Annotated in this window: 52 protein-coding genes and 2 tRNA genes (2 of these 54 only partly in view); 21 read left to right on the plus strand and 33 right to left on the minus strand. The window is 63.1% G+C overall.

The genetic code is table 11. The features are described from left to right. The 4 genes from WM94_RS05880 to WM94_RS05895 all read right to left on the minus strand — a co-directional run. A protein-coding gene (locus WM94_RS05880) for a TetR/AcrR family transcriptional regulator (protein WP_061550682.1) crosses the window boundary here: on the minus strand, nt 1–591 show its 5' portion. Its footprint begins 42 nt before the window's first position; the window shows 591 of its 633 coding nt (coding positions 1–591); it begins with the start codon at nt 589–591; the stop codon falls past the left edge of the window. Further along, entirely contained in the window at nt 591–2,168 is a 1,578-nt protein-coding gene (gene gshA / locus WM94_RS05885; RefSeq protein ID WP_161795749.1) for a glutamate--cysteine ligase, read from the minus strand. The genes WM94_RS05880 and gshA overlap by 1 nt, the downstream gene beginning before the upstream one ends. Before the next feature lie 153 nt (nt 2,169–2,321). Then, nucleotides 2,322–2,705 (minus strand): PaaI family thioesterase, encoded by a 384-nt coding sequence (locus WM94_RS05890; RefSeq protein ID WP_003257433.1) that lies wholly within the window; start codon nt 2,703–2,705, stop codon nt 2,322–2,324. After that, nucleotides 2,705–5,029 (minus strand): Tex family protein, encoded by a 2,325-nt coding sequence (locus WM94_RS05895; RefSeq protein ID WP_061550683.1) that lies wholly within the window; start codon nt 5,027–5,029, stop codon nt 2,705–2,707. Before WM94_RS05895 ends, WM94_RS05890 begins: the two co-directional genes overlap by 1 nt. 217 nt (nt 5,030–5,246) lie before the next feature. Between WM94_RS05895 and ompR the strand changes: the two genes are divergently transcribed. Next, a complete protein-coding gene (ompR, locus tag WM94_RS05900; protein ID WP_012270052.1) occupies nt 5,247–5,987 on the plus strand; it encodes a two-component system response regulator OmpR in 741 nt (246 codons plus the stop codon). Nucleotides 5,988–6,000: 13 nt separating this feature from the next. Beyond that, a complete protein-coding gene (locus WM94_RS05905; protein ID WP_013970454.1) occupies nt 6,001–7,314 on the plus strand; it encodes an ATP-binding protein in 1,314 nt (437 codons plus the stop codon). A gap of 115 nt (nt 7,315–7,429) precedes the next feature. Here the strand turns inward: WM94_RS05905 and rimK are convergent, their stop codons facing one another. Both rimK and WM94_RS05915 read right to left on the minus strand, forming a co-directional pair. Beyond that, the gene (rimK, locus tag WM94_RS05910; RefSeq protein WP_013970455.1) at nt 7,430–8,335 is read right to left on the minus strand and encodes a 30S ribosomal protein S6--L-glutamate ligase; all 906 of its coding nucleotides are present in this window, start codon (nt 8,333–8,335) and stop codon (nt 7,430–7,432) included. Next, complete coding sequence (locus WM94_RS05915; protein WP_003257436.1) at nt 8,332–8,814, minus strand: ATP-dependent zinc protease; 483 nt, start codon at nt 8,812–8,814, stop codon at nt 8,332–8,334. The genes rimK and WM94_RS05915 overlap by 4 nt, the downstream gene beginning before the upstream one ends. Before the next feature lie 109 nt (nt 8,815–8,923). On the opposite strand from WM94_RS05915, the gene WM94_RS05920 reads away from it, so the two are divergent. Then, the gene (locus tag WM94_RS05920; RefSeq protein ID WP_013970457.1) at nt 8,924–9,325 is read left to right on the plus strand and encodes an RNA-binding S4 domain-containing protein; all 402 of its coding nucleotides are present in this window, start codon (nt 8,924–8,926) and stop codon (nt 9,323–9,325) included. Nucleotides 9,326–9,518: 193 nt separating this feature from the next. Here the strand turns inward: WM94_RS05920 and WM94_RS05925 are convergent, their stop codons facing one another. Continuing rightward, complete coding sequence (locus tag WM94_RS05925) at nt 9,519–10,313, minus strand: phosphatase PAP2 family protein (protein ID WP_061550684.1); 795 nt, start codon at nt 10,311–10,313, stop codon at nt 9,519–9,521. A gap of 122 nt (nt 10,314–10,435) precedes the next feature. Here WM94_RS05925 and hslO point away from each other — a divergent pair, with 122 nt between their 5' ends. The 3 genes from hslO (at nt 10,436) to WM94_RS05940 (ending at nt 13,729) form a co-directional block, all read left to right on the plus strand. Beyond that, nucleotides 10,436–11,335, plus strand: coding sequence for an Hsp33 family molecular chaperone HslO (gene hslO, locus WM94_RS05930; protein WP_015268604.1), 900 nt, complete (start codon nt 10,436–10,438; stop codon nt 11,333–11,335). Between the two features lie 179 nt (nt 11,336–11,514). Continuing rightward, entirely contained in the window at nt 11,515–13,056 is a 1,542-nt protein-coding gene (locus WM94_RS05935) for a phosphoenolpyruvate carboxykinase (RefSeq protein WP_061550685.1), read from the plus strand. 232 nt (nt 13,057–13,288) lie between these two features. Next, on the plus strand, nt 13,289–13,729 hold the full coding sequence (locus tag WM94_RS05940; protein WP_061550686.1) for a thioesterase family protein: 441 nt from the start codon (nt 13,289–13,291) through the stop codon (nt 13,727–13,729). Between the two features lie 55 nt (nt 13,730–13,784). Here WM94_RS05940 and WM94_RS05945 read toward each other — a convergent pair whose 3' ends face one another. The 3 genes from WM94_RS05945 to fdhD form a co-directional block, all read right to left on the minus strand. Next, nucleotides 13,785–14,267, minus strand: a complete 483-nt coding sequence (locus WM94_RS05945) for a glycine zipper domain-containing protein (RefSeq protein ID WP_025337335.1) — start codon at nt 14,265–14,267, stop codon at nt 13,785–13,787. A 318-nt stretch (nt 14,268–14,585) separates the two neighbouring features. Beyond that, nucleotides 14,586–16,931: an FdhF/YdeP family oxidoreductase gene (locus tag WM94_RS05950; protein WP_061550687.1), complete on the minus strand. Its 2,346-nt coding sequence runs from the start codon at nt 16,929–16,931 to the stop codon at nt 14,586–14,588. A 5-nt stretch (nt 16,932–16,936) separates the two neighbouring features. Further along, nucleotides 16,937–17,767 (minus strand): formate dehydrogenase accessory sulfurtransferase FdhD, encoded by an 831-nt coding sequence (fdhD, locus tag WM94_RS05955; RefSeq protein WP_015268609.1) that lies wholly within the window; start codon nt 17,765–17,767, stop codon nt 16,937–16,939. Nucleotides 17,768–17,952: 185 nt separating this feature from the next. Between fdhD and lysM the strand changes: the two genes are divergently transcribed. Next, complete coding sequence (gene lysM, locus WM94_RS05960; protein ID WP_061550688.1) at nt 17,953–18,393, plus strand: peptidoglycan-binding protein LysM; 441 nt, start codon at nt 17,953–17,955, stop codon at nt 18,391–18,393. Between the two features lie 111 nt (nt 18,394–18,504). On the opposite strand, the gene yrfG is transcribed toward lysM, so the two are convergent. Continuing rightward, a complete protein-coding gene (gene yrfG, locus WM94_RS05965) occupies nt 18,505–19,167 on the minus strand; it encodes a GMP/IMP nucleotidase (protein ID WP_003257447.1) in 663 nt (220 codons plus the stop codon). Nucleotides 19,168–19,231: 64 nt separating this feature from the next. Here yrfG and nudE point away from each other — a divergent pair, with 64 nt between their 5' ends. After that, complete coding sequence (gene nudE / locus WM94_RS05970; RefSeq protein ID WP_015268611.1) at nt 19,232–19,798, plus strand: ADP compounds hydrolase NudE; 567 nt, start codon at nt 19,232–19,234, stop codon at nt 19,796–19,798. After that, on the plus strand, nt 19,795–20,613 hold the full coding sequence (cysQ, locus tag WM94_RS05975; protein ID WP_061550689.1) for a 3'(2'),5'-bisphosphate nucleotidase CysQ: 819 nt from the start codon (nt 19,795–19,797) through the stop codon (nt 20,611–20,613). The genes nudE and cysQ overlap by 4 nt, the downstream gene beginning before the upstream one ends. Nucleotides 20,614–20,769: 156 nt before the next feature. Here the strand turns inward: cysQ and WM94_RS05980 are convergent, their stop codons facing one another. From WM94_RS05980 to rfbC, 4 genes are read right to left on the minus strand one after another with little or no spacing between them, the layout of a single operon-like run. After that, nucleotides 20,770–21,225, minus strand: a complete 456-nt coding sequence (locus WM94_RS05980) for a YiiD C-terminal domain-containing protein (protein ID WP_015268613.1) — start codon at nt 21,223–21,225, stop codon at nt 20,770–20,772. Beyond that, nucleotides 21,225–22,631: a sigma-54 dependent transcriptional regulator gene (locus WM94_RS05985; protein ID WP_061550690.1), complete on the minus strand. Its 1,407-nt coding sequence runs from the start codon at nt 22,629–22,631 to the stop codon at nt 21,225–21,227. Before WM94_RS05985 ends, WM94_RS05980 begins: the two co-directional genes overlap by 1 nt. Further along, entirely contained in the window at nt 22,628–24,442 is a 1,815-nt protein-coding gene (locus tag WM94_RS05990; protein WP_061550691.1) for an ATP-binding protein, read from the minus strand. The genes WM94_RS05985 and WM94_RS05990 overlap by 4 nt, the downstream gene beginning before the upstream one ends. A gap of 42 nt (nt 24,443–24,484) precedes the next feature. After that, nucleotides 24,485–25,030 (minus strand): dTDP-4-dehydrorhamnose 3,5-epimerase, encoded by a 546-nt coding sequence (gene rfbC / locus WM94_RS05995; protein ID WP_013970471.1) that lies wholly within the window; start codon nt 25,028–25,030, stop codon nt 24,485–24,487. Nucleotides 25,031–25,309: 279 nt separating this feature from the next. Here rfbC and aguA point away from each other — a divergent pair, with 279 nt between their 5' ends. Together aguA and WM94_RS30690 are read left to right on the plus strand one after the other, a co-directional pair. Beyond that, complete coding sequence (gene aguA, locus WM94_RS06000) at nt 25,310–26,416, plus strand: agmatine deiminase (protein WP_061550692.1); 1,107 nt, start codon at nt 25,310–25,312, stop codon at nt 26,414–26,416. Between the two features lie 184 nt (nt 26,417–26,600). After that, a complete protein-coding gene (locus tag WM94_RS30690; protein WP_080563721.1) occupies nt 26,601–26,798 on the plus strand; it encodes a hypothetical protein in 198 nt (65 codons plus the stop codon). 132 nt (nt 26,799–26,930) lie between these two features. On the opposite strand, the gene WM94_RS06005 is transcribed toward WM94_RS30690, so the two are convergent. Next, nucleotides 26,931–29,009, minus strand: coding sequence for a TonB-dependent siderophore receptor (locus tag WM94_RS06005; protein WP_061550693.1), 2,079 nt, complete (start codon nt 29,007–29,009; stop codon nt 26,931–26,933). A 505-nt stretch (nt 29,010–29,514) separates the two neighbouring features. Between WM94_RS06005 and WM94_RS06010 the strand changes: the two genes are divergently transcribed. After that, entirely contained in the window at nt 29,515–30,834 is a 1,320-nt protein-coding gene (locus tag WM94_RS06010) for an OprD family porin (protein ID WP_013970474.1), read from the plus strand. A 117-nt stretch (nt 30,835–30,951) separates the two neighbouring features. On the opposite strand, the gene WM94_RS06015 is transcribed toward WM94_RS06010, so the two are convergent. From WM94_RS06015 to WM94_RS06025, 3 genes are all read right to left on the minus strand, one after another. After that, entirely contained in the window at nt 30,952–32,619 is a 1,668-nt protein-coding gene (locus tag WM94_RS06015; RefSeq protein WP_061550694.1) for an FMN-binding glutamate synthase family protein, read from the minus strand. 115 nt (nt 32,620–32,734) lie between these two features. Continuing rightward, complete coding sequence (locus WM94_RS06020; RefSeq protein WP_061550721.1) at nt 32,735–34,123, minus strand: ATP-binding protein; 1,389 nt, start codon at nt 34,121–34,123, stop codon at nt 32,735–32,737. Between the two features lies 1 nt (nt 34,124). Beyond that, the gene (locus WM94_RS06025) at nt 34,125–34,844 is read right to left on the minus strand and encodes a response regulator (RefSeq protein WP_015268622.1); all 720 of its coding nucleotides are present in this window, start codon (nt 34,842–34,844) and stop codon (nt 34,125–34,127) included. Nucleotides 34,845–34,984: 140 nt separating this feature from the next. On the opposite strand from WM94_RS06025, the gene WM94_RS06030 reads away from it, so the two are divergent. Next, a complete protein-coding gene (locus WM94_RS06030; protein ID WP_061550695.1) occupies nt 34,985–37,270 on the plus strand; it encodes a TonB-dependent siderophore receptor in 2,286 nt (761 codons plus the stop codon). 442 nt (nt 37,271–37,712) lie between these two features. On the opposite strand, the gene WM94_RS28765 is transcribed toward WM94_RS06030, so the two are convergent. Continuing rightward, nucleotides 37,713–37,919: a DUF3079 domain-containing protein gene (locus WM94_RS28765; protein ID WP_082810501.1), complete on the minus strand. Its 207-nt coding sequence runs from the start codon at nt 37,917–37,919 to the stop codon at nt 37,713–37,715. 177 nt (nt 37,920–38,096) lie between these two features. Here WM94_RS28765 and WM94_RS06040 point away from each other — a divergent pair, with 177 nt between their 5' ends. Continuing rightward, nucleotides 38,097–38,450: a type II toxin-antitoxin system HigB family toxin gene (locus tag WM94_RS06040; RefSeq protein ID WP_082810503.1), complete on the plus strand. Its 354-nt coding sequence runs from the start codon at nt 38,097–38,099 to the stop codon at nt 38,448–38,450. Between the two features lie 46 nt (nt 38,451–38,496). Then, a complete protein-coding gene (locus tag WM94_RS06045) occupies nt 38,497–38,970 on the plus strand; it encodes a type II toxin-antitoxin system HigA family antitoxin (RefSeq protein ID WP_061550697.1) in 474 nt (157 codons plus the stop codon). Between the two features lie 82 nt (nt 38,971–39,052). Here the strand turns inward: WM94_RS06045 and WM94_RS06050 are convergent. Together WM94_RS06050 and WM94_RS06055 are read right to left on the minus strand one after the other, a co-directional pair. Next, nucleotides 39,053–39,128: transfer RNA gene (locus WM94_RS06050), tRNA-Thr, on the minus strand. 98 nt (nt 39,129–39,226) lie between these two features. Next, on the minus strand, nt 39,227–39,475 hold the full coding sequence (locus WM94_RS06055) for a hypothetical protein (protein WP_061550698.1): 249 nt from the start codon (nt 39,473–39,475) through the stop codon (nt 39,227–39,229). 573 nt (nt 39,476–40,048) lie between these two features. Here WM94_RS06055 and WM94_RS06060 point away from each other — a divergent pair. Then, nucleotides 40,049–40,339, plus strand: coding sequence for a DUF3077 domain-containing protein (locus WM94_RS06060; RefSeq protein WP_003257466.1), 291 nt, complete (start codon nt 40,049–40,051; stop codon nt 40,337–40,339). 388 nt (nt 40,340–40,727) lie between these two features. Here WM94_RS06060 and WM94_RS06065 read toward each other — a convergent pair whose 3' ends face one another. The 5 genes from WM94_RS06065 to WM94_RS06085 all read right to left on the minus strand — a co-directional run bounded on the left by WM94_RS06065 (nt 40,728) and on the right by WM94_RS06085 (nt 45,031). Further along, nucleotides 40,728–41,933: a methyltransferase gene (locus WM94_RS06065; RefSeq protein ID WP_061550699.1), complete on the minus strand. Its 1,206-nt coding sequence runs from the start codon at nt 41,931–41,933 to the stop codon at nt 40,728–40,730. Nucleotides 41,934–42,057: 124 nt separating this feature from the next. After that, nucleotides 42,058–42,747 (minus strand): ABC transporter permease, encoded by a 690-nt coding sequence (locus WM94_RS06070; RefSeq protein ID WP_061550700.1) that lies wholly within the window; start codon nt 42,745–42,747, stop codon nt 42,058–42,060. Continuing rightward, nucleotides 42,747–43,439: an ABC transporter permease gene (locus WM94_RS06075; RefSeq protein ID WP_013970485.1), complete on the minus strand. Its 693-nt coding sequence runs from the start codon at nt 43,437–43,439 to the stop codon at nt 42,747–42,749. The genes WM94_RS06070 and WM94_RS06075 overlap by 1 nt, the downstream gene beginning before the upstream one ends. 54 nt (nt 43,440–43,493) lie before the next feature. After that, on the minus strand, nt 43,494–44,246 hold the full coding sequence (locus WM94_RS06080) for an ABC transporter substrate-binding protein (RefSeq protein ID WP_013970486.1): 753 nt from the start codon (nt 44,244–44,246) through the stop codon (nt 43,494–43,496). Nucleotides 44,247–44,257: 11 nt separating this feature from the next. Then, the gene (locus tag WM94_RS06085; RefSeq protein WP_003257472.1) at nt 44,258–45,031 is read right to left on the minus strand and encodes an ABC transporter ATP-binding protein; all 774 of its coding nucleotides are present in this window, start codon (nt 45,029–45,031) and stop codon (nt 44,258–44,260) included. 665 nt (nt 45,032–45,696) lie between these two features. On the opposite strand from WM94_RS06085, the gene gabP reads away from it, so the two are divergent. Further along, nucleotides 45,697–47,082 (plus strand): GABA permease, encoded by a 1,386-nt coding sequence (gabP, locus tag WM94_RS06090; RefSeq protein ID WP_025337364.1) that lies wholly within the window; start codon nt 45,697–45,699, stop codon nt 47,080–47,082. Between the two features lie 174 nt (nt 47,083–47,256). On the opposite strand, the gene WM94_RS06095 is transcribed toward gabP, so the two are convergent. Beyond that, nucleotides 47,257–47,700, minus strand: a complete 444-nt coding sequence (locus WM94_RS06095; protein WP_013970488.1) for a hypothetical protein — start codon at nt 47,698–47,700, stop codon at nt 47,257–47,259. A gap of 59 nt (nt 47,701–47,759) precedes the next feature. Continuing rightward, a complete protein-coding gene (gene ppk2, locus WM94_RS06100) occupies nt 47,760–48,740 on the minus strand; it encodes a polyphosphate kinase 2 (RefSeq protein ID WP_061550701.1) in 981 nt (326 codons plus the stop codon). A 149-nt stretch (nt 48,741–48,889) separates the two neighbouring features. Between ppk2 and WM94_RS06105 the strand changes: the two genes are divergently transcribed. Together WM94_RS06105 and WM94_RS06110 are read left to right on the plus strand one after the other, a co-directional pair. Next, the gene (locus tag WM94_RS06105; protein ID WP_061550702.1) at nt 48,890–49,180 is read left to right on the plus strand and encodes a type II toxin-antitoxin system RelE/ParE family toxin; all 291 of its coding nucleotides are present in this window, start codon (nt 48,890–48,892) and stop codon (nt 49,178–49,180) included. A gap of 9 nt (nt 49,181–49,189) precedes the next feature. Then, nucleotides 49,190–49,492 carry an addiction module antidote protein gene (locus tag WM94_RS06110; RefSeq protein ID WP_015268632.1) on the plus strand — a complete coding sequence of 101 codons (303 nt, stop codon included), beginning with the start codon at nt 49,190–49,192 and terminating at the stop codon, nt 49,490–49,492. 138 nt (nt 49,493–49,630) lie between these two features. Here the strand turns inward: WM94_RS06110 and WM94_RS06115 are convergent. From WM94_RS06115 to WM94_RS06130, 4 genes are all read right to left on the minus strand, one after another. After that, nucleotides 49,631–49,706 (minus strand) — tRNA-Phe (locus WM94_RS06115). Nucleotides 49,707–49,796: 90 nt separating this feature from the next. Continuing rightward, entirely contained in the window at nt 49,797–50,069 is a 273-nt protein-coding gene (locus WM94_RS06120; protein ID WP_003257478.1) for an oxidative damage protection protein, read from the minus strand. Further along, a complete protein-coding gene (gene mutY / locus WM94_RS06125; protein ID WP_013970490.1) occupies nt 50,066–51,133 on the minus strand; it encodes an A/G-specific adenine glycosylase in 1,068 nt (355 codons plus the stop codon). The genes WM94_RS06120 and mutY overlap by 4 nt, the downstream gene beginning before the upstream one ends. Then, complete coding sequence (locus tag WM94_RS06130; protein ID WP_061550703.1) at nt 51,130–53,376, minus strand: AsmA family protein; 2,247 nt, start codon at nt 53,374–53,376, stop codon at nt 51,130–51,132. Before WM94_RS06130 ends, mutY begins: the two co-directional genes overlap by 4 nt. Nucleotides 53,377–53,758: 382 nt before the next feature. Here WM94_RS06130 and WM94_RS06135 point away from each other — a divergent pair, with 382 nt between their 5' ends. Further along, the gene (locus WM94_RS06135) at nt 53,759–55,420 is read left to right on the plus strand and encodes an OFA family MFS transporter (RefSeq protein ID WP_015268635.1); all 1,662 of its coding nucleotides are present in this window, start codon (nt 53,759–53,761) and stop codon (nt 55,418–55,420) included. 238 nt (nt 55,421–55,658) lie between these two features. Then, nucleotides 55,659–55,946, plus strand: partial view of an imidazoleglycerol-phosphate dehydratase HisB gene (gene hisB, locus WM94_RS06140; protein ID WP_003255736.1) — the start only. It continues 306 nt past the right edge of the window; 288 of the gene's 594 nt are visible here — the first part of the coding sequence; it begins with the start codon at nt 55,659–55,661; its stop codon lies beyond the right edge, outside the window.

The following is a 55,946-nucleotide window of genomic DNA, read 5'->3' on the forward strand; positions in this document are numbered from 1 at the left end:
CAGATACGCCTCGAACACTCGCTTGCCTTCCTCGGCCATGCGCGGGGTGATCGCCTCATGCAGCTGCACCGACCGCGCATACACCCGGTCACTCAATTCCATGGCCAGGGCAAACACGTCCACATCCACCGGCATCACCGGCAGATGAAAGTGTTGGTCGAACAACTTGTGCATCAAGTCGCCCAGTTCCATGTCGTGCTGCCGGTCGGCCTGCACCACTTCGCTCAGGCCATGCTGGGCCAGGATCAGTTGCCGCGCCGCCGCGTCCTCGTTGTAGATATTCAGCATCCGCTGCTCGATCAGCCGTGACAGTTCGTGCCAGGTGTTGAACGCACTGCTGTCGATTGGCGCGCTCAGCGCTTCCCGAAAGGCCCGGTGTACATCTGCCGTCAACGCCTCCAGCAGCGCCGGCACGCTGGCGAAGAAGTGGTACACCGACGACGGTGGTATCTGTGCGCGCTCGGCCACGCTGTAGATCGACAGGCTCGCCACCCCCAGCTCGGCCAGCAACTCGCGTGCAGCAGCCAGAATCGCCTCGATCCTGGCCTGGCTGCTGGCGCGCGGCTTGCGCGGGGTGGCAGTGCGGGTCATCAGTTGCTGATCGCCAGGATGCTGGCCTGGTAGGCGCCGACGAACAGGTCGAAGTCGCCGACTTCCTGCTGTTCCAGGCGCGACTGCTCGGCCAGCGAGTCGCGGGCGAGGGTTTCGAAGGCCTGCTGGCGTTCGACCGGCAGTGGCTGCTCGCGGAAGGTTTCGGCGTGGATACGGCTCTGGCGCAGGGCGAACTTGACGAAGCTTTCGTTATGCTCGGTCATGCGCGCCAGCACTTGGGCCGACGGGGTCAGCGAGGCGTCGTCGACCTTGGCCTGCTGGGCATCCAGGGCATTGCCGTGCTCTGCACCGCCTTGCGCCTGGTCGAGCAGATCGGCCAGTGGCCGGATACGCTCGATCAGCTCGCTGGCCCAGGCCTTCAGGCCGATCGGCTGGCCATTGCGGCGCAGTTCCAGGCCCGGGCGACGGCCTTCCTTGACCACGGTCAGGAAGTTGTTGGTGCACTGGCCACACTCGCCGTTGTCCAGTTGCGGGCTGTCTTCCAGCGCGCAGAACAGCAGGAACGCGTCGAGGAAACGCGCCTCGGTCAGGTCGATGCCCACCGGCAGGAACGGGTTGATGTCCAGGCAACGCACTTCCACGTACTGCACGCCGCGCGAGGTCAGGGCCTGGATCGGCCGCTCGCCGGTGTAGGTGACGCGCTTGGGGCGAATGTTCGAGTAGTACTCGTTTTCGATCTGCAGGATGTTGGTGTTCAGCTGTACCCACTCGCCATCCACGTGCGTGCCGACTTCGACGTAAGGCGGGTAGGGCGTGCCCACCGCCTTGCGCAGGCTGTCGGTGTAGCTGGCCAGGTTGTTGTAGCACGGCGTGAGGCCGGCCTGGGCGTTGCTCTGGTAGCCCAGGTCGCTCATGCGCAGGCTGGTGGCGTAGGGCAGATACAAGGTTTCGGCATCCAGCTCTTCGAGCTGGTGCGGGCGGCCACGCAGGAAGCCTTTGTCCAGGGCCGGCGAGGCGCCGAACAAGTACATCAGCAGCCAGCTGTAGCGGCGGAAATTACGGATCAGCGCGATATAGGCCGACGACTGGTAGTCGCGGTCGCTTTCTCTGCCGCCTTCTGCGGAGCGCAGCAACGGCCACAGCGCTTCGGGCAGCGAGAAGTTGTAATGGATACCGGCGATGCACTGCATGGTGCGGCCGTAGCGCAGGGCCAAGCCCTTGCGGTAGACGTGCTTGAGCTTGCCGATGTTCGAGCTGCCGTACTCGGCGATCGGGATGTCCTCCTCGGCCGGCAGCGTGCAGGGCATCGACGGGCTCCACAGGTATTCGTCGCCCAGCTTGCTGTAGACGAAACGGTGGGTCTCTTCGAGGCTTTCCAGCACCTTGGCCGGGTCGGGAAGGGCCGGAGTGATGAACTCCAGCAGCGACTCGGAATAATCGGTGGTGATCTGCTCGTTGGTCAGCGCCGATCCCAGGGCTTGCGGATGCGGGGTCTGGGCCAGGCGACCTTCGTCGGTCACGCGCAGACATTCGCGCTCAATACCGTGCAGGCACTGCTTGAGCAGGGGAAGATTGGCGCCGAGCAGGCTCAGGCGGCGGTTGAGGAGGTCGCTCAAGATGTATTCCTTCACGCGTCAGTCGCCCCAATATGGGGGTAGAGATAACGGTCTACAAGGGTAGGAAGAAAGGAACTGGCGTTGTCGCCTGGTTAACGCGGATCCAGCAGTGCCAGCGCACTGCTGAAAATACCGCAGATAATGCTTGGTGAGCTAGAGAACCGCGAAGGTTCCTTGCGCTTTCGCCACCAGCTTGTCGCCCTGAACTACGTCGGCGTCGACCACCAGGGTGCGCCGCCCGGCGTGCAGCACGCGGGCGGTGCACAGCACCTCGCCGTCACTGACGGCGCGCATGTAGTTGATCTTGCACTCGATGGTGACGCTTTGCTGGTCGAAGCCATGGCTGGCCGAGCAGGCCAGGCCCATGGCGATGTCCACCAGGCTGAAGATCGCCCCGCCGTGCAGCTTCTGGCCACGGTTGCGCAAGTGTGGCTCGAGCGCCAGGGCTACCTCGGCAACACCTGTCTCCAGGCGTTGCAGGCGGCAGCCGAGGAGCTGGCTGAAGGCGCTTTCGACGTATTCGCGTGGAACGTCCATCACTTCTTCTTCAGCTGCTTGGCGTTGGCGAACAGGGCTGCCATGGCGTTGTTGGCCGGTGCTGCGGTGGCGGTTTCGCGCTGGCGCGGCGCCTGCTGCTGGCGGTTGCCGCCATTGCCACGGTTACCGCCGCGGTTGCCATCGACCTTCTCGCCAGGGGTGTCGCTCATGCGCATGGACAGGCCGACACGCTTGCGCGGGATGTCCACTTCCATGACCTTGACCTTGACCACGTCGCCGGCCTTGACCGCTTCACGCGGGTCCTTGATGAACTTCTCCGACAGCGCCGAAATGTGCACCAGGCCGTCCTGGTGCACGCCGATGTCGACGAAGGCGCCGAAGTTGGTGACGTTGGTCACCACGCCTTCGAGGATCATGCCCGGTTCCAGGTCCTTGAGGTCTTCGACGCCGTCCTGGAAGGTGGCGGTCTTGAATTCGGGGCGTGGGTCGCGGCCAGGCTTGTCCAGTTCCTGCAGGATGTCGGTGACGGTCGGCAGGCCGAAGGTTTCATCGGTAAATTTCTTCGGGTCCAGGCGCTTGAGGAAGCTGCTGTCACCGATCAGCGAGCGGATGTCACGGCCGGTATCGGCGGCAATCCGTTGCACCAGCGGGTAGGCCTCGGGGTGCACCGCGGAGGCATCCAGCGGGTTGTCGCCGTTCATCACACGCAGGAAGCCGGCGGCTTGTTCAAAGGTTTTCTCACCCAGGCGGCTGACCTTTTTCAGTGCCGCGCGAGTGGCGAACGGGCCGTTGGCATCGCGGTGGGCGACGATGTTCTGCGCCAGGGTAGCGTTAAGGCCGGAGATGCGCGTCAGCAGGGCCACGGAGGCGGTGTTAACGTCCACGCCCACGGCGTTCACGCAGTCCTCGACCACGGCGTCCAGGCCGCGCGCCAGTTTCAGCTGAGACACGTCATGCTGGTACTGGCCGACACCGATGGATTTCGGGTCGATCTTCACCAGCTCGGCCAGCGGGTCCTGCAGGCGGCGGGCAATCGACACGGCGCCACGGATCGACACGTCCAGGTCCGGGAATTCGCGGGCGGCCAGTTCCGATGCGGAATACACCGAAGCGCCGGCCTCGGAAACCATGATCTTGGTGATCTTCAGCGCTGGGTACTTCTTGACCAGCTCCGCCACCAGCTTGTCGCTTTCGCGGCTGGCGGTGCCGTTGCCGATGGCGATCAGCTCCACCGAGTGCTTGGCGCACAGCGCAGCCATGATCGAAATGGTGCGGTCCCAGTCGTTCTTCGGCGCGTGCGGGTAGACCGTGGTGTGGTCCAGCAACTTGCCTGTGGCATCGACCACGGCGATCTTGCAGCCGGTACGCAGGCCCGGGTCGAAGCCCAGGGTGGCGCGCGGGCCGGCGGGGGCGGCCAGCAGCAGGTCGTGCAGGTTGTGGGCGAACACATTGATCGCCTCGCCTTCGGCGTTGTCGCGCAGCTCGCCGAACAGGTCGGTTTCCAGGTGGGTGTAGAGCTTGACCTTCCAGGTCCAGCGCACCACTTCACCCAGCCACTTGTCGGCCGGGCGGTTGCGGTTCTCGATGCCGACGTGGTTGCCGATCATCAATTCGCACGGGTGCAAGGTGCCGGGCAGTTCTTCGCCCACCTTCAGCGAGGCGCTCAGCACGCCTTCGTTACGCCCGCGGAAAATTGCCAGGGCGCGGTGCGACGGGGCGTTGCGCAGCAGTTCGTCATGGGCGAAGTAGTCACGGAACTTGGCGCCTTCCTCTTCCTTGCCAGGCACGACGCGGGCGCTGAGCACCGACTCCTGCTTGAGGAAGCTGCGCAGTTTGTCGAGCAGGGCGGCGTCCTCGGCGAAGCGCTCCATGAGGATGTACTTGGCGCCTTCCAGCGCGGCCTTGACGTCGGCCACGCCCTTGTCGGCGTTGACGAAGCGTGCGGCTTCGCTTTCCGGGGCAAGGTCTGGGTTGTTGAACAGGCCGTCGGCCAGCTCGCCGAGGCCGGCTTCCAGGGCGATCTGGCCCTTGGTGCGGCGCTTCTGCTTGTACGGCAGATACAGGTCTTCGAGGCGGGTCTTGGTATCGGCCAGCTTGATCTCGCGGGCCAGTGCCGGGGTCAGCTTGCCCTGCTCCTCGATGCTGGCCAGGATGCTGGCACGGCGCTCGTCGAGTTCGCGCAGGTAGCGCAGGCGCTCTTCCAGATGGCGCAGCTGGGTGTCGTCCAGGCTACCGGTCACTTCCTTGCGGTAGCGGGCGATGAAGGGCACGGTCGAGCCTTCGTCCAACAGGCCCACGGCCGCCTCGACCTGCTGGGGGCGTACGCCCAGTTCCTCGGCGATACGGCTGTTGATGCTGTCCATGTAAACCACCTGACATTTGTGAATACGGGGGTCGCCTGTGGGCCTGTCGCCCGGCGGCGCTGGATGAAAGCCGCGCATTATACCCATCGCAAACGGCTTGCGGTGATGGCGCCCGGCCAGCCGGAACTGGCGCCGGGGGAAAAATCTGCTAACAATGCTCACGCAACGTGCAGCAATGGCTACGCCATAATGCGCGGCGATATCAGAGGAGTTATTCATGACCGGCACGCCAAACACCGCTGAAGGTGACAAGATTCTCATCGTCGACGACGACCCGGGGCTGAGCAGCCTGCTGGAACGTTTCTTCACCAGCAAGGGCTACCGTGCCCGTGCGGTGCCCAACACCGAGCAGATGGACCGCCTGCTGCAGCGTGAGGTGTTCAACCTGGTGGTGCTCGACCTGATGCTGCCCGGCGAGGATGGCCTGTCGGCGTGCAAGCGCCTGCGCCAGCAGAACAACCAGATCCCGATCATCATGCTCACCGCCAAGGGTGACGAGCTCAGCCGTATCAAGGGCCTGGAGCTGGGTGCAGACGACTACCTGGGCAAGCCGTTCAACCCGGACGAGCTGATGGCCCGGGTCAAGGCCGTGCTGCGCCGCCAGGCACCGAGCGTGCCGGGTGCGCCGGGTAGCGAAGACGAGTCGGTCACCTTCGGCGATTACGAGCTGTCGCTGGCCACCCGCGAACTCAAGCGTGGCGATGAAGTGCACATGCTCACTACCGGCGAGTTCGCCGTGCTCAAGGCGCTGGTGATGCACGCGCGCGAGCCGCTGACCCGCGACAAGCTGATGAACCTGGCGCGTGGCCGTGAATGGGATGCGCTGGAACGCTCCATCGACGTGCAGATCTCGCGTCTGCGCCGCATGATCGAGCCGGACCCGTCCAAGCCGCGTTATATCCAGACCGTGTGGGGCGTGGGCTACGTGTTCGTGCCGGACGGAAACGCCGGTAAATGATGCCGCACCGTCGATGAAAACACCGCTCTGGTTTCCGCAAAGTTTCTTCGCCCGCACCCTGTGGCTGGTGTTGATCGTCGTCCTGTTCTCCAAGGCCTTGACCCTGGTCTACCTGCTGATGAACGAGGACGTGCTGGTCGACCGTCAGTACAGCCACGGTGTTGCGCTGACCCTGCGCGCCTATTGGGCGGCCGACGAAGAAAACCGCGACAAGATCGCCGAAGCGGCAGGCCTTATCCGGGTCACCGGCTCGGGCGTGCCCGAGGGTGAGCAGCACTGGCCCTACAGCGAAATCTACCAACGGCAGATGCAGGCCGAGTTGGGTGAAGACACCGAGGTACGGCTGCGCATTCATGCGCCGCCGGCGTTGTGGGTCAATGCGCCAAGCCTGGGGCCGGGCTGGTTGAAGGTACCGCTGTACCCGCACCCGCTGCGAGGGCAGAAGATCTGGAACGTGCTGGGTTGGTTCCTGGCCATCGGCCTGTTGTCCACAGCTTCGGCCTGGATCTTCGTGCGCCAGCTGAACCAGCCGCTCAAGCGCCTGGTGTTCGCCGCCCGGCAGCTGGGCCAGGGGCGCAGCGTGCGCCTGCCGATCAGCGATACGCCCAGCGAGATGACCGAGGTGTACAAGGCCTTCAACCAGATGGCCGAGGATGTCGAGCAGGCCGGGCGCGAGCGCGAGCTGATGCTGGCCGGGGTTTCCCACGACCTGCGTACACCGCTGACGCGCCTGCGCCTGTCGTTGTCGTTGCTGGACAGCGACAGCGAACTGAGTGATGACATGGTCCGCGATATCGAGGACATGGACGCGATCCTCGACCAGTTCCTGGCCTTTATCCGCGATGGGCGTGACGAGCCGGTTGAGGAGGTCGACCTGGCCGACCTGGTGCGCGAAGTGGTGGCGCCGTACAACCAGCCGGAAGAGCGGGTGCGGTTGTGCCTGGAGCCAATCCCACCGTTCCCGCTGCGCCGGGTTTCGCTCAAGCGCATGCTGGGCAACCTGATCGGCAATGCCCTGCACCACGCCGGCAAGGGGGTCGAGGTGGCCGCCTATGTGTCGGGCGACGAGAGTGCGCCGTATGTGGTGCTGAGCGTGCTGGACCGCGGGACGGGGATCGACGAGTCGGAGCTGGAGACCATCTTCAACCCGTTCATTCGTGGTGACCGGGCCCGGGGGGGCAAGGGCACCGGGCTGGGGCTGGCGATCGTCAAGCGGATCGCGGCGCAGCATGGCGGGAATGTGGAGTTGCGCAATCGCTCTGGTGGCGGGATCGAGGCGCGGGTACGGTTGCCTTTGGGGCTGTTGCTACCGCGTAATGCCGTGTGATTGCCGGGGCCGCTTTGCGGCCCTTTCGCGACACAAGGCCGCTCCTACAGGGGGGCGAGATCCCTTGTAGGAGCAGCCTTGTGCTGCGAATGGGCTGCGCAGCAGCCCCAAAATCTCAGCCCTTACCCTTGGTCCGAGTCTGATTAGGGCCGCCATTCTTCTCCAGATGCTCGATGATCATGGCGGCCACGTTCTTGCCGGTGGTCACTTCGATGCCTTCCAGCCCCGGCGATGAGTTCACCTCCATCACCAGCGGCCCGTGGTTGGAGCGCAGGATATCCACACCCGCCACACTCAAGCCCATCACCTTGGCCGCGCGAATGGCGGTCATGCGTTCTTCCGGGGTGATCTTGATCAGGCTGGCCACCCCACCGCGGTGCAGGTTGGAGCGGAATTCGCCCGGCTTGGCCTGGCGCTTCATCGACGCGATGACCTTGTCGCCGACCACGAAGCAGCGGATATCCGCGCCACCCGCTTCCTTGATGTATTCCTGCACCATGATGTTCTGCTTCAACCCCATGAACGCCTCGATCACCGATTCGGCGGCCTTGGTGGTTTCGCACAGCACCACGCCGATGCCCTGTGTACCTTCCAGTACCTTGATCACCAGCGGGGCGCCGTTGACCATCTGGATCAGGTCGGGGATGTCGTCCGGCGAGTGGGCGAAACCGGTAATCGGCAGGCCGATGCCGCGCCGCGACAGCAATTGCAGTGAACGCAGCTTGTCGCGAGAGCGGGCTATCGCTACCGACTCGTTGAGCGGATACACACCCATCATCTCGAACTGGCGCAGCACTGCGCAGCCATAGAAGGTCACCGATGCACCGATGCGCGGGATCACCGCGTCGAAGCCTTCCAGCGGCTTGCCGCGGTAGTGGATCTGCGGCTTGTGGCTGGCAATGTTCATGTAGGCCCGCAGGGTATCGATCACCACCATTTCGTGGCCCCGCTGGGTACCGGCTTCGACCAGGCGGCGGGTGGAATACAGACGCGGATTGCGCGACAGCACAGCGATCTTCATGCAGCACCTGTGGCAGTAGAAAGGGTGGCCGGGAAGGCCGGTTTGTCTTGTACGTATTTGAGGCCAGGGTTGACCACCAGCTGGCCATGGATCAGGGCCTTGGAACCCAGCAACAGGCGATAACGCATGTTCTTGCGGCAGGCCAGGGTGAACTCCACTTCCCACACACCATCGCCCAGGGCCAGTGACGTGCGGATGACATAGCGGGTCTGGGCCTGGCCGTTGGAGCTCTTGATGGTTTTCATGGTCACCAGCGGTGCCTCGCAGCGGCGGTGGCGCAACTGCACCACCGAGCCAAGATGTGCGGTAAAGCGGACCCAGGGCTGGCCGTCGCGCTCGAACGGTTCCACCTCGGTGGCGTGCAGGCTGGAGGTGCTGGCACCAGTGTCGATCTTGGCGCGCAGCCCGGCCACGCCGAGGTCGGGCAGGGCGACCCACTCGCGCAGGCCGATCACAGTCAAATGGTCAAATGTCTTCACGAAACGCACCCTGCGGATGAGGTGGTGAACTGTAAGCACGGCGGGGATTTTTTGCATCCGATCGTTACGGTAGTACAGTTCGATGAAACACAGCGTTCGAGGTAACGGGATGGCACAAAAAGCCGAAGACGACGACAAGGTCCGCCTGGACAAATGGCTGTGGGCGGCACGCTTCTACAAGACTCGCGCGCTGGCCAAGGCGGCGATCGAGAGCGGCAAGGTGCATTGCCGGGGTGAGCGCTGCAAGCCGGGCAAGGAGCCGCGGGTGGGTGACGAGTTCGTGCTGCGCACCGGGTTCGACGAGCGCACCGTGGTGGTGAAGGCTCTGTCGGTGGTGCGGCGTGGGGCGCCAGAGGCGCAGACGTTGTACGAAGAGACCGAGGACAGCGTGCGCCGGCGTGAACAGGCGGCGGAACTGCGCAAGGCCGGGGCGATGGGCGTGACCACCGATGGGCGGCCGACCAAGAAGCAGCGGCGGCAGATTCACCAGTTGCATGGGAGCTTCGAATAGCCGGGGCCGCTTTGCGGCTCATCGCCGGCAAGCCAGCTCCCACAGGTACTGCGCAAGCCCTGAAACTTGTGCAATCCCTGTGGGAGCTGGCTTGCCGGCGATGAGGCAACGGCAGCCAGCACAAGGCCTAAGGCCTGCGCCCCCTGTAGGAGCGGCCTTGTGCCGCGATGGGCTACGCAGTAGCCCCAAGGATCTAGCGGGTCACCGCCAAGCGCCCGACCAGCGGTACCTTGGCCATGATCGCGAACACCGGCGCCGTCCAGCGCAGCAGCACCGCACTCCCTTTGGCCGCCAGCGGCGTGAAACAACTCCAGCCCAACGCCAGCACCGCCATCAGCAGCCCGCCGATGTAGTCATCCTGCCCCCAGTGGGCACCGGCCACCAGGCGCGGCAACATGAACAAAACCGCCAACCCCCAGACCACCAGGTACTGCACCAGGCGGCGGCTGAACACGCTCATGAACAGCGCCCAGACCAGCAGCACCGAGGCATGATCCCCCGGGAAACTCTTGCTGGAACGGTCCTTGAGCTCCCAGGCCGCCTCCAGGTTCGGATAGTAGTCGCTGAGGTGCACCACCTCGTCGAACATCATCGAAGGGCTCTTGTGCTGCCAGCCGGCTGCATCCACCCACTTGGAAAACAGCGCGCGAATCACCACTAAGAGGATTAGCGTGACCAGGAAGCCGAAAAAGGCCTGGCGGACCTGGGTTGCCTTGAACACCCAGTCGCCACGGATAAGCACTGCCAGAAGGATCAGGCCGACGACGATGTCGAATGGCCGCAGGCTACCGACGGTCCAGATGTAGCGCCAGGTGGTGTTGTCGGCCAGCGGCGCATTCAGGCTGTGGAACAGCCACTCGTCGAAAGTCAGGCACAAGATCTGGCCAATGGGCCATAACCAGAAACACAGTAGAGCGATAGGAAGCAGCGTACAGGCTGCCAATGGCCCCCAGGACCACCTTGCTTGGAACAGTGGTCGATTGTCCATAAAATACCTCTATTGCAAACAGGAATCGGAGCGCCTTGTGAGCGCTCTGTCACGGGGTTCTCGCATGTTTTCCGACAACCCTTGTAACCATTTTGTCATCATTTTTCAGATAGCCAAAACCTATGAGCGACTTGCCTGATACCGATTTCACCCAACGTTTCATCTTCGACGAGCGCGATGTGCGCGGCGAGTGGGTGTCTCTCGATGACAGCTACGCCGCGGTGCTGGCGCGTCATGAGTACCCGCAGCCGGTGCAGGCACTGCTGGGCGAGCTGATGGCCGCCACCGCCTTGCTGGTGGGGGCGCTGAAGTTCGACGGCCTGCTGATTCTGCAGGCGCGTTCCGCAGGGCCGATCCCGCTGTTGATGGTCGAATGTTCCGGTGACCGGGACATCCGTGGCATGGCCCGTTACGAAGCGGACCAGATCCCGGCGGATGCGACCCTGTCGCAGCTGATGCCCGACGGCCACCTGACCCTGACCATCGATCCGGTCAAGGGCCAGCGCTACCAAGGCACCGTCGACCTCGACGGCGCCACCCTGTCGGAGTGCTTCACCAACTACTTCGTCCAGTCGCAACAGCTCAACACGCGCTTCTGGCTCAACGCCGAAGGCGGCAAGGCCCGTGGCCTGCTGCTGCAGCAACTGCCGCGCGATCGCCAGCCGGACGATGAAGAGCGTGAAGAAAGCTGGCAGCACGTTGTGGCATTGGCCACCACGCTCAAGGCTGATGAGTGGGCGCTGGACAACGAAACTCTGCTGCACCGCCTGTACCACGAAGATGCCGTGCGCCTGTTCGATATCCAGCCGCTGCGCTTCAACTGCAGCTGCTCTCGCGAACGTTCCGGCAATGCGCTGGTCAGTTTGGGCGAGCACGATGCCAAGGCGCTGGTTGAAGAATGCGGCGGGCAGGTGGAGATCGATTGCCAGTTCTGCAACGAGCGCTATTTCTTCGACGCCAGCGATGTGGCGCAACTGTTTGCCGGTGGCGGCACTGACGTAGCCTCAGAAACTCGTCACTGAAACGTTTAACCACAGGACAATCTCCTGTCGAATTGCGCAAAAGCGCAGTTCTGACAGGAGGGGCCTACTTTTTTTGGGCGTTTCTGGCATAATCCGGCCACTTTTTTCGCTGTAGTAGTTTTTTCAAGACAACTACAAAACGTTTGGAGCACTCGGCCTCGGGCCGGATGGGGTATCTCATGACGCAAGCCAACAACACCGTGTACACCGACCTGAGCGTCGATGAGCTGGTAAAAGAAGCGCTGCAACGCGGTGAAGGCGTACTAGCCGATACTGGCGCACTGGTCGTGGAGACCGGTCACCGTACTGGCCGTTCGCCGGCTGACCGTTTCATCGTCGAAGAGCCTTCCACCCAGGACGCCATTTCCTGGGGCCCGATCAACCGCAAGTTCCCGGCCGACAAGTTCGATGCCCTGTGGGACCGCGTCGAGGCGTTCAACAACGCCCAGGATCACTTCGTTTCCTACGTTCACGTAGGGGCGGCCGCCGAGCACTACCTGCCGGTGAAGATGACCACCCAGACTGCCTGGCAGAACCTGTTCGGTCGTTGCCTGTTCATCAACCCGGAACAGTACAACCCGGCTGGCCGTGGCGAGTGGCAAGTCCTCAACGTCGCCAACTTCGTGTGCGAGCCTGAGCGTGACGGCACCAACTCCGATGGTTGCGTGATCATCAACTTCGCCCAGAAGAAGGTGCTGATCGCTGGCATGCGCTACGCCGGTGAAATGAAGAAAGCCATGTTCTCGGTGCAGAACTTCCTGCTGCCGGCTGCCGACGTGCTGCCAATGCACTGCGCCGCCAACATCGGCGAAGCAGGCGATGTGACCCTGTTCTTCGGCCTGTCCGGCACCGGCAAGACCACCCTGTCGGCCGACGAAAGCCGTTACCTGATCGGTGACGACGAGCACGGCTGGGGCGAGGGCGTGGTCTTCAACATCGAAGGCGGCTGCTACGCCAAGTGCATCGACTTGTCCGAGAAGAACGAGCCGGTCATCTGGAAAGCCATCAAGCATGGCGCCGTGCTGGAAAACGTCGTCCTCGACGCCAACAAGCACGCCGACTACACCGATGTCAGCCTGACCCAGAACAGCCGTGCGGCCTACCCGCTGGAGCACGTTGCCAAGCGTTCCGCAGCGAACCTGGGTGGCGAGCCGAACGCAGTCATCTTCCTGACCTGCGACCTGACTGGTGTTCTGCCTCCGGTTTCTATCCTGAACAACGAGCAGGCGGCCTACCACTTCCTGTCCGGCTACACCGCGCTGGTCGGTTCCACCGAAATGGGTTCGGGCAGCGGTATCAAGTCGACTTTCTCCACCTGCTTCGGCGCCCCGTTCTTCCCGCGCCCGGCTGGCGAGTACGCCGAGCTGCTGATCAAGCGTATCAAGGGCTTCGACTCGAAGGTCTACCTGGTCAACACCGGCTGGACCGGCGGTGGCTACGGCGTTGGCAAGCGCTTCAGCATCCCGACCACCCGTGCCGTGATCGCTGCGATCCAGAGCGGCGCGCTGATCGGTGCCGAAACCGAGCACCTGGACATCATCAACCTGGACGTGCCTAAGGCCGTTCCGGGCGTTGATACCGAGCTGCTCAACCCGCGCACCAACTGGGCTGACAAGGCTGCCTACGACGAGGCCGCCAAAGGCCTGGCCAAGCTGTTCATCGAAAACTTCAAGAAGTTCGAAGTTTCCGACGCCATCAAGGCCGCTGGCCCGCAGCTGTAAGCTGAGCTTGCCGGTAACGAAAAGGCCGCCCCAACGGGCGGCCTTTTCGTTTTCTACTGCCTGTACCGGCCTCTTCGCGGCTAAAGCCGCTCCTACAGGTACTGCACTGCATTCAACGTTGGTGGTGTACCTGTGGGAGCGGCTTTAGCCGCGAAGAGGCCGGCACAAGCAGCGGGAAACCGGTTTTTCTGTTTCACTGTCAGCATTCATTGCGAAGACAAGAGCCAGCCAGATGACCGAATCCCCTCAGCGCACTGCCTTCTCCCACTTCCACCCCATCCTCACTCGCCCCCAGGACAATGACCTGAATGGCCACGTCGCCGGTGCCACCGTGCACGGCTTTTTCGAAACCGCCATCCAGGCGTTCCTCGTCGAACAGGCCGAACTGGACCTGCGTGACGGCGAGCTGGCGGCCTTCGTGGTCAGTTCGGCGGCGGATTTCTACGCACTGCCCGGCTTCCCGGATGTGCTGGAAGTGGGGCTGGGGGTGATGCGCCTGGCGGGCAGCACGGTGGAGTACCGCCTGGCCCTGTTCCGCCCAGGGGAGCCGGAGGCGTGTGCGGCAGGCACGGTGGTGCAGGTGTTCATCGAACGCGCCAGTGGCCGGCCAGTGGCATTGCCAGAGACGCTGCAGGTGATCCTGTCTGGTGTAGTGCTGGAACAGCAGGCATAAAAAAGCCCCGCTGGCAGGGGCGGGGCTTTTGTTGCCGGGGCAGGGCCCTCAGGCGTTAGTCGCGCCAGTGGCGCTTGTGCTTGCGATGGCCGTAATGATGGCCACGGTCCCAGTGGCGGCGGTCGTCGTCATAGCCACGACGGTAGCGGCGGCCTTCGTGGTAATCGTCTCTGTCGGCCTCCTTACCCATGTAGTTACCCAGTGCGCCACCGGCACCACCGCCGGCTGCCGCGCCAATGTAGCTACCGGTAGTGCCGCCCACGGAGCGGCCGACCACGTTACCGCCTGCTGCGCCCAGCGCGCCGCCGATTGCGGCTTCCCCACGCTGACGCTTGTCGGCACCCAAGGCACCGCCAGCCGCGCCGCCCAGGCCGGCACCAATGGCGCCGCCGGTGCTACCACCGATGGAGTTGCCCACCACGGAGCCCAGTACCCCACCCAATGCGCCGCCAATGCCGGCCTCGGTGGTGCCGCCTGCCATGGCAACGCCGCTGAGCAAGCTGAAAGACAACAACAGTATCGAGGAGTACTTCTTCATCAAGAGAGCCTCATTAGGATGACGGGGCGATTTTTGAGCCTTACAGGCGCGGCTGGCAACGGAAATCCGACGAGTAACACGAGTTGTACACAATTCTCTAACTTACTGTATTTACTGTGAAACTTTATCGTTTTTTCGCTGTCTGAGACCTTTATGACGAAGCCCTGAACCTTGATGGAACAGGGCTTTTTTCGTTTTTGGCGGCATGGCTGCCGGCCTTTTCGCGGGTGAACCCGCTCCTACAGGGATACCACCGCTCTCAGACCTTGAGTTACCTCTGTGGGAGCGGGTTTACCCGCGAAGAGGCCAACACCATTCCTACAGGATGCGCCCGTCGTCCCGCGCCCGCTCCAGCTTGATGGCGATGAACTTTGACGTCGGCGTATGGCTGCCATCGCCAATGCTTTCCAGCGGCACCAGCGGGTTCACCTCCGGGTAGTACGCCGCCGCCTGCCCGGCCGGGATGTCGAAGGCCAGCAGGGTGAAGCCGTGCACACGGCGCACATGCTCATCCCCCCACAACGACACGATGTCGACTTGCTGCCCCGGCTGGAAGCCCAGGCGGATGATGTCGGCTTCGTTGGCGAACAGCACCTCGCGCTGGCCACGCACGCCACGGTAGCGGTCGTCCAGGCCGTAGATGGTGGTGTTGTACTGATCGTGCGAGCGCATCGACTGCATGATCAGGTCTGGCACCTGGCCGCTGGCGCGTACACGCTCGTCGAGCAGCGTGTCGGGCAGCAGGTTGGCCTTGAAGTTCGCGCGGCCGGTGCTGGTATTCCATTCGCGGCTGGCGGCGCTGTTGCCCAGGTAGAAACCGCCCGGCTCGCGCAGGCGCTGGTTGAAGCCGCTGAAGCCGGCGATGGTGTCGCCGATCAGCTCGCGGATACGGTCGTAGTCAGCCACCAGCCAGTGCCAGTCCACGGGCTTCTTGCCCAGGGTGGCGGCGGCGATACCAGCGATGACCGCCGGCTCCGAGCGCATCTGCGTCGACAGCGGCTTCAGCTGGCCATTGGAGGCGTGGACCATGCTGAACGAGTCCTCTACCGTTACCGCCTGTGGCCCTTCTGCCTGCAGGTCGATGTCAGTGCGCCCCAGGCACGGCAGGATCAGTGCCTGCTTGCCGTGCACCAGGTGGCTGCGGTTGAGCTTGGTGCTGATATGCACGGTCAGCTCGCAGTTGCGCAGTGCCTGGGCGGTGCGCTCGGTGTCCGGCGTTGCCTGGGCGAAGTTGCCGCCCAGGCCGATGAATACCTTGGCCCGGCCGTCGAGCATGGCGTGGATCGCCTCGACGGTGTTGTGGCCATTGTGCCGGGGCACGGGGAAGCCGAAGCGCTGCTCGATGGCGTCCAGCAGGGCCACCGGCGGGCGCTCGTTGATGCCCATGGTTCGGTCACCCTGCACGTTGCTGTGACCACGCACCGGGCACAAGCCTGCGCCTGGCACGCCGATATTGCCGCGCAGCATTTGCAGGTTGACGATTTCCTGAATGGTCGGCACCGAGTGGCGGTGCTGGGTAATGCCCATCGCCCAGCACATGATCACCCGCTTGCCACGGCAGTACATGCGCGCGGCCAGTTCGATGTCGGCCAGCGCCAGGCGGGACTGGGCCTGGATATGCTCCCACGGGGTGGCATCCACTACCGCCAGGTAGTCGTCGACGCCATGGCCATGTTCAGCGATGAAGGCATGGTCGAAGACTGCCGGTTCTCCGTTGGCCTGGGCTTCGCGCTCCCATTGCAGGACGAATTTGGCCATGCCGCGCAGCATCGCCATGTCGCCGCCCAAGGCCGGGCGGAAGAATGCGGTGTTGGTCGGCCGGTCGCTGTTGGTCAGCATTTCCAACGGGTTCTGCGGGTGCTGGAAGCGCTCCAGGCCACGTTCCTTGAGCGGGTTGATGCACACCACCTGGGCGCCGCGTTTTACCGCATCGCGCAGCGGGTCAAGCATGCGCGGGTGGTTGGTACCAGGGTTCTGGCCCCAGACGAAAATCGCATCGGCGTGCTCGAAGTCGTCGAAGGTGACGGTGCCCTTGCCGACCCCGACGCTTTGCCCCAGGGCCACGCCGCTGGCCTCGTGGCACATGTTCGAGCAGTCGGGGAAGTTGTTGGTGCCGTAGGCCCGCACGAAAAGCTGGTACAGGTACGCTGCTTCGTTGCTGGCGCGCCCCGAAGTGTAGAACTCGGCCTGGTCAGGGCTGGCCAGCTTGTTCAGCTCGCGAGCGATCAGGGTGAACGCGGCGTCCCAGCTGGTCGGCTGGTAGCGGTCGCTGGACGCGTCATAGACCATCGGCTCGGTCAGGCGCCCCTGGTACTCCAGCCAGTAGTCGCTCTGTTGCAGTAGCGAGGTGACGCTGTAGCGGGCGAAAAACGCGGCATCGACGCGGCGCTTGGTCGCCTCCCAGTTCACTGCCTTGGCACCGTTCTCGCAGAACTTGACCATGCCGCTTTCCGGCGAGTCGCCCCATGCGCAGCCGGGGCAGTCGAAACCGCCGTTCTGGTTGGTCTTGAGCAGCGCGCGAATGTTCTTCAGCGCGTTATCGCTGCCGACCCAGGCCTTGGCCACGCTGCGCAGCGCGCCCCAGCCACCGGCGGGGCCGTGGTAGGGCTTGTAACGAGGTGGAGAGGCTGGGGCGTTGTCCGGGAGGTGTTGGTACGAGGTCACGACTGTTACGACTCCGCCGCTGGGCTGTAGACCCGCGGTGCGCTGTGCTTGGGCAGATGGATAAGGTTGAGGTTGTGCTTGCGCGCCCATTGCAGGGCAAGGCCGGTGGGCGCCGACAGGCTGACCAGGGTCTGGATACCGGCCCGCAGCACCTTCTGGATCAGCTCCAGGCTGCAGCGGCTGGTGACGATGGCCAGGCCACCCTGGCTGTCGATATCTTGGCGAAGCAAGGCGCCGATCAGCTTGTCGAGGGCGTTGTGTCGGCCGATGTCTTCACGGCCTAGCAGCAGCTCGCCATGGCGGTCCATGAACAGCGCCGCATGCACCGCGCCGCAGTGTTGGCCGAGGGGCTGGAAGGCATCGATGCGCTCACGCAGGCCGACCAACCATTGCGCGGGTGGCAAAGGTGCGCCAGGCAGCTTGGCCAGCTCTGGCAGTGCCTGCTCCAGCGCTTCGACCCCGCACAGGCCGCAACCACTGGTGCCGGCCAACTGGCGGCGTTGGTTTTTCAGGTTCCAGAACGCACGGCTGGAAATCTCCAGGTCGGCGTACATTGCCGAGCCGCTGCCGGAGAGTTTCAGGTCGTAGATTTCCGTTGTGCCTTCGACTATACCGCTGCCGACACTGAAGCCGACGGCGAAGTCTTCCAGGTCGGTGGGGCTGACCAGCATCACCGCCTGGTTCAGGCCGTTGTAGGCAATGGCCAGGGCCACTTCTTCGGCCAGGGGCGTGCTGTCGCGTCTGGCATCGTTGAGCTGGACGTAATCGTAGGTATTGCTGGCGGCGGGCATGGTCAAGGGCGATGAGGCCGCGCAGACTGGAGGCTTGCTGTTCATCGGGGCTGACTGTTCATCGGACTATCGGCAACTTTCAGATAGCACAAGCCTAGGCGTGCGGGCCGGCGGCGTCTAATCGCTAGGGTCTATGCCTTGATAGACCGCGTCGATTGGTCGCATGGGGCGCCAGGGGAAAAGCTGGCCTAGACTGCTGTGTCCGAGGTTTCGCCAACAAGGAGAGCGCTATGAGCTTGTTCAGTTTCGTCAAGGAAGCGGGCGAGAAGTTGATCGACCTGCTGACCCCCGGCAATGCCAATGCCGAAGAGCAACTGAAGAAACACGTGGAAAGTGTCGGCCTGGGCAACCCGAATATCACGGCCACTGTAGAGGGAGACACGATCATCCTCAAGGGTGAGGTGGCCAGCCAGGAGGAGAAGGAGAAGATCATCCTGGCGGCGGGTAACGTCGCAGGCGTTGCCAGTGTGGATGACCAGATCACCGTGATCGGGCCGGTGGCCCAGGCTGCGCGGTTCGTGACGGTGGAGAAGGGGGATACGTTGAGCGCGATTTCGAAGAAGGTGTATGGCGACCCCAACAAGTACCAGAAGATCTTCGAGGCCAACAAACCGATGCTCAAGCACCCGGACAAGATCTATCCGGGGCAGGTGCTGCGTATTCCTGACTGATCTCTGCAGCCTGTACCGGCCTCTTCGCGGGTAAACCCGCTCCCACAGGGATCGCACACAGTTCAGACCTGTGGTGATCCTGTGGGAGCGGGTTTACCCGCGAAAGGGCCCTCACAGGCCTACCAATAATTCCCGGTAATCCTCGACCGCCGCAAACTCTTCGGTATCGCGCGGCCCGGCCTGGCTATCCGGCTGGCGTACCGCCAGCAGATGCCCCACGCCAAACCGTCGCGCACTGCGCAGAATCGCCAAGGTGTCATCGATGAACAGGCTGCGCTCCGGTTCAAAGCCGATGTCCGCCTGCAATGCGTCCCAGAACTGCGGGCTTTCCTTCGGGTAGCCGTAGTCATGCGAGCTGATCAGCCGTTCGAAGTACGGCGCCAGCTCCACCCGCTCCAGCTTCAGTGACAGCGAATCCCGGTGCGCATTGGTGATCATCACCACGCGCTTGCCCGCGTCGCGGATCGCGGCAAGGAAAGTGTCGGCATCCGGGCGCAGGGCGATCAGGTCGGCGATTTCCTGTTTCAGCTCACGGATCGGCAGCCGAAGTTCGCGGCTCCAGAAGTCCAGGCAATACCAGTTCAGCGTGCCGGCATTGCGTTCGAACAGCGGCTGCAGCTCCATTTCCGCCATGGCCCGGCTCACCCCGTGCAGCTCGGCATAGCGCTGGGGCAGGTGGTCCAGCCAGAAGCGGTTGTCGTAATGCAGGTCGAGCAGGGTGCCATCCATGTCCAGCAGGACGGTATCGATGGCGGACCAGGGAAGAACAGGCATGGGAAACTCTCGATCAGTCGGCAAGCCACGGTATAGTAACCCGTTCACGCCAAGGAGCCGCCCCATGCGCCAGAAACCCACCGTCCTCAGCCGCGAAATAGTCGCCAGCAGCCGCCTGTTTCGCGTCGAAGCCGTGCAATTGCGCTTCAGCAATGGCAACGAGCGTACCTACGAGCGCCTCGTGGGCCGGGGTAATGGTTACGGCGCGGTGATGATCGTGGCCATGCTCGATGCCGAGCACGCGGTGCTGGTGGAGGAATACTGCGGCGGCACCGACGAATACGAGCTGTCGTTGCCCAAAGGCCTGATCGAGCCGGGCGAGGACGTGCTGGCGGCAGCCGACCGGGAGCTCAAGGAAGAGGCCGGTTTTGGCGCGCGCCAGCTGGAGCACCTGACCGAGCTGTCGCTGTCGCCGGGCTACATGAGCCAGAAGATCCAGGTGGTGCTGGCCAGCGACCTGTACGAGGAGCGCCTGGAGGGCGATGAGCCGGAGCCGATGCGGGTCGACAAGGTTAACCTGCGCGAGCTCTCGGCCCTGGCCATGCACCCACAGTTCACCGAGGGGCGTGCCTTGGCGGCGCTGTACCTGGCGCGTGACCTGCTGATTCAGCGGGGGCTGCTGGAAGCATGAACGACCTGCAACTGATGCACGAAGTGGTCAAGCTGGCCCTGTTGGCGGGCGAGGCGATCTTGCCGTTCTGGCGCGCCGATGTGGCCGTGACCAACAAGGCCGACGATTCGCCGGTCACCGCCGCCGACCTGGCGGCGCACCGGGTGATTGCCGATGGCCTGCTGGCGCTGGCGCCGCAGATCCCGGTGCTGTCCGAAGAGGACTGCAACATTCCGCTGGCCGAGCGTCAGGGCTGGAGCCGCTGGTGGCTGGTCGACCCGCTGGATGGCACCAAGGAATTCATCACCGGCAGCGAGGAGTTCACGGTCAACATCGCCCTGGTCGAAAACGGCGAGGTGGTGTTCGGCGTGGTATCCATGCCGACCAACGGGCGCTGCTACTTCGGTGGGCGTGGGTTGGGCGCCTGGCGTGCGGAAGCGGGTGAGGCTCCGCAGCCGATCCAGGTTCGCGACGAGCCGCCGGCAGGTGGGCGTTTCACCGTGGTTGCCAGCCGTCGCCATTCCAGCCCGGAACAGGAAGCGCTGTTGGCCGGGTTGGGGGCTGCGTTGGGGGAACTGGAGCTGGCCAATATCGGCAGTTCGTTGAAATTCTGCCTGTTGGCCGAGGGCAGCGCCGATTGCTATCCCCGCCTGGCACCGACCTCGCAGTGGGATACCGCGGCGGCGCAGGGGGTGGTGGAAGGGGCTGGTGGGGAGGTAATCGGGCTGGATGGCTTGCCGTTCCGGTACCCGGCGCGGGAGTCGTTGCTCAACCCGCATTTCCTGGCGTTGCCGGCAAATGCTGTGTGGCGTCAAGCCTTCCTGAGCCTGATCTGACAGGCGGACATGATCGTGTAGGAGCGGCCTTGTGTCGCGATCGGGCCGCAGCGCGGCCCCAGGGTTTCAGCATTGCCGCATTAATTGCCGGGGCCGCTTCGCGGCCCGATCGCGACACAAGGCCGCTCCTACAGGAGTCGCGACAGTCCATTGGTTTCAGCGGTGCAGCACGTATTGGCCGCTGAAGGTAACAGCAGGCTCGTCACTACCGGCATTGCTCACCGTGGTCTCCAGCGTCAACCGTGCCCGCCCGCGCCGCTGGTACATGGTCAGGAACCGCTCCCAGGTCTTCTCATCCGGCGGCGCACAGCGCGCCACCGCCGCCCCGGTAACCGGCAGCGGATAACTGATCTGCCCTTCCTGGATGACGATATGCCCGTCATCGATACCCGACTCGCGCAGGCGCAGGTGCAGCCAGCCCCAGCCCACCAGCACTGCGGCGCAGTACAGGCTGCCGCCGAACATGGTGCTCTTGTGGTTGACGTTGGCCGCTAGCGGCAATTGCAGGCGCAGGGTGTGCTGCTGCCAATCGAGCACTTCCAGGCCCATTTCGCGGGTCAGGGGGATGTCGCCGTGCAGGACGGTCTGCAGGTACTGGCTATCGGTGTTCATTAACGGTTGTCCTCTTGATCGTCATGCCCGCCGCTACCGCCATCGAAGCTCAAGCCATGCTTGCGCAGCTTGTCGTGCAAGGTTTTGCGGGGGATACCCAGCGCCTCGGCCAGGCTGCGCATGGAGCTGTGTGGCTGGGCCAGTTCGGCAGCGATCAGCGAGCGTTCGAACTGCTCGACCTGTTCGCTGAGGTTGCCGCTCGGCATCGGTGCCGAAGGCATTGCCGCCGGCGGCGCCTGGCCGTCCAGAGCCAGTTCCAGGCCAAGGGCGAAACGCTCGGCGGCGTTCTGCAGCTCGCGTACGTTACCGGGCCAGTCGTGACGCAGCAGCATGGCGCGCTGGGCCGGCTGCAGGGAGTGTGGCGGCAGACCATGGCGCTCGCTGGCGGCGTCGGCGAAGTGCTGGAAAAGCACCAGGATGTCATCGCCGCGTTCGCGCAGCGGTGGAATACGCAGCGGCGCCACGTTCAGGCGGTAATACAAATCGGCGCGGAACCGCCCTTGGTCAGCGGACTGGCGCAGGTCCTCCTTGGTCGCGGCGATGATGCGGATGTCCAGCGGGATCAGCTGGTTGCCACCCAAGCGCTCGACCACCCGTTCCTGAAGCATGCGCAGCAGTTTCACCTGCACATCCAGGCTCATGCTCTCGATTTCGTCGAGGAACAGCGTGCCGCCGTTGGCGAACTCGAACTTGCCGATGCGGCGTTTCTGCGCGCCGGTGAACGCCCCGGGCTCATGGCCGAACAGCTCGCTTTCGACCACCGACTCGGCCAGTGCGCCGGCGTTGATCGCCACGAACGGCCCGTCGCGGCGGCTGGACAGGTCGTGCAGGGCGCGGGCCACCACCTCTTTGCCGGCACCGGTCTCACCCAGGATCAGCACGTCGGCGCGAGTGCCGGCCAAGGCGCCGATCTGCTCGCGCAAGCGCTGCATGGACGGCGACTGGCCCACCAGTCGGGTGGCCAGTTGCTGGCGGTCGCTCAGGGCCAGGCGCAAGCTGCGGTTGTCCAGCACCAGGCGGCGCAGGGCCAGGGCGCGGCGCACGCTGTCCAGCAGGGCGTCGCTGGCAAAGGGTTTTTCCAGGAAGTCATAAGCCCCGGTGCGCATTGCCTGCACCGCCAGCGGCACATCACCGTGGCCGGTGATCAGCAATACCGGCAGCTCGTTGTCACGGCCGTGCAGTTGTTCCAGCAGCTGCAGGCCATCGATACCCGGCATGCGGATGTCGCTGACCACCACGCCGGGCCAGTCGGCCTCGATGCGTTCGGCCAGGCCCTGGGCGTCGGCCAGGGCGACCACCTTGAGCCCGGCCAGGTCCAGGGTCTGGCTCAGGGCCTGGCGCAGGTGCGGGTCATCATCGACCAGGATGACCTGGGCTCGGCTGTCGATCAGTGTCTCGGTGGTCATGCCGAGGGGTCCTCCGAATTGGGCAAAGTAGCGCCAGGCGCGGCCACACGCAGCTGCAGGGTCAGCAGTGCGCCACCTTCCGGGTGGTTGGCCAGCAGCAGTTCACCGCCCAGGGCACGCATCAGGCTTTCGCAGATGGCCAGGCCCAGGCCCAGGCCCTGGGTGCGGGTCTTGGTGGTGAAGAACGGCTCCTTGGCGTGCTCCAGGGCCTGGCGACTGAAGCCGGGGCCGTTGTCGCGAATGTACAGGTAGACGCAGTCATCGCGCTGTTCGGCACTTAGCCACAGGCGGCGCGGGTTGGCTTTTTCGGTCAGGGCGTCGAGGGCATTGGCCAGCAGGTTGCCGAGCACCTGGCGCAGGCGGGTCTCGCCGGCCTGTACCCACAAGGTGGCCTCCGGCAGGTCGCGGATCAGCTCCACGGCCATTGCCCGGCGGCGCTTGGCCAGCAGCGCCAGGGCGTCGTCCAGGGCCGGCTGCAAGGCCACGCTCTCCGGGGCATGGCGGTCACGGCGGGCGAAGGCGCGCAGGTGGGCGATGATCGAGGCCATGCGCCCGGTCAGCTCGCCAATCAGCTTGAGGTTGCCGCGGGCTTCTTCGGTTCGCTGGTGGTCGAGCAGGATCTCGGCGTTTTCCGCGTAGCTGCGGATGGCGGCCAGCGGCTGGTTGAGTTCGTGGCTGATGCTGGCCGACATGGTGCCGAGCACCGACAGCTTGCCGGCCTGTACCAGTTCGTCCTGGGCGCGCACGGCCTCCTGTTGGGCGTTCTCACGCTCCAGTACGGCACTCTTGAGCCGGGTGTTCAGGCCTTCGAGGTCGGCAGTGCGCTCGGCCACGCGTTTTTCCAGTTCCTGGCGGCCGCGTGCCTCGAAGTCGATGCGGTCGATGTAGTGACGGCGCCGCTGCATCACCAGGCCAGCCAGCAGTATCAGCACCAGTAGGGTGCCAGCGCCGATGGCCATCACGGTTTGCACCGAACGGTCGACCAGCATGCGCGGGGCGAGGATGCTGACCTGCCATCCGGTTTCCTTGATGTTGCGGGTCTGGCTGATCCAGGCGTCCGGGTTGAGTACCAGCGGTTGCGGGGCCTGGGTCGGGTAGGGCTGGATGGCGATGATGGCCTGACGCTCGGCCTCGGTCAGCGCGCGGGTCGCGCGGAAGCGCCAGTCGGGCCGCGAGGTCAGGATGACCACGCCATTGTGGTCGGTCAGCAACAGCTGCTCTGGGGTGCGGCCCCACAGGGTTTCGGTGTGGTCGAGGTCGACCTTGACCACCAGTACGCCAACGATGCGTTCACGGTCTCGCACGGCGGCGGCGAAGAAGTAACCGCGCTTGGCCGATGTGGTGCCCTGGCCAAAGAAGCGCCCCAGGCGGCCGGCCATGGCTTCGTTGAAGTAGGGGCGGAAGGCGAAGTTGCGGCCGACGAAGCTGTCGCGCTTGTCCCAGTTGGAGGCAGCCAGGGTATTGCCGCTGACGTCCATCAGGTACATCACCTCGGCGCCGGTCTGCTGGACGATGTCCTTGAGCAGGCGGTTGGCATTGGTCACTGCCTCCAGGCGGAACGGGTCGGCCAGCACACCGCGCAGCGCCGGCAGGTCGCCGAGTATCTGTGGCAGGGTTTCATAGCGGTGCAGGGTACCGAGCAGGTTGGCGACGTACAGGTCGAGGGTCTGGCGGTTCTGCGAGGCCAGTTCTTCCTGGTAGTAACGTTCGGCCAGGTGATGCAGGGGCCACAATAACGGGGCCAGGCACACGGCCAACAGGGCCAGGCTGCGCCAGCGGGGACGGCGTGGGGGCGTGGGTTTTGCAATCATCACGTAAATGCGCCAGAAAAGTCTGCCGCAATTATGCGCTAGTTAAGGCAGCAGTTCCGCTTCTGCCAGCGGCAGGCCGAGCTTGTCCTTGTCCGAGAGCACGGGTGGCTGCTGCAACCCCCAGTCTATGGCCAGCGTCGGGTCATCCCAGCGGATGCAGCGGTCGGCGCCCGGGTTGTAGTAGTCGGTGGTCTTGTAGAGGAACTCGGCCGACTCGCTCATCACCGCAAAGCCATGGGCGAAGCCGGGGGGAATCCATAACTGGCGATGATTGTCGGCCGACAGCTGCACCGCGACCCATTGGCCGAAGGTTGGCGAGCTCTTGCGCACGTCCACGGCAATATCACGGATTTCCCCCTGCACCACGCGCACCAGCTTGCCTTGGGTGTTTTCCACCTGGTAGTGCAGGCCACGCAGCACACCCTTGATGGAGCGCGAGTGGTTGTCCTGGACGAACTGGACATTCACGCCGGTTTGCCGGGCGAACTCACGGGCGTTGAATGCCTCGAAGAAAAAACCACGGCTATCACCGAAAACCTTCGGCTCGATGATCAGTACTTCAGGGATCGCGGTAGGGATGATGTTCATGGCGGTTCGCTGGCCCGTTCTGCTCATGTATTGACCCTAGCCGGTCTGGCCGTTTTTTCCGCCTCGGGCTTCAACGGCGTTCACAAGGGCTGGCTATGGTAGATGTCGTGCCGTTTTGCTTCTCGTTCAAGGTTGGGGGTGTATCGATTGTTATCGATTTAATTCCCTTGCATTCTCATGATTTTCCCGATTATCGGGCTTCAAATATCGATATATATCGGTTATAAATTGACAAACGCCCCAGCACAGTCCGGCTCAGGGCCATCACAGAGGTCAATCATGAAAACCCTCAACTCCACTCCCCGTGCCGATGGTTTCCACATGCCCGCCGAGTGGGCCCCGCAAACCCAGGTGTGGATGGTCTGGCCGGAGCGCCCGGACAACTGGCGCCTTGGCGGCAAGCCGGCGCAGGCTGCCCATGTGACCCTGGCCAAGGCCATTGCCCGCTTCGAGCCGGTAACCGTCGCGGTTTCCGCTGGCCAGTACGAAAATGCCCGCCGCCAGCTCGACCAGCCGAACATTCGCGTGGTCGAGATCAGCAATGACGATGCCTGGGTGCGTGACACCGGCCCGACCTTCGTCATCAACGACCAGGGTGAAGTGCGTGGTGTGGACTGGGGCTTCAATGCCTGGGGCGGCTTCGACGGCGGCCTGTACGCACCGTGGAACCGTGACGAGGAGCTGGCGGCCAAGGTCCTGGAAATGGAGCGCTGCCAGCGCTACCACACCGAAGGCTTCGTGCTCGAGGGCGGCTCGATCCACGTGGACGGCGAAGGCACGGTGATTACTACCGAAGAATGCCTGCTCAATCGCAACCGCAACCCGCACCTGAACCGCGAGCAGATCGAAGCGGTGCTGCGCGATCATCTGGCGGTGGACACCGTGGTCTGGTTGCCGGATGGCCTGTACAACGACGAGACCGATGGCCATGTCGACAACTTCTGCTGTTACGTGCGCCCGGGCGAAGTGTTACTGGCCTGGACCGATGATTCCAACGACCCCAACTATGCACGCTGCCATTCCGCCATGGAGGTGCTGAAGAACACCCGCGATGCCAAGGGCCGCGAGTTCATCGTGCACAAAATGCCGATCCCGGGCCCGCTGTTCGCTACTGCCGAAGAGTGTGCCGGGGTCGATCAGGTGGCAGGCAGCCAGGAGCGTGACCCATCGGTGCGCCTGGCAGGCTCGTACGTGAACTTCCTGATCGTCAACGGCGGCATCATCGCGCCTAGCTTCGACGACCCGGCAGATGCCGAGGCCAGAGCGATCCTGGCGAAGATTTTCCCCGACCACGAGGTGGTGATGATCCCTGGTCGTGAGCTGCTGTTGGGTGGTGGCAACATCCACTGCCTGACCCAGCAGCAACCGGCACCGGTAAAGCGTTGAGCGCACGGTGAATCAAGAGGCCCGTCATGACGGGCCTTTTTTATTCGCGAGGGCCGTCCGCAGGCTGGTGCTGGCATAAGTTTTGTATTGTTTTCAGTGAGATAGCTCGGCCATGCCGCGCTCTCGGACCTGTAACAATCCTTACGTAGATTAGCCGCTCACGGGCCAGGGAGTACGTGTAGAAATGAACGCAGCAAGTGAGTCGGCTTTGCGCCCATCGGCAGTGAATCACCAATCGCTCAGGCTTGTGGCGAAGTGGTTGAAACACCATGGAAGCATCAGGGTCAGGACGACCGACCCACGACGTCTGCTTGCCGGACGATACCCCCAAGGGCTGATCAGCGAAGCAGAAATGCAGGCGCTGATGGCGGTATGGCACTGATCGATTGCTTAAACCTGTGCTGGCCCCTTCGCGGCTAAAGCCGCTCCCACAGGTACCCCACTGGGCTCGATACATGTTGGGTACCTGTGGGAGCGGCTTTAGCCGCGAAGAGGCCGGCACAGGCAATAAAGATCAGAAGCTGTAGCTACCAGTCACCACCAGGCTACGCGGCTCACCCACCTCGATCTGCGCCGCACTGGTCGCCGAGCTGTAGTAGGTCTTGTCGGCGATATTGCTCAGCGCCGCCCGCACATCCCAGTCATGCGTGCGGTACCCCGCCAATGCATCCCAGCGGCCATACCCCGGCAGCACCGTGGTGTTCTGGTTGTCCGCATAACGCTCGCCTACCAACGTCAGGCCGGTTTCGGCGTACCAGCCCAGTTCCGGTTTCCAGGTCACGAACAGGCTGCCGTTGCGCTTGGCCACGTCATTGATGCGGTTGCCTTCCTGGCCGTTGTTGTCCTTGACGATGGTCGCGTCCTGCAGGCCGATGCCACCGCGCACGTACCAGTTGCCAACGATGTTGCCGGTGGCGGTCAGCTCGATACCGCGCGAACGCTGCATGCCGCTGAGCAAGATGTTTTCCGGGACAAGCGGGTCGCGGGTGCGGCGGTTGTACAGCTCCAGCTCGTAGATGGCCAGGGTGGTGGTCAGGCGCTGGTCGAGCCAGTCGCTCTTCACGCCGATTTCCTTCTGACGGGTTTCTTCCGGCTTGGCGTCGTTACCGTTGCCTTTTGCGCCTGGGGTGATGCCGATCAGCCCGCCGCCAACCGGCGAGAAGGTCTTGCTCCACGAGGCGTAGAACGAATGGTCGCGCCACGGTGTATAGACCACACCCAAGCGTGGGCTGGTGCTGTTGCTGTCCTGTGTTTCGCGCACGCCATCCTTGTTGGTGGTCTGCACGTCGAACTGGTCGAAGCGTACACCGGCAAGAACCTGCCACTGATCGTTCAGGCGGATCTGGTCTTGCAGATAAAGGCCGCGGCTATCGACCACGGTATGGTTGTCACTAAACAACGTCATTGGGTCATTGAGCTGCTGGTTGCGGCCGGGCTTGCCCAGGCCCTGCAATTTCTGGTCGACCGCTTTGTACAGCACCGGGTCGCGCTTCTGGTTGCCGAACTCCAGGCCCAGCAACAGCTTGTGCTCCAGGCCCAAGGTGTCGAAGTCGCCCTCGGCCTCCAGGGTGTTGAACAGGTTTCTGGTGTTCAGGTCCTGCTGCCAGCGCTGGCGGGTCAAGGTGTCGGTGCTGGCGTCGTAGCCCGTGACGTAGGTGTTGTCGAACTCACTGTCGAGCTTGAACAGGCCCAGGGTATGGCGCAACTGCCAGGTTTCGTTCAACTGGTAGTTAAGGCGCGAGCGCAGCGACTGGGCGCGGTCGTCGATGTAGTCGCGCTGGGTGTCGCCATAGGTGGTGCTGCGGCCGACATCGGCCGGGCGGCCGTTGACCCCGGGGATGCCTCGGTCCGGGGTGCGGTTGTAGCGGCTGTATTCGTATTGCACCAGCCAGTTCAGGTCGGGGGTGACCTGCCAACTGATCGACGGGGCGAACAGCTGGCGGCTGCCGTCGATGCCGTCGCGGAAGCTGTTGTTGTCCTGGTTGCCCATGTTCAGGCGCAGGCTGACGGTGTCGCTGGGGTCGGCACTGAGGTCGGCATACAGGCTGCGCAGGTCTTCGCTGCCGGCCTGCGCCTCGATGCTCGAACGGCGGCCGTGCTCCGGCGCCTTGCTCACCCGGTTGACGATACCGCCCTGGCTGCCACGGCCATAAAGCACCGCTGCCGGCCCCTTGAGCACTTCGACCCGCTCGATGTTATGCAGGTCGCGGATGTACTGGCTGTCGTCGCGAATGCCGTCCAGGTAGAAGTCGTTGCTGGCTTCGAAGCCGCGGATGCGCACGCTGTCGAAGCGGGTGTCGGCACCGCTGCTGACGTTGGGGATGCCTTCCAGCGCCTTGCCCAGGGTGTTGCTGCCGTAATCCAGCACGTTGACGGTCTTCACCGTGTCGATGGCCTGCGGCACATAGCGTACTGGCGTCGAGGTGCGGGTCGCGGTGCTTACCTCCTTGACCCGCGGGTTGTCCTCTTCGCGTTCACTGTCGGCGGTTACCGACAGTTCCGGCAGGGTGGTGGTGGCGGCACTGGCCAGGCCGGCGCCGAACAGCAGCGACAGGCCAAGCGTCAGGGGTGAAAGACGGCAGGGTACAAGCATGGGCACATCCGGATCGAGCAGGTGAAAAAGAGGTGCGGATGGTAATGCTTGTTATTTGCTATTGCTTGAGTATTTGTAAAGGCTTGTCATTACATCTGTGTCAGTTTGTTACGGTCTCTGCCGCCCCGCGTTTCCTTGTAGGAGCAGCCTTGCGCTGCGAAGGCGCCCTGACAGGAAAATTGTCCGTTCGATCAAAAGGCTATTTCTCACACAAGATAAATTGTCCGCTGATAGCGCAAACCTGCATGGAAATGCACCAGGCAAGCGCGCGATTTTGGTTATATCAACCTGCATTTCACGACTTTTTGACATTTGTAATCGCACACGGCTAGGATTCGGCCAACGCCTGCTGGCCATGATCTTGGCCATGCTGCTGCCAGAGGCCGCCGTGTGATTACCGGCAGGCCTTCCAGTCTGGATCCGCATAGCGTCGAACCTACGAAGGGGCGTTGGTTCCTGGCGTCATATTGCAGAGCGTTTTTGATTAAGAAATAAGGAAAACAACATGTTGAAAACCAGGATCAGCCTGGTCGCCCTGGCGATGATCGCCGCGACCCAGGCACAGGCCAATGATCAGGCCGACAGCAAAGGCTTCATCGAGGACAGCCACGCCAACGTCCTGCTGCGCAACGCCTACATCAATCGTGACAAGAAGCACGGCACCGACGACCAGATCGAATGGGGCCAGGGCGTCATCGCCAACTTCTCCTCCGGCTTCACCCAGGGCACCGTCGGTGTCGGCGTCGATGCATTCGGCCTGTACGCCGTGCGTCTGGACGGCGGCAAGGGCCACAACGGTGGCGCCGGTGTCGACTTCTTCAAGCCTTCGGACTTCAAGGACGAGAACGGCAACGCCAACTCGCCGCACAACCTGGCCCGTGGTGGCGCTGCAGTGAAGTTCCGCATCTCCAACACCGTGCTCAAGTACGGTGACCAGATGCCGGCACTGCCAGTGCTGCAGTACGACGACGCCCGTCTGCTGCCAGAAAGCTTCACCGGTACCCTGATCACCTCCAAAGAGATCCAGGGCCTGGAACTGAACGCCGGCCGCTTCACCCAGGAAGCGCGCAAGAGCGCCGAGCGCCGTGACGGTGGTGGCCTGAAGTCGATCAACGTCCTTGGTGGTAGCTACAAGTTCACCGACAACTTCACCGCTTCGCTGTACACCGCCGACAACGAAGACGTGATGAAGAAGCACTACCTGGGCCTGAACTACGTCTTCCCGATTGCCAACGACCAGTCCCTGACCCTGGACTTCAACGGCTACAAGTCGGACATCGACAACAAGTTCGTGAAATCCGCTGGGCTGAACGGCGACTCCAACACCATCTGGAGCCTGGCAGCCACCTACGCCTACGGTGCCCACTCGTTCACCATCGCTCATCAGCGCAGCACCGGCAGCACCGGCTACAACTACGGCTGGTACCAGAACGAGGGTGGCGTGGGTGACGGTGGTTCGACCATCTACCTGGCCAACTCGTACTGGTCCGACTTCAACGCCGAAGACGAGCGCTCCTGGCAGCTGGGCTACGGCCTGGACTTCGGTGCCTACGGCATCCCGGGCCTGACCTACAAGCTGGCCTACGTGGTGGGTGACAACATCAACACCCGCAACGTCGACAACCCGCAGGGCTTCGGTGAAGGTAAAGAGCGCGAAATCTTCAACCAGATCCGTTACGTGGTGCAGGACGGCCCGGCCAAGGACCTGTCGATCAAGCTGCGTAGCTCGTTCGTGCGGACCAACAACGCCGTGCAGCAGAACGGTTACAACGACGACGGCAACGAAGTCCGCGTATTCGTCGAGTACCCGATCAGCATCTTCTGATCCTGATCTGATGGCCTAGGGGCTGCTTTGCAGCCCATCGCGACACAAGGCCGCTCCCACACGATTCTGTAGGAGCGGCCTTGTGTCGCGAAAGGGCCGCAAAGCGGCCCCCGGCTTTCACGCCGTCTCCACCACTTCCCTGCGCCGCACCCCAGCAACCTTCACCTCTCCCTCCCCAGTTTCCGGCGCAAAGCTGTCACTACGCGCCATCCGCCACATCCGCGCATAAAACTCGCTTTCAATCGAGCCACTGAGCAATTCGCCCGGCTTGAGGAACGTGTGCAGGTCCGAGAACAGCCCGATTTCGCTAGGGCTGATACGCCGCACCAGGTGCTTGGGCTTGAGTTCCGACGGGTGTTCCAGGCCCGCGGCAGCCAACATTTCGGCCAACGTATGCAGCGTGTTGCGGTGGAAGCTGGCCACCCGCTCGGCCTTGTCCGGCACCACCAAGGCGCGCTGGCGCAGTGGGTCTTGCGTGGCCACCCCGGTCGGGCATTTGTTGGTATGGCAGCTCTGCGACTGGATGCAGCCAATGGCGAACATGAAGCCGCGCGCGGAGTTCACCCAGTCCGCCCCGATGGCCAACACGCTGGCGATGTCGAAGGCGCTGACGATCTTGCCCGCCGCGCCAATGCGGATGCCGGCGCGCAGGTTCAGGCCGACCAGGGTGTTGTGCACGAACATCAGGCCCTCGCGCATCGGCACGCCCATGTTGTCGCTGAACTCGCGTGGCGCCGCCCCGGTGCCGCCTTCCTTGCCATCGACAACGATGAAGTCCGGAGTGATGCCAGTGGCCAGCATAGCCTTGGCAATGCCCATGAACTCCCAAGGGTGGCCCAGGCAGAATTTGAACCCCACCGGCTTGCCGCCCGACAGCTCGCGCAGGCTGGCCACGAACTGCAGCAGCTCGACTGGCGTGCGGAAGGCACTGTGCGCCGCTGGCGAGATGCAATCCTCACCCACGCGCACGCCACGGGTTGCGGCAATTTCGGGGCTGACCTTGTGCCCCGGCAGGATGCCGCCGTGGCCCGGCTTGGCGCCCTGGCTGAGCTTGATCTCGATCATCTTCACCTGTGGCGAGCGCGCCTGCTCGGCGAATCGCTGCGGGTCGAAGCGGCCGTCCTCGGTGCGGCAGCCGAAGTAGCCACTGCCGATTTCCCAGATCAGGTCACCGCCATGTTCGCGGTGGTACGGGCTGATGCTGCCTTCGCCGGTGTCATGGGCAAAACGGCCCATGCGTGCACCGCGGTTCAGGGCAGCGATGGCGTTGGCGCTGAGGGCGCCGAAGCTCATGGCCGAGATGTTGAAGATCGATGCCAAATAGGGTAGGCGGCATTGCGGCCCGCCAATGGCGATGCGGAACGATGCCGGGTCTGGCGTGGCCACTGGCAGCATGGAATGGCTGATGAACTCAAAGCCGGGCTTGTAGGCATCGTTGAGGGTGCCAAAGGCTTTCTCGGCGCTTTCGTTCTTGGCCCGGGCGTAGACCAGCGAGCGCTGCGAGCGGGAGAACGGCAGCTTGTCGTCGTCGCCCTCGATCAGGTACTGGCGGATTTCCGGGCGGATGGTTTCGATCAGGTAGCGGATGTTGCCCAGGATCGGGTAGTTGCGGCGCACGGCGTGGTGGCTTTGCCGCAGGTCGTTCAGGCCGACCAGGCTGAGCAGCGCGGTGATCAGTGTCAACGGCCACAGCCAGGCATGCTGGGGTAGCAGCGGCAGGCTGGCGAAGGTGAACAGTAGGCAGAGGGCGAGGCAGGCGTAGCGGCTGGGTAGAGAGTGTTTCATGGGTCCATCGCAGGCAGGATGACCGGGCATAGGATAGGCAAAGGCGGGGAGGGGAAAACCTGGGTAATCGGTAAAAGACTGTTACCTGATCGCGTATTTCCAGGCTCATGCGCTCCTACAGGGGGGCGCGTAAAGGCTGATTGGGTAGCAACACGCTGACCCGCAACCCACCCCCCTCGCGGTTCGCCAACAGCAACTCGCCCCCATGGCTGGCAGCAATCCGCTGGGCGATGCTCAACCCCAGCCCATACCCCCCGGACGCCTGGTTGCGCGACCCTTCACCACGCACGAACGGGTCGATGATGCTCGCCAGCAGGCTCGGCGCAATCCCCGGCCCGCGGTCATCGATATGAATGAACACCCCCGTGGTCGCGCGCTCCAGCGTGACCGAAACCTCCTTGGCATAACGCAATGCATTGACCAGCAGGTTCTGCAGGCAGCGCTGCAGCAGCAGGGCATCGGCCTGCAGGCTGCCCGCCTGGCCATGCACCGGCAGTGGCTCTTCGGCAGTGGCCAGCTCCGCGCACTGGCGCACCACCAGCCGGTCCAGGTCTACCTGTTGCAAGTTCTGCTGCTCCCCCGCGCGCAGGTAATCGAGCACCTGGCCGATCATGTTGTCCATCTGCGCGATGTTCTGCCGCAGGCGTTGCCGGTTTTCGTCGTCCGGCAAGCGCTCCAGGCGCAGGCGCATGCGCGTCAGCGGGGTGCGCAGGTCGTGGGACACGGCGGCCAGGAAGTAGGCCTTGTCGTTGACCATCGCGATCAGCCGCTGCTGCATGGCGTTGAAGGCTTGGGCCGCCTGGCGCACTTCCTCCGGGCCATCCAGCGCCAAGGGCGGCTGCTCGAGGTTGCTACCCAGGCCGCGCGCGGCATCGGCCAGGCGCCGAAGCGGGCGCAGGCACAGGCGCACGGCTATCAGGCACACCAGCAATACCGCGACGATGCGCAGCGCGTACACCCGCAACAGGTAATCGCTGATCAGCACCCAGGCCGACTCGCCGCTCCAGCCTTGCAGTTCCTGGCCCTCGATGGTCAGCCAGTGCCCACCGGCCAACGGCACCGCGAACTGCAGATGCGCCTGGGCCGTGCGCAGGCCGAACAGGCTGCGCCAGACGATCGGCTGGCCCTGTTCGTCGGTCAACTGCACTTTCATCAGGCGCACGTCCTGGGCATGCCCCAACTCGTACTCGAGGGCCTGGTGCAGCAACAGCTCGACACGCCTGCGCCCGCGGCGCTCGTCCTGCACCGGCGTGGGCAGGGCTTCGCTGCAACGCAGTTGGTAATGCGCTGGCGCCTGCAGTGCACCGGCACGGCAGTCGGCCTGGGCGATCAACGGAGCGCTGCGTGCGGCAATCAGCCGGACAGGGGCCTCGAGAACCTGGGCAAAACGCACATCGAACCAGATGCTGCTGGACATCAACTGAATCAGCACGGTGCCGCTGACCATTATCAGCAGCAACTGGCCGAACAACGTGCGTGGCCACAGCCGGCGCAGCCAGCGCATGTCAGGCATCGGCCCCGTTGGCGGCGATGCTCAGCAAATAGCCTTCGTTGCGGATGGTGAGAATTTGCGCGGCACCCGCCGGCGCGTGGCGCAGGTGCTGGCGCAGGCGGCTGACGCACATGTCCACCGAACGGTCGTCGGGCAGGTGGTCGCGGCCGAACGCACTGCGCGTCAGCTGGTCGCGGGACACCACGCGGTTGTTGGCTTCCAGCAGCTCGCGCAGTACGCGGTAGTCGGAGCGGGGCAGGGTCAGGGTCTCGCCATCGGGGCGGGTGAGCAGGCGCTTCACGTGTTCCAGGCGGAAGCCGGCGAACAGCTGGGCATCTTCTACCGGCTCTTCGGCGGGGGCATCCAGGCGTTGCGGACGACGCAGCACGGCCTTGATCCGGGCGATCAGCTCGCGTGGCTCGAAGGGCTTGGCCAGGTAGTCATCGGCACCCACCTCCAGGCCGATGATACGGTCCAGCGTGCTGCCCTTGGCCGACAGCATGATCACCGCGAGCCCCGGCGTGGCTTGCAGCTGGCGGCACAGGCTCAAGCCGTCTTCGCCCGGCAGCATCAGGTCCAGCACCACCAGCTCCACCTTGTGCCGGGCCAGGTGCTCGCGCATCTGCTCGCCGTCAGCCGCTGCCAGCACGTTATAGCCGGCATCTGTCAGGTAATCACAAAGAAGTTCGCGGATCTCGTCGTCATCATCGACAACAAGCAAAGTTGTGCTCATGCAGAAAAACACCTGTTCGGTGAGGGCCGGTGGCGCTCGTTACGTTCGATTACATCCCCGTACAAGCCGGGTCTGGAGCTCGGGGGGCCGATCCCTAGAATCCTAACAAAAAATCATCTGCAAATACGAAGCCTTCCCAAATGAACTCCGAGAGCACCCCGAACGCCTTCCCCTCCATCAGCCGAGGCGGCACGCGCCTCAAACCGCTGGCCCTGTTCATTGCCGTGGCCGTCAGCGGTGGCGCGATGGCTGCCGACAGCAAGCCCCTGGAACTGGAGGCCACGCAGATCGAAGACAGCGCCCTGCTGCCTGCCGACGAAGCTGGTCAGCTGGGTTACACCGTCGAAAGCACCCGCAGCTCCACCGGCCTGGCCCTGACGCCGCGCCAGACGCCGCAGTCGGTCACCACCATTACCCGCCAGCAAATGGATGACCGCGACATCCACACCATCGAGCAAGCGCTGGAAACCACCCCAGGCGTGACCGCGAGCAAGTCCGAAGTGGGCGGGCGTACCGACTACCGTGCCCGTGGTTACTCGATCAGCAACTGGAAGGTCGATGGCCTGCAGTTCCAGGGCGGGTCCGATTTCAGTGGCGGCGGCAACGCACTGAACATGGACCTGTACGAGCGCATCGACATCGTGCGCGGCGCCAACGGCCTGTTGGGCGGTACCGGCGACCCGTCGGCCACCGTCAACCTGATCCGCAAGGCACCGACCAGGACGTTCGGCGGTAGCGCTTATGCCACCTACGGCAGCTGGGACAAGCGCCGCCTGGGCGCCGACCTCAACTTGCCGCTGTCCGAAGACGGCCGCCTGCGTTCGCGCTTCGTGATGACCCAGCAGGACGCCAACTCATTCCGCGACAACCAGTCCGAGCGCTCCCGCGCCGCGCTGGCCAACTTCGAGTTCGACCTGGACGACGCCACCACCCTTGGTGCCGGCTACCAGTACGAGTACAACAAGATTGTTGGCGGTGGCTGGGGTGCGAACATCCCGATCTGGTACAGCGATGGCAGCAAGACCGACCTGCCGCGCAGCACCAACGTGGTACCCAGCTGGAGCTTTGGCGAGTACACCACCCGCACCGCGTTCGGCTCGCTGGAGCACCGCTTCGACAACGACTGGACGCTGGACCTGAAAGCCGCCCAGAGCACCGCCGAAACCCTCAGCCACCGCGGCCTGGCCAAGGTCAACTCGGCGGGCCGTGGCAGCTACGGCGGCTACTGGGACCAGGATGGCAGCGGCGCCGTGCTCAACGGCCTGCACAGCTCCACCGACACCACCCAGCAGTCGGCGCAGATCGACCTGTCCGGCCCGTTCCAGTTGTTCGGCCGTACCCACCAGGCGATGGTTGGCTACAACGACAGCCGCACCGTGGCCTGGTCACCGGAATACACCTGCACCATGGTTGGCGACGGCATGGCCAGTGCGCCTGCGCTGGGTTGCCAGTTCCGCGCCAACAACGGCTTCCCGCTGACCGACTGGCGCAATGGTGTGGATGACGACTACAACATCATCGCCTCGCGCACCGGCCGCCACAGCAAGACCACCACCCGCCTGCAGGGCATGTACGCGGCAACCCGCCTGAGCATCACCGACCCACTGTCGGTCATCCTCGGCGTGCGCACCAGCAACTACTCGGCCACCACCCGCAGCGTGGCTGGCGCACGTACCAGCCAGGAAGAGAACGGCATCGTCACCCCGTACCTGGGCGCCGTGTACGACCTCAACGACAACTACTCGCTGTATGCCAGCTACACCGACATCTTCACCCCGCAAACCGCTGAAACCAGCAGCGGCAGCAAGGTCGAGCCGATTCGCGGGCAAAGCTACGAGACGGGTATCAAGGGAGAGTGGTTCGAGGGCCGCCTGAACGCCTCGGCGGCGTACTTCCGTACCAAGCAGGAAAACAAGGCAGTGCTCGACGGCGACCTCACCACCCCGACCGGTAGTGACGCCTACAAGGCCGGTTCCGGCCAGGAAACCGACGGTATCGACCTGGAAATCGCCGGCGCCCTGACCCCCAGCTGGAATGTGTACGCCGGCTACACCTACCTGCACTTCCGCCGCGTCGACAGCGACGGCCGCAGCGACCCGTCGCACCTGTTCAAGGCCTCGACCACCTACCGCCTTTCCGGCCCACTCGACCGCCTGACCCTGGGCGCCGGGGTTACTGCACAGAGCAACATCCGCGCAATCTCCAGCCCGGCAGGCCAGCCGAGCAATGGTGCCACTGACGTGAACTGGTCCGGTTATGCCATCTGGAATGCCATGGCCAAGTATCAGCTGACCGACGACACCAGCGTCAGCCTCAACGCCAACAACCTGTTCGACAAGCACTACTACACCCGCTACGGGTTCTATGCCGGGGCGATCTACGGCGACCCGCGCAACCTGTCGCTGACGGTCAGCACGGCGTTCTGATCAAACGCACCTTGGGCTGCTGCGCAGCCCATCGCCGGCAAGCCGGGCTCCCACAGGTATTTTGGTAGCAACAGCCTTGCTCCATTTCTAACAGGTGGCGCGATCCCTGTGGGAGCGGGCGCGCCCGCGAACACGGGCGAAGCCCGTGCCATCCACCGCAGCACCTGATTCGCTGGGTCGGCGCCAGGCTCAAACCATGCGCTGTACCTGTGGTAGATGGCCCAGCCCTTTGGGCTGCGCTGTCGCGTAGATAACTGAAATTGCAAGCAATCCGCGTACCCTGTGGGAGCGGCTTTAGCCGCGAAGAATCCAACGCGGTGTATGGCACCGGCTGCGCCGGTGTTCGCGGCTAAAGCCCACAGGGCCCCTGCTAATTCAATGAGTTATCTGCAGTTCTATGAGAGCGCGGCTTGCCGGCTATGGGCCACAAAGCTGCCCTATTTCACCTAGGGCCAGTCTCTTGCTGGCGATCAACCGACTTCTCCAGCCGGTCTTCGAAACTATCCCAGTCCTCACCAAACAGTTCCACCGGGTGCATGGTCCGGCTCGCGCCATTGCCACAGGCCAACGCCTTGGCCGGGCAATACAGGTCGCAGCCCCAGCAAATGCGCTCCGGGTGGCTGGGGTTTGTGGGGAATTTCTTGGCCATGGTCAGCTTCCCTCAGGACTATGTCCCCAACCTATACCTCGGCCCGCTACTCAGCTTGATCGACATCAATATCCAGGTGACCCTCAGCGGAGCGTATATTCCGGATCAAGATATCTGCTTGACAGATATCTTGATCCGGAATAATTTGTAGGCACCTTGGTACGCCGGGACAACACAATGCGGGTGATAACGAAAGCGGCGGTTACCAAAGCCATCGAAGCTCACGCCCAGTGGAAAGCACCCCTGAGCCTGTGGCTCACGACCTTTGATAGGGCGACGCTGCGCTTCGAGTCTTTTGAGCAGCTAAGGGATACGTGGTCTACCGCCTCTGGCTGGAACGTTGACCGCATTCCTTGTTCAAAACTCAGGCCCTCCAGCCGAAAAGGGCCGCTTGATGTCTATGTGTTTGATATCAAGAAAAACGAATGCCGTCTGATCGCATGGCTCAACACACGAACGGGCACCCTCTATATCAAGGCCATTCTGTCGCACGCGGAGTACGACAAGTGGTGCAAGAGCGATGTCAGGTAGCCGCCTGGCACTTGCCCAAAACCTACCGATTCGACAGGTGACAACCATGAAGCGGGATAAAATCGAAGCCAATGGACTAGATGCCTTCATCGCTAATATTTCACCCATGCTGGATGGCCTGAACGCCCAGATGGCAACCATGGCCCAGCTTCTTGCTGCCTGCCATGACCCTATCAAGGACGATGCAGAGCTCCAGGCGCGGATGGCATTGATCGATGAACTCTACTCGCATGCCGACAGCGAAGGTCACGCAGCAGCGCGCTTTGCGGAGATGGTGGCGGATCGTGTCTACGAGTATGAGAGTGAGTCGGTACTCGTGCCGTTTGCGAGCCAGGCCGAAGCGTTGGCCTTCCTGCTGTCGGACAGGGGCGTGAAGCAGAAGGACCTTGCCTCGATAGCGACCCAGAGTGCGGTTTCAGAGATTCTGAACAACAAGCGGAAGATGACGGTTGCCCAGATAAAGGGCTTTGCTGAGTTTTTCAGCGTGCCGGTCGAGTTTTTCATGCATGGGGTGGTTTGAAATCGGTAGGGGGCGCCGGGATCGCGGGGCACTGAAAACAAAAAAGGCCCACCTTTCGGTGAGCCTTTTTTGATACTGCGTATGGTGCCGGCACCAGGAATCGAACCCGGGACCTACTGATTACAAGTCAGTTGCTCTACCATCTGAGCTATACCGGCAATGGGGCGTCATTATAACGATCGGTTGGCGCCTGTAAACCACTTCGTTGCGAATGTTCGCAAATGACCTAAGTCACCGACCTGAAAGAAGAATTTTCCTACCAGCCGCGATGGATGGTGGTGACGCTCGGCTCGGTTTTGCCCGGGTTGAAGAACAGCTTGTCGTTGTCGCAGCCGCGCTTGCGGCAGGGGCTTTCGGTGCGCAGGGGCAGGCCGTTGTCGCCGCCCAGCTGCATGCCGGGGTGGTTCCAGCCCAGGCTGCTGGTGGGGTGGGGAGCGGTGCCGCTGGTGCAGGCGGTCAGAGCCAGGGTGAGGGTCAGCAGGGCGAGGGGCTTGGCTTGGGTCACGATGGTCGGGTCCGTTAGTCCATTGTCGGTTCTGGCGCAACGCCAGAAGGTCGCGGGGCTGGCGGGCAGCGCGCGACGTCACTTTTTAATCATTTGGGGGGCGGATGATACACCGTTGGGCGGGATCAGCGGTGAGGCTTTAGCTTTTTGTTGCCTGTTCTGGCCTCTTCGCGGGTGAACCCGCTCCCACAGGGATATCACTGTTCTCAAGCCTTGTGAGATTCCTGTGTGTGGGTTTACCCGCGAAAGGGCCATCAGCTGTACGAAGATTCTGAACTTTAGGGCTAACAGCTTCAGGGTTTGGTGGCTTCGGAACTATCCTACGCGCGCCGCCGAAGTATCGCTGTTGTCGGGGAAATGGCTCACGGATACCGTTTTCGGGTCGCTCTGGCGACCGGGTGTGAGAACCCGATTTTGAACGTATCGGCTGCGTAATGGCGACCGTGCGCGGGCAGACCTTGGTCTGGCCGAGCTTCCTATGTTCACTCGGTTTCTCACCTCGTGCACGGTTGCCGCCTTTGTTCCGTGAGAAAGAATGAACACGGCAACTCCTTTGAACTAGGAGTTTGAAAATTGAAAACGATTGATACTGATCCCCGCAGCCCAAAGCCAATCACCACCGCAGGCGTGGAAACCTTCCTCGCAGCCGGTAACCCATCCCTCAATCTGCTACGCGTGGAGCCTGGCGTCCCCGTCGATGCTGCCTATGAGCATGTCTCGATCCTGATGGGCTACATCAAGCATCTGGTGCGCGAAGGGGATATGGAGGATGACCATAAATTCCTGGGCGCCGCCGATTATCTGTGCGACATGGCCAAGGCGCTGATGAACGATATCGAGATTGCCAAGAACAAGGCGCATTGAAGGCCCACGCGGTTAGTGTAGGAGCGGCCTTGTGTCGCGATGGGCCGCAAGGCGGCCCCCGTTTTTGGCGTATTTGCAGAGATCGCTGGGGCTGCGTTGCAGCCCTTTCGCGACACAAGGCCGCTCCTACAAGGGACCGCGTAAATCAAGCCATTCTGGGTAAGGCTTTAGACGCAGTCGCCAACCACAAGAAATGTTTATGCACAAGTGGCATCGGCGCGTTGCGCGAAAGGCATGCCGGATCGATACACCGCCGGTCTTTGCGCAAACGCCTGTTTTTACTGGCCTTGACGCGCAAGCCGGAATAAGCCAGACGCTTGAAATAGCGCTTGGATCCAACAGGTAATCACAAGCTTGTTCACAGAGTTATCCACAGGTTGTGCTGCGGCTAACGGTCGCGTTCGGCAAGGATTAGCAGGTTGCGCGGGGTGAGTGGGTAGTCGCAGAACAGGCCAAGGCGCACGTTGTAGCCTTGTTCTTCGAGGAACAGGGCTCGATCGAGTACCAGCCATAGCTCCAGCGGCCGGCGGAACAGGTTGCGCACGCGCTCCAGGTTGCGGACCTCGGCCAGGCGCTGCCAACCGGCGGCTTCCAGGGCAGCCCAGTCCGGGTTGCCAGTCAGCTGCAATTGCTTGAGTTCGGCCAGGTCGCGGCAGTACTGCTCGAAGGGCTTCTCCAGCCAGGCCACGGGTAGCGACGGTGTCGGCAGGTACTCGTCGGTCTGGCGCTGCTGGCGTTGCAGCAGGTCGAAGCCCAGGCGCCGGGCCATTGAGGTGTCGCGCTGGCGCCGCACGCGGGCGCCGGCGGTGACGGTTTCGCTCAAGGGCAGGCCCAGGTCGTCCAGCGACAGCCGCAGGCTGGAGGCTTGGGCGGCTGTGGATAACGCCTGGTATTGCTGCGCCGCGATGCGGTTGTAGCAGCAGGGGGCCACGGCCAGTTGCCGGCAACCTTGCTGGCTGGCCAGATGCATCAAGCGCACATGCAGGTCGCCACAGGCGTGCAGGGCGACCACGCTTTTGTCGCCAGCCAGGTGGCGGGCGCTGTCGTTGGCCATCACATCCTGGTGCACATGCTGCGCCGGCAAGTGGTGGTGCGTGCTCAGGGCCTGGCCGGCGGCGACCAGTTCGGCGTCGTATTCCAGGCAGGTCAGGTGTTGGCCGGGTTGCAGCAGGCGGCGGCCCAGGTGGCCTTTTCCGGAGCACCAGTCCAGCCAGTGACGGGGCTGTTCGCGGAAGGCCAGGTGGCTGGCGAAGGCTTCGATCTGCTGCCATTTGCGGCCGGGGACGGCTACGTCGAGGCGATGCGCGGCGGGGGGCAGGTCGGTTTCCGGGAGGTTGCCGAGTGCCGAAAGCTGTCGGGCTTGCTGGGCCAGTTGCGGGAACGGGGCGGGCAACGGGGCAGCGGTGGTGTCGGTTTCGGCGTCTTCCAGGGAGCATTGGCGCAGGTGGGCGGCAAGCTCGGGGTGGGCGGTTTCCCAAGCCAGCTGCAGGCTGGTGAAGGGGCGGGGTTTCCACAGTTGCTGGTGCTCGATCAGGAACTGGTCGAGGGCCTGGAAGCGGGTGCTTAGGTGGGGGCTGTGGAGGTGGTTGGGCATGGGATGTGTGTTGGTTTTCAGGGCCTCTTCGCGGGTGAACCCGCTCCCACAGGTATAGTGCACAGCTTGAGGGCTGTGGGGTCCCTGTGGGAGCGGGCGTGCCCGCGAAGCAGTCAGTGAGGTCTCAGCGGCCCTGGCACGCATCCACGCGCAACCAGCGCTCCAGCAGCTTGAAGCCCTGCACCAGCACGAACGAGATCACCAGGTAGAACACCCCGGCGGCAAAGAAGATCTCTACCGGCAGGTAGGTACGGGCGATGATGGTACGGGCCATGCCGGTCAGTTCCAGCAGGGTCACGGTACTGGCCAGGGCGCTGGCCTTGAGCATCAGGATCACTTCGTTGCTGTACGCCGGCAGGCCGATGCGCGCGGCGCGTGGCAGCATGATGTAGAACAGAGTCTTAGCCCGAGACATGCCCAGCGCCCGCGCCGCCTCGATCTCCCCCTTGGGGATCGACTGCAGCGCACCGCGCAGGATCTCGGCGATGTAGGCAGCAGTGTGCAGGGTCATGGTCAGCACGGTGCACCAGAACGGGTCGCGCAGGTACGGCCACAGCGAACTCGAACGCACCAGGTCGAACTGCGCCAGGCCGTAGTAGACCAGGAACAGCTGCACCAGCAGCGGCGTGCCACGGAAGAAGAAGATGTAGCTGAACGGCACCGCGCGCACATACCAGTGGCGCGAGGAGCGGGCGATGCCCAGCGGGATGGCCAGGATCAACCCGGCAACCACCGCGATGGCCACCAGCTCCAGGGTCAGGGTCGCACCCTGGGCCAGGCGTGGCAGCCATTTGATGATGACTTCCCAATTCATTATTCGGCCCTCGCAAAGCCGCGAGCGGCGCGTTTTTCCATGAAGTGCATGCCGGTCATGGCAATGATGGTCAGGCTCAGGTAGATGCAGGCCGCGACCATGTAGAAGGTGAACGGCTCTTTGGTCACGGTCACGCCGATTTGTGCGTGGCGCATGATTTCTTCCAGGCCGATCACCGACACCAGGGCGGTGTCCTTCATCAGGATCATGAACAGGTTGCCAAGGCCGGGCAGGGCGATGCGCCACATCTGCGGCAGGATGATCCGCGACAGAATGCGGCCTTTGGACAGGCCAAGCGCCAGGCCAGCTTCACGGTGGCCCTTGGGGATCGCCAGGATGGCGCCACGGAACACTTCGGTGGCGTAGGCGCCGAAGCACAGGCCCAGGGCGATCACGCCCGCAGCGAAGGCGCTGAGCTCCAGGCCCGGCATGTTCAGGGCTTCACCGAGGGCGTTCATCAAGCCGACGGTGCCGAAATAGATAAGCAGTACCCACAGCAGTTCGGGCACGCCGCGAACCAGGGTCGAATAGAAGCCACCAAGCCATTGCAGCGGCTTGATCGCGGAAGTCTTGGCCAGGGCGCCGAGCAGGCCCAGGACCAGGCCCAGCAGCAAGGCGCAAAGCGCCAGTTTTACGGTCATCAGGGTGCCGGCCATCATGGCCGGACCGAATCCGTGCAGGTCGATATTCATGGGCAGGTCATTCTAGGGACTGGCGCGCCGCAAGGGCGCGCCGGTCGGGGCGGATCATTCGATGCTGAACGGGAAGTACTTGTCGTTGATCTTCTTGTACGTGCCGTCGGCCTTGATTTCTGCCAGGGCCTTGTTCAGGTCGTCGCGCAGCTTGGTGTCACCCTTGCGCACGGCAATGCCGATCTTGTCGCTGTCCATCACTGGCTCACCCTTGAACTCGAAGTTCGAGCCGTCTTTGCTCTTCAGCCACTCGTACTGCACGTACTTGTCGGCCAGGATGCCGTCGATGCGGCCGGAAACCAGGTCGAGGTAGGCGTTTTCCTGGGTGTCGTAGAGTTTGATCTCGACATCCGGGTAGTTATCTTCAAGGTAGGTGCCAGCCAAGGTTGCGCGCTGGGTGCCAATGACCTTGCCCTTCAGCGAAGGTTTGTCAGTCTTGAAGTCGACGTTTTTCGGCGCGATGAACTGCAGCTTGTTGGAGTAGTACGGCTCGGTGAAGTCCACGGCCTGTTTGCGCTCGTCGGTGATCGACAGCGACGACACCAGGAAGTCGAACTTCTTGGCGTTCAGGGCCGGGATGATGCCGTCCCAGTCGGAGGTGACGACCGAGCACTCGACTTTCATCTTGGCGCACAGGGCGTCGCCGATGTCTTTGTCGAAGCCGACCACGTTACCGCTGGCATCCTTGTTGTTGAACGGTGGGTAGGCGGCTTCGATACCCATGCGCAGTTTTTCTGCGGCCAGGGCGTTGGCCGACATCACCAGCGTGGCAGCAGCTGCCAGGAGGAACTTCTTGTAAGTGTGCATGTATTGCTCCGTTAGCGGTGGCTGGACATGAATTGCTTGCAACGCGCCGAGGTCGGGTTCTCGAAGACCTGCTGCGGCGATCCCTGCTCTTCGACCAGGCCCTGGTGCAGGAAGACGACTTCACTGGACACATGGCGGGCAAAGCTCATCTCGTGCGTCACCAGCAGCATGGTACGGCCTTCTTCGGCCAATGCGCGGATAACGTTTAGCACTTCCTGGACCATTTCCGGATCGAGCGCCGAAGTTGGCTCGTCGAACAGGATGACCTTGGGCTTCATGGCCAGGGTACGGGCAATGGCGGCGCGCTGCTGCTGGCCACCGGAAAGCTGGGCGGGGTAGCTGTGACGCTTGTCGTAGATGCCCACCTTGTTCAACAGGGCTTCGGCGGCTTCGATGGCCTCGGCCTTGCTCTGGCCGAGCACGCGGCGCGGCGCCTCGATGATGTTGTCGAGGATCGACATGTGCGGCCACAGGTTGAAGTTCTGGAAGACGAAACCGATCTCGCTGCGCAGGCGGTTGATCTGGCGGTTGTCGGCGGCGACCAGGTCGCCGTTCTTGGCGGCCTTGAGCTTGAGGGCTTCACCGGCAACCAGGATTTCGCCCTGGTGCGGGTTTTCGAGCAGGTTGATGCAGCGCAGCAGGGTGGACTTGCCGGAGCCGGACGACCCCAGGATGGAGATCACGTCACCGTCGCGTGCGGTCAGCGAAATGCCCTTGAGAATTTCCTGCTCGCCGTAGCGTTTGTGCAGATTGCGGATTTCCAGCGCGGGCGTGGCCTGAGCCATGTGCGGTCCTCATGTGTACGGGTGCGTTCCCAGCTGTTGGCGGCCTTCCTGGCGTGCGCCACGCTAGCATAGCGGCATTATCACGGCCAACAGGGTCGCTGGGGACTCGGGGCGCTGGTGGGGCAGTTTGTCGCATCGTTGCAGCGCAACGTCGCGCGGATGTCCGCGAAGGTGTCGCCCAGCACCAGAGCCTTGATGAAAAAAGGCGCGATGGTGCCAGCTTTGGCCCGCTCATGGAAGCGGTTTTAGACCTTTCGCGGGCACGCCCGCTCCCACAGGTTCTTTAAAAGGGCTCAAATGGTTGCACCTGACCTGTGGGAGCGGGCATGCCCGCGAACGGGGGCGGCCAGGTCTTTAGGTTGTACCTCTAGGTTGCACTTTTTTGCATTGCAGCGGTGCACAGGTGTTACCGGGGAGCACCTTTGGTGCGTTTGTAAGTGGGTATTTCAGTAATCCGATGATTTGATGGTCTTTCGGTCAGCCGTTGGCCGAAAGCCCTCCAAACCGCATGCTAAAAGGGCTACCGACTTTTCTGACGAATGCATTCAGCACATGGCGCGCTTATTGCCAGTAGGAAACCGCCGATTGCAGCGACGCCCAGGTCAACCCCGGGCGCGCTCCGTAACCGCAGTCGGAGTGGTCCACTCCTTACAAAGGTAGTTTCAATGAGCGGTAACAATTCCAATGACCTCGCTCAGGGGCTCAAACAACGGCATGTGACCATGCTGTCCATCGCTGGCGTCATCGGTGCCGGCCTTTTCGTTGGCTCCGGCCACGCCATTGCTGCTGCCGGCCCTGCCGTGCTGCTGGCTTACGCTGCCGCCGGTACGCTGGTCGTGCTGGTCATGCGCATGCTGGGTGAAATGGCTGTCGCCTCGCCTGACACCGGTTCGTTCTCTACCTATGCCGACCGCGCCATCGGGCGCTGGGCCGGTTTCACCATTGGCTGGCTGTACTGGTGGTTCTGGGTACTGGTAATTCCGCTGGAGGCCAACGCCGCCGCAGCCATCCTGCATGCCTGGTTCCCTGCGGTCGACCTGTGGGCGTTCTCCCTGGTCATCACCTTGGCGCTGACCCTGACCAACCTGTGCAGCGTGAAGAACTACGGCGAGTTCGAGTTCTGGTTCGCCCTGCTCAAGGTGCTGGCGATCATCGGCTTCATCGCTGTGGGTTGTGCTGCCATGTTCGGCTTTGTGCCGAGCAGCCAGGTAAGCGGTGCCAGCCACCTGTTCGACACCCAGGGCTTCATGCCTAACGGCCTGGGCGCGGTGCTGGCAGCCATGCTGACCACCATGTTCTCGTTCATGGGTACCGAAATCGTTACCATCGCCGCTGCCGAGTCGAAGGACCCGGGCAAGCAGATCAGCCGCGCCACCAACTCGGTGATCTGGCGTATCTGCCTGTTCTACCTGGTGTCGATCTTCCTGGTCGTGGCCCTGGTGCCGTGGAACGACCCGGCCCTGGCCGAGACCGGTTCCTACCAGACCGTGCTGAGCCGCATCGGCGTGCCGAATGCCAAGCTGATCGTCGACATCGTCGTGCTGATCGCCGTGACCAGCTGCCTGAACTCGGCGCTGTACACCTCGTCGCGCATGCTGTTCTCGCTGAGCAAGCGTGGTGACGCCCCGGCCATTGCCCAGCGCACCACCAAGTCGGCTACCCCGCATGTGGCGGTTCTGCTGTCCACTGCAGCGGCCTTCCTCTGTGTGTTCGCCAACTTCGTGGCCCCGGCCCAGGTGTTCGAGTTCCTGCTGGCCAGCTCTGGTGCCATTGCGCTGCTGGTGTACCTGGTGATTGCCGTGTCGCAGCTGCGCATGCGTGCCCAGCGTGAGGCCCGCGGCGAGAAGATCACCTTCAAGATGTGGCTGTTCCCGGGCCTGACCTGGGCGACCATTGCCTTCATCATTGCCATTCTGGTGGTAATGGCGCTTCGTGAGGACCACCGCGCCGAAATCATCGCGACAGCATTGCTGAGCATTGGTGTGGTGGCGGCTGGCTTGCTGGTGCACCGCAAGCGTGAAGCTGCCGGGCGGGTGGCGCTGGACAACTGATCCGCGCTGGCTGAAATGAAAAGGCCGCGTCCTGTGAAGGGCGCGGCCTTTTTTGTTGCCTGTTCCGGCCCTTTCGCGGGCTTGCCCACAGGGACGGCATTGCCTTCGGGCCTGTGGTGTTCATGTGGGAGCCGGCTTGCCGGCGATAGGGCCCGGGCAGGTTATCCAGCCCTGTCAGCCAAACTGCTTCTGCTGCTGTTGCTGCTTGGCAACCAGCTCCGAAGCCGCCACATAGGCTGCCTGGAACTCATCGCTCTCCAGCCAGGCCATGGTGGCCTCTTCGTCGGCCCCGTCCAGCCATTTGCGGTAGGCATTGAACACCAGCACGATGTAGTCGGTGGCGTGTTCTTCCTTGTGCCCCTTGAGCACCAGGGCCAGCAGCGGGTCTACCAGGAACACCGAAATCATCGGCACCAGGCCGCCTTCCTGGGCTTCCTTCATTTTCTTGAACAGCGGGTCGTAGCTGCCCGATTCCATGGCCTTGTTGTACACCTGCTCGATGCTGGCGCTGTCGCCAGCGCTGGCCTTGACTGCCTGGCCGCTGCGTACCATGCGGTTCTGCTTGGCCTTGCTGGCGGCGCGCTTGGCGCGTTTCTGTTGCTTGGTGGGGGTGGCCATGGGGTGAATCCTTGGTGGGGCGGAAATTGCGCGTATTGAAGCGCAGCAGGCACGCCGATTCAACTGGCCTGCGGCTCTGCCTCATCTTCCTCGAAACCTCGCGACGCCCGACCGACCAGCAACTCATCCGGCGCATGCGCCACACTGTGGTTCTTCCCCGGATAATCCAGCGAATGCAGGAAGTGCCGGATGCAATTGATCCGCGCACGCTTCTTGTCATCGGACTTGATCACCGTCCATGGCGCATCGGCAGTATCGGTATGGAAGAACATCGCCTCCTTGGCTGCGGTGTAATCTTCCCACTTGTCCAGCGACTTGATGTCGATGGGCGACAGCTTCCAGTGCTTGAGCGGGTCGTCCCGGCGCGAGATGAAGCGGCGCAGCTGCTCTTCGCGGTTCACCGAGAACCAGTACTTGAACAGCAGGATGCCGCTGTTGCACAGCATGCGCTCCAGCTCCGGCGCCTGGCGCATGAACTCCAGGTACTGCAGTGGCGAGCAGAAATCCATCACCTTTTCGACGCCGGCGCGGTTGTACCAGGAGCGGTCGAAGAACACCATTTCACCTGCCGTGGGCAGATGCTGGATATAGCGCTGGAAGTACCACTGGCCTTTTTCCTGCTCGGAAGGCTTTTCCAGGGCAACGATGCGAGCACCACGAGGGTTGAGGTGCTCCATGAACCGCTTGATGGTGCCGCCCTTGCCTGCGGCATCGCGCCCTTCGAACAGGATCACCACGCGCTGGCCGGTTTCCTTCACCCAGCTCTGTACCTTCAGCAACTCGATCTGCAGCGCGTGCTTGGCCTTTTCGTAGTCCTGGCGACGCATGCGGGTGCGGTAGGGGTAGCTGGCCGGCAGGTGGGCCGAGGTGCTGTCTTCGTTGCTGCCCTTGGGGGCGGTGGCGACTTCCAGTGCAGCAGGTTGCTGGCTGATGCTGGTGATCGTCGGCTCCGGCTTGCGCTGGCGTGGGCGACGCGTGCGGGCTGGGGTGATGGCGGGCTCGCTGGGGGCGGGGAGCAGGAGGGGGGATTCTTCGCTCATGGAGGTCCTTGCGGGTCGAGTCGGATGTCCATCTGGCATTTTAAGTCGAGCGATCGGCGGCACTTTGATATCGGTCAACGGCGCGTCCACAAACAGTTTGAAACAGCTACAAATTGAATGTAGTGTGAACTGCGGTTTACATTTTTCTCATGCGCACACTAATTCAAACCGAAACCTTCCGAAGGTGGTTCGCTGCTTTACGGGATCCGCGGGCAAAGGCCCGGATAAACGTCAGGCTGCGTCGAGTGGAGCTTGGAGTGATGGGGGACTGTAAACCGGTTGCCGAGGGAGTATCCGAGCTTCGGATCGACTATGGTCCGGGTTATCGGGTGTATTTTGTTCAACGAGGCTATGAAGTGATCATCCTCCTGGCGGGTGGCGATAAAACCAGCCAGGCCAGAGATATCAAATCTGCCCTCAAGCTGGCACGCGACCTTTAGGAGGCCGCCATGACAAATATCAAGCTGACCAAATGGGACGCTGTAGACCATTTGAAGACAGAGGAAGACATGGCCCTCTACCTTGAGGCCTGTCTTGAAGAAAACGATCCAGCACTGCTTGCTGCTGCCCTGGGTGATATCGCTCGTGCCCGGGGTATGGCTCAGTTGGCGCGTGATACCGGCCTGACACGAGAAGGGTTGTATAAGGCGTTGTCTGCAGAGGGTAACCCGAGTTTGGCGACCATCATGAAAGTGATGGCGGCCCTCGGGGTCAGGCTTCATGCCGAGGTGCTGCCGCGCGCGGCGGGGTAAGGTTTAGCGATCGGGAGGGGCAGTAACGGCAGGTAACTGCCGAGCCTCCAGCAAAAATGACAGACAACAAAAAACCCGCACTAGGCGGGTTTCTTGTTGTCGCTTCGGGTAACTTTGCAACCACCAGAAGCTTGAAGGTGGTGCCCAGAGACGGAGTCGAACCGCCGACACGAGGATTTTCAATCCTCTGCTCTACCGACTGAGCTATCTGGGCGACGAGGTGAATTAAATAGACTTTCAGACCGCTCGTCAACGACTTTTTGAAAAAATTTTAAATTAATTCCGTCGCTTACGTTCCGTGGGGTCATTCCGAGGGTGGAACGTAGCCTTCCGCCTGGGCGTATTCTTCGCCGGCGAAAAACTTGTCCATCTCGCCCTGGAGGAATTTGCGGTCCTCGGCGTTCATCATGTTCAGGCGCTTTTCGTTGATCAGCATGGTTTGGTGCTTCTGCCAGTCGGCCCAGGCTTTCTGCGAGATGTGTTCGAAGATGTCCTGGCCCTTGGCGCCGGGGTAGGGCGGGCGCTCCAGGCCTGGCAGTTCTTCTTTGTACTTGCGGCACATCACGGTGCGGGTCATCGGGCGTCTCCTGCAATCAGTTCGTCGGCCGCGCGTTTGAGCAGCTTTTTCACCGGGGCGGCGAGGCCCAGGCGCGGCGGGGTGGCGAGGTTATACCAGAGCCAGTCGGCCTCGGCCACGTGCTGGCCGACCGGGTCGACGCGCACCAGCCAGGGCTCGATCGCCAGCTGGAAGTGGCTGAAGGTATGGGTCAGGCCGTCCATGGCGCGGCTGTCAGCCAGGCGCAGGCCGTGCTGGTAGGCCAGGTCATCGAGCTGGGCAATGTCGTCCAGTTCCGGCAGGCTCCACAAACCACCCCACAGGCCGCTGGACGGACGGCGGTAAAGCAGGATGGCGCCTTCGTGGTTGGCCAGCAGCGGCATCAGCGTGCGGCGCTGCGGCAGTGCCTTGCGCGGCTTGGGCTCGGGGTAGCGGGTTTCTTCACCGTGCAGGTGCGCTTCGCAGCCGCGCTGCAGCGGGCAGATCAGGCAGCTGGGCTTGCTGCGGGTGCACAGCGTGGCACCCATGTCCATCATCGCCTGGGTGTAGTGGTTGGCGCGCTGCTGTGGGGTAAAGCGTTCGGCCGTGGCCCACAGCTGGTTGGCCACCTTGGGCTCGCCGGGGTAGCCGGCCTGGGCGGTGTAGCGGGCCAGCACGCGCTTGACGTTGCCGTCGAGGATCGGTGCGCGGATGCCCATGCTGATACTGGCGATGGCGCCGGCGGTGGAGCGGCCGATGCCGGGCAGTTCGGTGAGCTGCTCGACACTGCGCGGGAATTCGCCGCCATGCTGTTCGACCACGATCTTCGCGGCCTTTTGCAGGTTGCGTGCCCGGGTGTAGTAACCCAGGCCTGTCCACAGGTGCAGCACTTCGTCCTCCGGCGCCTCGGCAAGGGCCTGCACGGTCGGCAGGGCCTGCATGAAGCGGTCGAAGTAGTTGAGTACGGTGCTGACCTGGGTCTGCTGCAACATGATTTCCGACACCCACACCCGGTACGGGTTGATGCCCTGTTGCCAGGGCAGGTCGTGCCGGCCGTGTTCGTCATACCAATCCAGCACTGCGCTGGAGAACTGCTCGGGGCTCATCGCTTGAACAGCCCCTTGAGCGCGTCTTTCAATTCCGGGCTCACTTTGTCTCCGAGTTTTTCATCGATCTTGTCTTGCAGACGATTGCCGGCCACCTTGGCGGCAACCTTACCCAGGCCGTCCTGGTCCAGGCGGCAGGCTTTGGCGCCCAGCTCCAGCGGGCCGCGGCAACGCAGCGGTATTTCGACACCGACATAGCGTTCGTTGACCTGGCAGGCCGGGTCCGGCATGGCGCGCTGGTCGCCTTCGACGACCACGCCAACGTTGTAGTCCATGCCCAGTACACGCAGGTCGAGGTCACCATGGCCATTGACGGTCAGGCCCGGAATGCGTGCCTTGAGGTCCGGGTTGTTGGCGACGCCATTGCGTACTACCAGGCTGCCACGCAGTTCCTGGAACGGGGTGTCCTTGCCGCGAGGCTCGCCGGTGAGCGATTTGCGGTTCAGCGTGGCGATGGCCTTGCACAGCTGCTGTTCCAGGTTGGCATTGACCAGCACGCCGTCGTTGATGACGAAGTTGGCGTTGCCGTTGAGGGTGTCGACCAGGGCCTTCTGGCTGTTGCCGGTGGCGGTCAGGTCGCTGGTCAGGGTCAGCAGGCCTTTGACCGGTGGCGTCTGCTCCTTGCCCTCGGTCTTGATGAAGTGTTCCACCGGCACCCGCTGGATGCTGGTGTTGACGCCCAGTTGCGGCACGGCAGGGCGCACGTCGACGGTGCCCTTGGCCTCGAAGGTGCCGTTGTACAGTTCACCGCGCAGGGTTTGCAGGGTCAGCAGGCCGCCCTGGCCGATGGCCTTGAGCTGGGCGTCTTCGATCGGCAGTTTGTCCAGAGTCAGCGAGCCGAAGGCCAGGTCGGCCTGCAGGTCGAGGGCGCGCAGGCGGTCGACCGGCAGCAGCTTGTCGTCGCTCCAGGCGACCTGGGTCGGGGCGTTGGGGAGCGGCGTGGTGCCAGGGCCGGCGACCGCGCTGGCTTCCTGTTGCTTGACCTCGGCCTGGCGCGCGGCGGTGGCGCCCTTGGCCTCTTCACTCTTGGCCGGCAGGTAGCGGTCGGCGTTGAAGGTGTCACCCTTGAGCTGCAGGCGCAGGGCCTGTTTTGCGAAGTCTTCGACGGCCACGCGGCCAGTGAAGGTGCTGTCGTCCAGCTTCACCGCCAGGTCTTCCAGGGCCAGGCTGTTAGGCGTGCCCTGCAGGCGGGTGACCAGTTCCAGCTTGGCGAAGGCCGCCGGGTCGTTGGTGGCCGGCAGCGGGCGGCCGATGCTGTCGAGGAAGGTGCGCAGGTCGAACTGGGCGATGGACAGGCCGCCGCTCAGCTGCGGTGCCTTGTCCAGGTCTCGCAGGTTCAGCTCGCCCAGGGCGCGTAGCTGGTTGGCCGAGACTTTCAGGCCGTTCCACGAGGCGACATTGGCGGCCAGGTCGACCAGCAACTGGCCTTGGGCGGCGAAGGTCACGGTCTTGCCGCCGGTGGGTTCACCCGAGGTTTCGCCCGACAGGCGCATGTCTTCGAAGTTGTAGCGCTTGAGCTTGCGGTCGAAGCGCAGCTCGCCGGCCAGTTCGGTGCGGGCCTTGATGTTCGGCTGGCTGGCGCTGAGGAAGGCGCTGGCCTTGAGCGGAATGTTCGCCCCTTCGTGGACCGGGCCGGTGCTCAGCTGGATGCTTTCGGCGCTGTAGCTCTGGCCGGTCTTGGCATCGGTGTACTGTACGCGGGCGTTGTTCACGGTCAGGCTGTCGATGTCAAGCTTGACGGCGCGTTCGTTGCTGGCGACCGGTGCCGACGCCTGTTCGGCCGGTGCCTGGGCTGGAGCACTGGCCTGCCCATCGGCACTGGCGCCGTTCTGCGCGGGCAGCGGTTTACCGATGTCTTCCCAGTTGCCATGGCCCTGTTCGTCACGGGCCAGGGTCAGGTTCAGGCCCTCGACGCGCACGTCGCTCATCTGCACTTCGCGGCGCAGCAGTGGCAGCACACGTACAGAAAGCCCGAGCATCTGCAGGTCGGCGAACGGCTCCTTGGGTTTGTTCAAGGTAGCGATGCTTGCGTCGTGCAACTCCAGGCCCAGCCATGGGAACAGGCTCCAGCCAATATCACCGTTGAGGGTCAGCTCGACGTGAGCCTTGTCACGTGCCAGCTGGCGAATCTCGTCTTTGTAGTCGTTGGGATCGAAGAGGTGGGTCAGGGCGAAGCCCAGCGCCACGATGATCAGCAGCAACCCGAGAAGCCCAAGTCCCAGGATTTTGCCGAACGCTTTCATGGGCGAGTCCTTGTAGTCCGTTTTTGAAATTCAAGCGCCAGAGTATAGCGCCGCAGTGGTTACCCCTGCGTATTCGACTAGAGATACGGGGCATTTCCTACGCGTACAGCAGATGGTACGGCTTTCGACAGCCATGATTTTGTCAGTTCCGAATGTGTGGCCTGTACTGGCCCTATCGCCGGCAAGCCAGCTCCCACAGGGATCCCGCTGTCCCCGAGGTCGGTGGGATCCCTGTGTGGCTTGCCGGCGATAGGGCCGGTATAGGCAACATGACCGTTTCAGCCGAGCAAAAATTAACGATATCAGATTGCTTTCACGCTACTTGATACTGCTACCCTTGCGCCGCTTTGCCTGCACCCTCCCTATAAGAAGGATCTGATCCATGAGCAGTACCGTCGCGGCGGGGACCTTGGCCAGTGCGCCAGGCTTCCTGTCGAAGGAGCGCATCATCGCCCGTCCGGGCTTCAACCGCTGGCTGGTCCCACCGGCCGCCCTTGCCATTCATCTGTGCATCGGCATGGCCTATGGCTTCTCGGTGTTCTGGCTGCCGTTGTCGCAAGCCCTAGGCATCACCGCCCCGGTCGCCTGCGCAGCGGACATGGGCTTCATGGCCCGTATGTTCAGCGCCGAATGCGATTGGCCGATTTCCATGCTGAGCTGGATCTACACCCTGTTCTTCGTCTTCCTCGGTTGCTCGGCGGCCGTGCTGGGTGGTTGGCTGGAACACGCTGGCCCGCGCAAGGCCGGCCTGGTGTCGGCGCTGTGCTGGTGCGGTGGCATGCTGATTTCGGCGATTGGCGTGAAAACCCATCAGCTGTGGCTGATGTGGCTGGGTTCCGGCGTAATCGGCGGTATCGGCCTGGGCCTGGGCTACATCTCGCCGGTGTCGACCTTGATCAAGTGGTTCCCGGACAAGCGCGGCATGGCCACCGGCATGGCGATCATGGGCTTCGGTGGCGGGGCCATGGTCGGTGCACCGCTGGCCACCGCGCTGATGGGCCATTTCGGCAATGCGCAGGAAGTGGGCGTGTGGCAGAGCTTCGTCGTCATGGCGGCGATCTACTTCGTGTTCATGACCGCTGGTGCCCTGGCGTATCGCGTACCGCCAACCGGCTGGAAGCCCGAAGGCTGGAGCGCCCCAGTGAAGAAAGCTGGCAACACCATGGTCACTGACCGCCACGTTCACGTCAGCGTGGCCTGGAAGACCCCGCAGTTCGCGCTGATCTGGCTGGTGCTGTGCCTGAACGTGTCGGCGGGTATCGGCATCCTCGGCATGGCTTCGCCGTTGCTGCAGGAAGTGTTCGCCGGCAAGCTGCTGGGCAACGGGCTGAGCTTCAGCGAGCTGAACAGCGCCCAGTTGGCGCAGATTGCCGCGATCGCCGCCGGCTTCACCGGCCTGCTGAGCCTGTTCAACATCGGCGGGCGGTTCTTCTGGGCGTCGTTCTCGGACTACATTGGCCGCAAGAATACCTATTTCGCCTTCTTTGCCTTGGGCGTGGGCTTGTACAGCCTGGTGCCGAACATGGGGCACCTGGGTAACGTGGCGCTGTTCGTGGCGGCGTTCTGCATCATCCTGTCGATGTACGGTGGTGGTTTTGCCACGGTACCGGCCTACCTGGCCGACCTGTTCGGCACGCAGATGGTCGGCGCAATTCATGGCCGCCTGCTGACTGCCTGGGCGGCGGCGGGGGTGCTGGGGCCGGTGCTTATCACCTACCTGCGCGAGTACCAATTGGCGGCCGGGGTGGAGCGTGCGGCTGCTTATGACATGACCCTGTACATCCTCGCCGGCCTGCTGGTGCTGGGCTTTGTCTGCAACATGCTGGTGCGACCGGTGGCCGACAAGCATTTCATGAGCGATGCCGAACTGGCTGCCGAGCGGGCGTTGAGCCATGACAAGGGCGCCGACGGGGCGCGCTCGCTGGAGTGGAAGGCGGCGCCGGGTAGCCTGCCGCTGGTGCTGCTGGCCTGGGCAGTGGTGGTCGTGCCGTTGGCCTGGGGCGTTTGGATTACCCTGCAGAAGACGGCTGTGCTGTTCCATTGATTGGGGGCGCTTTGCACCCCATCGCGACACAAGGCCGCTCCTACAGGTGACCCCTGTAGGAGCGGCCTTGTGTCGCGATGGGCTGCAAAGCAGCCCCAGGCCCCCCGGTTGTATAGACCTGTAACGGTATCCAGCCTGCGTAATTCCTCGTTTTGCCATATGTCATCCGCGTTTCAAGCCGGCGCGTTCTAGGCCTATAATGAAGCCCTTTTCGCCTAATGATTTTGCGGAGCTGGTGATGGTCGAACGTAAGGCTTCCGTCGAGCGCAATACCCTGGAAACCCAGGTCAAGTGCTCGATCAACCTCGATGGCAGTGGCAAGGCCCGATTCGATATCGGTGTGCCTTTCCTTGAACACATGCTGGACCAGATTGCCCGCCATGGGCTGATCGATCTGGATATCGAGTGCAAGGGTGACACGCATATCGACGATCACCATACCGTCGAAGACGTCGGCATCACCTTGGGCATGGCATTTGCTCAGGCCATCGGTGACAAGAAGGGCATCTTCCGCTACGGCCACGCC

It is taken from the genome of Pseudomonas sp. ABFPK, from assembly GCF_001586765.1.
Lineage (GTDB): Bacteria > Pseudomonadota > Gammaproteobacteria > Pseudomonadales > Pseudomonadaceae > Aquipseudomonas > Aquipseudomonas asiatica.

Bases quoted from the DNA above. Each gene is read 5' to 3' on its own strand.
- WM94_RS05890 (WP_003257433.1), bottom strand. From the start codon at position 2,705: ATGGACGTTCCACGCGAATACGTCGAAAGCGCCTTCAGCCAGCTCCTC.
- WM94_RS05895 (WP_061550683.1), bottom strand. From the start codon at position 5,029: ATGGACAGCATCAACAGCCGTATCGCCGAGGAACTGGGCGTACGCCCC.
- ompR (WP_012270052.1), top strand. From the start codon at position 5,247: ATGACCGGCACGCCAAACACCGCTGAAGGTGACAAGATTCTCATCGTC.
- WM94_RS05905 (WP_013970454.1), top strand. From the start codon at position 6,001: ATGAAAACACCGCTCTGGTTTCCGCAAAGTTTCTTCGCCCGCACCCTG.
- rimK (WP_013970455.1), bottom strand. From the start codon at position 8,335: ATGAAGATCGCTGTGCTGTCGCGCAATCCGCGTCTGTATTCCACCCGC.
- WM94_RS05920 (WP_013970457.1), top strand. From the start codon at position 8,924: ATGGCACAAAAAGCCGAAGACGACGACAAGGTCCGCCTGGACAAATGG.
- WM94_RS05925 (WP_061550684.1), bottom strand. From the start codon at position 10,313: ATGGACAATCGACCACTGTTCCAAGCAAGGTGGTCCTGGGGGCCATTG.
- hslO (WP_015268604.1), top strand. From the start codon at position 10,436: ATGAGCGACTTGCCTGATACCGATTTCACCCAACGTTTCATCTTCGAC.
- WM94_RS05935 (WP_061550685.1), top strand. From the start codon at position 11,515: ATGACGCAAGCCAACAACACCGTGTACACCGACCTGAGCGTCGATGAG.
- WM94_RS05940 (WP_061550686.1), top strand. From the start codon at position 13,289: ATGACCGAATCCCCTCAGCGCACTGCCTTCTCCCACTTCCACCCCATC.
- WM94_RS05945 (WP_025337335.1), bottom strand. From the start codon at position 14,267: ATGAAGAAGTACTCCTCGATACTGTTGTTGTCTTTCAGCTTGCTCAGC.
- fdhD (WP_015268609.1), bottom strand. From the start codon at position 17,767: ATGAACAGCAAGCCTCCAGTCTGCGCGGCCTCATCGCCCTTGACCATG.
- lysM (WP_061550688.1), top strand. From the start codon at position 17,953: ATGAGCTTGTTCAGTTTCGTCAAGGAAGCGGGCGAGAAGTTGATCGAC.
- yrfG (WP_003257447.1), bottom strand. From the start codon at position 19,167: ATGCCTGTTCTTCCCTGGTCCGCCATCGATACCGTCCTGCTGGACATG.
- nudE (WP_015268611.1), top strand. From the start codon at position 19,232: ATGCGCCAGAAACCCACCGTCCTCAGCCGCGAAATAGTCGCCAGCAGC.
- cysQ (WP_061550689.1), top strand. From the start codon at position 19,795: ATGAACGACCTGCAACTGATGCACGAAGTGGTCAAGCTGGCCCTGTTG.
- WM94_RS05980 (WP_015268613.1), bottom strand. From the start codon at position 21,225: ATGAACACCGATAGCCAGTACCTGCAGACCGTCCTGCACGGCGACATC.
- WM94_RS05985 (WP_061550690.1), bottom strand. From the start codon at position 22,631: ATGACCACCGAGACACTGATCGACAGCCGAGCCCAGGTCATCCTGGTC.
- WM94_RS05990 (WP_061550691.1), bottom strand. From the start codon at position 24,442: ATGATTGCAAAACCCACGCCCCCACGCCGTCCCCGCTGGCGCAGCCTG.
- rfbC (WP_013970471.1), bottom strand. From the start codon at position 25,030: ATGAACATCATCCCTACCGCGATCCCTGAAGTACTGATCATCGAGCCG.
- aguA (WP_061550692.1), top strand. From the start codon at position 25,310: ATGAAAACCCTCAACTCCACTCCCCGTGCCGATGGTTTCCACATGCCC.
- WM94_RS30690 (WP_080563721.1), top strand. From the start codon at position 26,601: ATGAACGCAGCAAGTGAGTCGGCTTTGCGCCCATCGGCAGTGAATCAC.
- WM94_RS06005 (WP_061550693.1), bottom strand. From the start codon at position 29,009: ATGCTTGTACCCTGCCGTCTTTCACCCCTGACGCTTGGCCTGTCGCTG.
- WM94_RS06010 (WP_013970474.1), top strand. From the start codon at position 29,515: ATGTTGAAAACCAGGATCAGCCTGGTCGCCCTGGCGATGATCGCCGCG.
- WM94_RS06015 (WP_061550694.1), bottom strand. From the start codon at position 32,619: ATGAAACACTCTCTACCCAGCCGCTACGCCTGCCTCGCCCTCTGCCTA.
- WM94_RS06020 (WP_061550721.1), bottom strand. From the start codon at position 34,123: ATGCGCTGGCTGCGCCGGCTGTGGCCACGCACGTTGTTCGGCCAGTTG.
- WM94_RS06025 (WP_015268622.1), bottom strand. From the start codon at position 34,844: ATGAGCACAACTTTGCTTGTTGTCGATGATGACGACGAGATCCGCGAA.
- WM94_RS06030 (WP_061550695.1), top strand. From the start codon at position 34,985: ATGAACTCCGAGAGCACCCCGAACGCCTTCCCCTCCATCAGCCGAGGC.
- WM94_RS28765 (WP_082810501.1), bottom strand. From the start codon at position 37,919: ATGGCCAAGAAATTCCCCACAAACCCCAGCCACCCGGAGCGCATTTGC.
- WM94_RS06040 (WP_082810503.1), top strand. From the start codon at position 38,097: ATGCGGGTGATAACGAAAGCGGCGGTTACCAAAGCCATCGAAGCTCAC.
- WM94_RS06045 (WP_061550697.1), top strand. From the start codon at position 38,497: ATGAAGCGGGATAAAATCGAAGCCAATGGACTAGATGCCTTCATCGCT.
- WM94_RS06065 (WP_061550699.1), bottom strand. From the start codon at position 41,933: ATGCCCAACCACCTCCACAGCCCCCACCTAAGCACCCGCTTCCAGGCC.
- WM94_RS06070 (WP_061550700.1), bottom strand. From the start codon at position 42,747: ATGAATTGGGAAGTCATCATCAAATGGCTGCCACGCCTGGCCCAGGGT.
- WM94_RS06075 (WP_013970485.1), bottom strand. From the start codon at position 43,439: ATGAATATCGACCTGCACGGATTCGGTCCGGCCATGATGGCCGGCACC.
- WM94_RS06080 (WP_013970486.1), bottom strand. From the start codon at position 44,246: ATGCACACTTACAAGAAGTTCCTCCTGGCAGCTGCTGCCACGCTGGTG.
- WM94_RS06085 (WP_003257472.1), bottom strand. From the start codon at position 45,031: ATGGCTCAGGCCACGCCCGCGCTGGAAATCCGCAATCTGCACAAACGC.
- gabP (WP_025337364.1), top strand. From the start codon at position 45,697: ATGAGCGGTAACAATTCCAATGACCTCGCTCAGGGGCTCAAACAACGG.
- WM94_RS06095 (WP_013970488.1), bottom strand. From the start codon at position 47,700: ATGGCCACCCCCACCAAGCAACAGAAACGCGCCAAGCGCGCCGCCAGC.
- ppk2 (WP_061550701.1), bottom strand. From the start codon at position 48,740: ATGAGCGAAGAATCCCCCCTCCTGCTCCCCGCCCCCAGCGAGCCCGCC.
- WM94_RS06105 (WP_061550702.1), top strand. From the start codon at position 48,890: ATGCGCACACTAATTCAAACCGAAACCTTCCGAAGGTGGTTCGCTGCT.
- WM94_RS06110 (WP_015268632.1), top strand. From the start codon at position 49,190: ATGACAAATATCAAGCTGACCAAATGGGACGCTGTAGACCATTTGAAG.
- WM94_RS06120 (WP_003257478.1), bottom strand. From the start codon at position 50,069: ATGACCCGCACCGTGATGTGCCGCAAGTACAAAGAAGAACTGCCAGGC.
- mutY (WP_013970490.1), bottom strand. From the start codon at position 51,133: ATGAGCCCCGAGCAGTTCTCCAGCGCAGTGCTGGATTGGTATGACGAA.
- WM94_RS06130 (WP_061550703.1), bottom strand. From the start codon at position 53,376: ATGAAAGCGTTCGGCAAAATCCTGGGACTTGGGCTTCTCGGGTTGCTG.
- WM94_RS06135 (WP_015268635.1), top strand. From the start codon at position 53,759: ATGAGCAGTACCGTCGCGGCGGGGACCTTGGCCAGTGCGCCAGGCTTC.